The sequence below is a fragment of the Pseudomonas thermotolerans DSM 14292 genome (assembly GCF_000364625.1).
GTDB classification, from domain to species: domain Bacteria; phylum Pseudomonadota; class Gammaproteobacteria; order Pseudomonadales; family Pseudomonadaceae; genus Aquipseudomonas; species Aquipseudomonas thermotolerans.
Genome location: NZ_KB822603.1, coordinates 110,685 through 166,166, shown reverse-complemented (window position 1 = coordinate 166,166; position 55,482 = coordinate 110,685). Strand labels below are relative to the sequence as shown.

General features: G+C 67.8%; 53 protein-coding genes (2 of these 53 running past the window's edge). 29 read left to right on the top strand and 24 right to left on the bottom strand.

Annotated features, from left to right (window positions below; translation table 11 throughout):
* The 3 genes from H165_RS0105920 to H165_RS0105910 all read right to left on the bottom strand — a co-directional run.
* Nucleotides 1-986, bottom strand: partial view of an LOG family protein gene (locus tag H165_RS0105920; RefSeq protein WP_017937991.1) — the 5' portion only. 88 nt of this gene lie to the left of the window's left edge; 986 of the gene's 1,074 nt are visible here — the first part of the coding sequence; it begins with the start codon at nt 984-986; its stop codon lies off the left edge, out of view.
* Nucleotides 987-1,061: 75 nt separating this feature from the next.
* Nucleotides 1,062-2,459 carry an MBL fold metallo-hydrolase RNA specificity domain-containing protein gene (locus H165_RS0105915; protein WP_017937990.1) on the bottom strand — a complete coding sequence of 466 codons (1,398 nt, stop codon included), beginning with the start codon at nt 2,457-2,459 and terminating at the stop codon, nt 1,062-1,064.
* An 84-nt stretch (nt 2,460-2,543) separates the two neighbouring features.
* Complete coding sequence (locus H165_RS0105910; RefSeq protein ID WP_017937989.1) at nt 2,544-2,948, bottom strand: quorum-sensing-regulated virulence factor family protein; 405 nt, start codon at nt 2,946-2,948, stop codon at nt 2,544-2,546.
* 204 nt (nt 2,949-3,152) lie between these two features.
* Between H165_RS0105910 and H165_RS0105905 the strand changes: the two genes are divergently transcribed.
* Nucleotides 3,153-3,881, top strand: a complete 729-nt coding sequence (locus H165_RS0105905; RefSeq protein WP_017937988.1) for a tRNA-uridine aminocarboxypropyltransferase — start codon at nt 3,153-3,155, stop codon at nt 3,879-3,881.
* On the opposite strand, the gene H165_RS0105900 is transcribed toward H165_RS0105905, so the two are convergent.
* Nucleotides 3,878-4,756 (bottom strand): DMT family transporter, encoded by an 879-nt coding sequence (locus H165_RS0105900; protein WP_155943587.1) that lies wholly within the window; start codon nt 4,754-4,756, stop codon nt 3,878-3,880. The genes H165_RS0105905 and H165_RS0105900 overlap by 4 nt on opposite strands.
* Before the next feature lie 162 nt (nt 4,757-4,918).
* On the opposite strand from H165_RS0105900, the gene erdR reads away from it, so the two are divergent.
* Nucleotides 4,919-5,569, top strand: coding sequence for a response regulator transcription factor ErdR (erdR, locus tag H165_RS0105895; RefSeq protein ID WP_017937986.1), 651 nt, complete (start codon nt 4,919-4,921; stop codon nt 5,567-5,569).
* Between the two features lie 67 nt (nt 5,570-5,636).
* Nucleotides 5,637-6,002, top strand: coding sequence for a diacylglycerol kinase (locus H165_RS0105890; RefSeq protein ID WP_017937985.1), 366 nt, complete (start codon nt 5,637-5,639; stop codon nt 6,000-6,002).
* On the opposite strand, the gene H165_RS0105885 is transcribed toward H165_RS0105890, so the two are convergent.
* Nucleotides 5,999-6,925, bottom strand: coding sequence for a LysR family transcriptional regulator (locus H165_RS0105885; RefSeq protein ID WP_017937984.1), 927 nt, complete (start codon nt 6,923-6,925; stop codon nt 5,999-6,001). The two genes, H165_RS0105890 and H165_RS0105885, sit on opposite strands and share 4 nt — an antisense overlap.
* 168 nt (nt 6,926-7,093) lie before the next feature.
* Here H165_RS0105885 and fpr point away from each other — a divergent pair, with 168 nt between their 5' ends.
* Nucleotides 7,094-7,873, top strand: coding sequence for a ferredoxin-NADP reductase (gene fpr / locus H165_RS0105880; RefSeq protein WP_017937983.1), 780 nt, complete (start codon nt 7,094-7,096; stop codon nt 7,871-7,873).
* 6 nt (nt 7,874-7,879) lie between these two features.
* Here fpr and H165_RS18405 read toward each other — a convergent pair whose 3' ends face one another.
* Both H165_RS18405 and fliK read right to left on the bottom strand, forming a co-directional pair.
* Nucleotides 7,880-8,251, bottom strand: coding sequence for an EscU/YscU/HrcU family type III secretion system export apparatus switch protein (locus H165_RS18405; protein ID WP_017937982.1), 372 nt, complete (start codon nt 8,249-8,251; stop codon nt 7,880-7,882).
* Entirely contained in the window at nt 8,248-9,774 is a 1,527-nt protein-coding gene (fliK, locus tag H165_RS0105870; RefSeq protein ID WP_017937981.1) for a flagellar hook-length control protein FliK, read from the bottom strand. Before fliK ends, H165_RS18405 begins: the two co-directional genes overlap by 4 nt.
* A gap of 151 nt (nt 9,775-9,925) precedes the next feature.
* Between fliK and ccmA the strand changes: the two genes are divergently transcribed.
* From ccmA to chrA, 11 genes are all read left to right on the top strand, one after another.
* Nucleotides 9,926-10,582, top strand: coding sequence for a cytochrome c biogenesis heme-transporting ATPase CcmA (gene ccmA / locus H165_RS0105865; RefSeq protein WP_408002805.1), 657 nt, complete (start codon nt 9,926-9,928; stop codon nt 10,580-10,582).
* A complete protein-coding gene (gene ccmB / locus H165_RS0105860) occupies nt 10,579-11,250 on the top strand; it encodes a heme exporter protein CcmB (RefSeq protein ID WP_017937979.1) in 672 nt (223 codons plus the stop codon). Before ccmA ends, ccmB begins: the two co-directional genes overlap by 4 nt.
* Nucleotides 11,251-11,346: 96 nt before the next feature.
* Nucleotides 11,347-12,102 carry a heme ABC transporter permease gene (locus H165_RS0105855; RefSeq protein ID WP_017937978.1) on the top strand — a complete coding sequence of 252 codons (756 nt, stop codon included), beginning with the start codon at nt 11,347-11,349 and terminating at the stop codon, nt 12,100-12,102.
* Nucleotides 12,099-12,275: a heme exporter protein CcmD gene (gene ccmD, locus H165_RS0105850; RefSeq protein ID WP_017937977.1), complete on the top strand. Its 177-nt coding sequence runs from the start codon at nt 12,099-12,101 to the stop codon at nt 12,273-12,275. Before H165_RS0105855 ends, ccmD begins: the two co-directional genes overlap by 4 nt.
* Nucleotides 12,272-12,715 (top strand): cytochrome c maturation protein CcmE, encoded by a 444-nt coding sequence (gene ccmE, locus H165_RS0105845; RefSeq protein ID WP_017937976.1) that lies wholly within the window; start codon nt 12,272-12,274, stop codon nt 12,713-12,715. Before ccmD ends, ccmE begins: the two co-directional genes overlap by 4 nt.
* A gap of 18 nt (nt 12,716-12,733) precedes the next feature.
* A complete protein-coding gene (locus H165_RS0105840) occupies nt 12,734-14,707 on the top strand; it encodes a heme lyase CcmF/NrfE family subunit (protein WP_169333513.1) in 1,974 nt (657 codons plus the stop codon).
* Nucleotides 14,704-15,240, top strand: a complete 537-nt coding sequence (locus H165_RS0105835) for a DsbE family thiol:disulfide interchange protein (RefSeq protein WP_017937974.1) — start codon at nt 14,704-14,706, stop codon at nt 15,238-15,240. Before H165_RS0105840 ends, H165_RS0105835 begins: the two co-directional genes overlap by 4 nt.
* Complete coding sequence (locus H165_RS0105830; RefSeq protein ID WP_017937973.1) at nt 15,237-15,728, top strand: cytochrome c-type biogenesis protein; 492 nt, start codon at nt 15,237-15,239, stop codon at nt 15,726-15,728. The genes H165_RS0105835 and H165_RS0105830 overlap by 4 nt, the downstream gene beginning before the upstream one ends.
* A complete protein-coding gene (gene ccmI / locus H165_RS0105825; RefSeq protein ID WP_017937972.1) occupies nt 15,721-16,926 on the top strand; it encodes a c-type cytochrome biogenesis protein CcmI in 1,206 nt (401 codons plus the stop codon). Before H165_RS0105830 ends, ccmI begins: the two co-directional genes overlap by 8 nt.
* A 47-nt stretch (nt 16,927-16,973) precedes the next feature.
* Complete coding sequence (locus H165_RS0105820) at nt 16,974-17,387, top strand: hypothetical protein (protein ID WP_017937971.1); 414 nt, start codon at nt 16,974-16,976, stop codon at nt 17,385-17,387.
* Nucleotides 17,388-17,465: 78 nt separating this feature from the next.
* On the top strand, nt 17,466-18,674 hold the full coding sequence (chrA, locus tag H165_RS0105815; protein ID WP_017937970.1) for a chromate efflux transporter: 1,209 nt from the start codon (nt 17,466-17,468) through the stop codon (nt 18,672-18,674).
* Nucleotides 18,675-18,738: 64 nt separating this feature from the next.
* On the opposite strand, the gene H165_RS0105810 is transcribed toward chrA, so the two are convergent.
* The 6 genes from H165_RS0105810 to gcl form a co-directional block, all read right to left on the bottom strand.
* On the bottom strand, nt 18,739-19,617 hold the full coding sequence (locus tag H165_RS0105810) for an urea transporter (RefSeq protein ID WP_017937969.1): 879 nt from the start codon (nt 19,615-19,617) through the stop codon (nt 18,739-18,741).
* A 132-nt stretch (nt 19,618-19,749) separates the two neighbouring features.
* Nucleotides 19,750-21,162, bottom strand: coding sequence for a pyruvate kinase (gene pyk / locus H165_RS0105805; RefSeq protein ID WP_017937968.1), 1,413 nt, complete (start codon nt 21,160-21,162; stop codon nt 19,750-19,752).
* Nucleotides 21,159-22,430 carry a glycerate kinase type-2 family protein gene (locus H165_RS0105800; RefSeq protein ID WP_017937967.1) on the bottom strand — a complete coding sequence of 424 codons (1,272 nt, stop codon included), beginning with the start codon at nt 22,428-22,430 and terminating at the stop codon, nt 21,159-21,161. The genes pyk and H165_RS0105800 overlap by 4 nt, the downstream gene beginning before the upstream one ends.
* 370 nt (nt 22,431-22,800) lie before the next feature.
* Nucleotides 22,801-23,691 (bottom strand): 2-hydroxy-3-oxopropionate reductase, encoded by an 891-nt coding sequence (locus H165_RS0105795; RefSeq protein ID WP_017937966.1) that lies wholly within the window; start codon nt 23,689-23,691, stop codon nt 22,801-22,803.
* A gap of 99 nt (nt 23,692-23,790) precedes the next feature.
* Nucleotides 23,791-24,573, bottom strand: a complete 783-nt coding sequence (gene hyi, locus H165_RS0105790; RefSeq protein ID WP_017937965.1) for a hydroxypyruvate isomerase — start codon at nt 24,571-24,573, stop codon at nt 23,791-23,793.
* A gap of 105 nt (nt 24,574-24,678) precedes the next feature.
* A complete protein-coding gene (gene gcl / locus H165_RS0105785) occupies nt 24,679-26,454 on the bottom strand; it encodes a glyoxylate carboligase (RefSeq protein WP_026146393.1) in 1,776 nt (591 codons plus the stop codon).
* Between the two features lie 326 nt (nt 26,455-26,780).
* Here gcl and H165_RS0105780 point away from each other — a divergent pair, with 326 nt between their 5' ends.
* Complete coding sequence (locus H165_RS0105780; protein ID WP_017937963.1) at nt 26,781-27,221, top strand: GlcG/HbpS family heme-binding protein; 441 nt, start codon at nt 26,781-26,783, stop codon at nt 27,219-27,221.
* Between the two features lie 53 nt (nt 27,222-27,274).
* On the opposite strand, the gene H165_RS0105775 is transcribed toward H165_RS0105780, so the two are convergent.
* Entirely contained in the window at nt 27,275-27,913 is a 639-nt protein-coding gene (locus H165_RS0105775) for a TetR/AcrR family transcriptional regulator (protein ID WP_017937962.1), read from the bottom strand.
* A 220-nt stretch (nt 27,914-28,133) separates the two neighbouring features.
* Between H165_RS0105775 and moaA the strand changes: the two genes are divergently transcribed.
* Nucleotides 28,134-29,129: a GTP 3',8-cyclase MoaA gene (moaA, locus tag H165_RS0105770; protein ID WP_026146392.1), complete on the top strand. Its 996-nt coding sequence runs from the start codon at nt 28,134-28,136 to the stop codon at nt 29,127-29,129.
* A gap of 106 nt (nt 29,130-29,235) precedes the next feature.
* Nucleotides 29,236-30,594, top strand: coding sequence for an 8-oxoguanine deaminase (locus H165_RS0105765; protein ID WP_017937960.1), 1,359 nt, complete (start codon nt 29,236-29,238; stop codon nt 30,592-30,594).
* An 18-nt stretch (nt 30,595-30,612) separates the two neighbouring features.
* Here H165_RS0105765 and H165_RS0105760 read toward each other — a convergent pair whose 3' ends face one another.
* From H165_RS0105760 to H165_RS0105750, 3 genes are all read right to left on the bottom strand, one after another.
* Nucleotides 30,613-31,563 carry a hypothetical protein gene (locus H165_RS0105760; RefSeq protein ID WP_017937959.1) on the bottom strand — a complete coding sequence of 317 codons (951 nt, stop codon included), beginning with the start codon at nt 31,561-31,563 and terminating at the stop codon, nt 30,613-30,615.
* Nucleotides 31,564-31,576: 13 nt separating this feature from the next.
* Nucleotides 31,577-33,292, bottom strand: coding sequence for a proline--tRNA ligase (locus tag H165_RS0105755; RefSeq protein ID WP_017937958.1), 1,716 nt, complete (start codon nt 33,290-33,292; stop codon nt 31,577-31,579).
* Nucleotides 33,293-33,456: 164 nt separating this feature from the next.
* A complete protein-coding gene (locus tag H165_RS0105750) occupies nt 33,457-34,743 on the bottom strand; it encodes an OprD family porin (protein WP_017937957.1) in 1,287 nt (428 codons plus the stop codon).
* Between the two features lie 624 nt (nt 34,744-35,367).
* On the opposite strand from H165_RS0105750, the gene H165_RS0105745 reads away from it, so the two are divergent.
* Complete coding sequence (locus H165_RS0105745) at nt 35,368-35,808, top strand: HIT domain-containing protein (RefSeq protein WP_017937956.1); 441 nt, start codon at nt 35,368-35,370, stop codon at nt 35,806-35,808.
* Nucleotides 35,798-36,001 (top strand): SlyX family protein, encoded by a 204-nt coding sequence (locus tag H165_RS0105740; RefSeq protein WP_026146391.1) that lies wholly within the window; start codon nt 35,798-35,800, stop codon nt 35,999-36,001. Before H165_RS0105745 ends, H165_RS0105740 begins: the two co-directional genes overlap by 11 nt.
* Nucleotides 36,002-36,081: 80 nt before the next feature.
* On the opposite strand, the gene H165_RS20080 is transcribed toward H165_RS0105740, so the two are convergent.
* The gene (locus H165_RS20080) at nt 36,082-36,681 is read right to left on the bottom strand and encodes a cold-shock protein (protein ID WP_017937954.1); all 600 of its coding nucleotides are present in this window, start codon (nt 36,679-36,681) and stop codon (nt 36,082-36,084) included.
* 275 nt (nt 36,682-36,956) lie between these two features.
* Nucleotides 36,957-38,432 (bottom strand): methyl-accepting chemotaxis protein, encoded by a 1,476-nt coding sequence (locus tag H165_RS0105730; RefSeq protein WP_017937953.1) that lies wholly within the window; start codon nt 38,430-38,432, stop codon nt 36,957-36,959.
* A 232-nt stretch (nt 38,433-38,664) separates the two neighbouring features.
* On the opposite strand from H165_RS0105730, the gene hrpA reads away from it, so the two are divergent.
* Nucleotides 38,665-42,693, top strand: a complete 4,029-nt coding sequence (gene hrpA, locus H165_RS0105725) for an ATP-dependent RNA helicase HrpA (RefSeq protein WP_017937952.1) — start codon at nt 38,665-38,667, stop codon at nt 42,691-42,693.
* Nucleotides 42,694-42,730: 37 nt separating this feature from the next.
* Complete coding sequence (locus tag H165_RS0105720) at nt 42,731-43,255, top strand: DUF3087 domain-containing protein (RefSeq protein WP_017937951.1); 525 nt, start codon at nt 42,731-42,733, stop codon at nt 43,253-43,255.
* 16 nt (nt 43,256-43,271) lie between these two features.
* On the opposite strand, the gene H165_RS0105715 is transcribed toward H165_RS0105720, so the two are convergent.
* Nucleotides 43,272-43,976 (bottom strand): glutathione S-transferase N-terminal domain-containing protein, encoded by a 705-nt coding sequence (locus H165_RS0105715; RefSeq protein ID WP_017937950.1) that lies wholly within the window; start codon nt 43,974-43,976, stop codon nt 43,272-43,274.
* A gap of 207 nt (nt 43,977-44,183) precedes the next feature.
* On the opposite strand from H165_RS0105715, the gene H165_RS0105710 reads away from it, so the two are divergent.
* From H165_RS0105710 to H165_RS0105685, 6 genes are all read left to right on the top strand, one after another.
* Entirely contained in the window at nt 44,184-44,621 is a 438-nt protein-coding gene (locus H165_RS0105710) for an HIT family protein (protein WP_017937949.1), read from the top strand.
* Nucleotides 44,622-44,817: 196 nt separating this feature from the next.
* The gene (locus H165_RS0105705; protein ID WP_017937948.1) at nt 44,818-45,741 is read left to right on the top strand and encodes an ABC transporter ATP-binding protein; all 924 of its coding nucleotides are present in this window, start codon (nt 44,818-44,820) and stop codon (nt 45,739-45,741) included.
* Nucleotides 45,738-46,469: an ABC transporter permease subunit gene (locus H165_RS0105700; RefSeq protein WP_017937947.1), complete on the top strand. Its 732-nt coding sequence runs from the start codon at nt 45,738-45,740 to the stop codon at nt 46,467-46,469. Before H165_RS0105705 ends, H165_RS0105700 begins: the two co-directional genes overlap by 4 nt.
* Nucleotides 46,470-46,481: 12 nt before the next feature.
* Nucleotides 46,482-48,314, top strand: a complete 1,833-nt coding sequence (locus H165_RS0105695) for a GldG family protein (RefSeq protein WP_017937946.1) — start codon at nt 46,482-46,484, stop codon at nt 48,312-48,314.
* Nucleotides 48,315-48,355: 41 nt separating this feature from the next.
* Complete coding sequence (locus tag H165_RS0105690; protein WP_017937945.1) at nt 48,356-49,330, top strand: DUF4340 domain-containing protein; 975 nt, start codon at nt 48,356-48,358, stop codon at nt 49,328-49,330.
* Between the two features lie 204 nt (nt 49,331-49,534).
* On the top strand, nt 49,535-49,744 hold the full coding sequence (locus H165_RS0105685; protein ID WP_017937944.1) for a cold shock domain-containing protein: 210 nt from the start codon (nt 49,535-49,537) through the stop codon (nt 49,742-49,744).
* Nucleotides 49,745-49,806: 62 nt separating this feature from the next.
* Here the strand turns inward: H165_RS0105685 and H165_RS0105680 are convergent, their stop codons facing one another.
* The 4 genes from H165_RS0105680 to H165_RS0105665 all read right to left on the bottom strand — a co-directional run bounded on the left by H165_RS0105680 (nt 49,807) and on the right by H165_RS0105665 (nt 54,901).
* The gene (locus tag H165_RS0105680) at nt 49,807-50,190 is read right to left on the bottom strand and encodes a hypothetical protein (protein WP_017937943.1); all 384 of its coding nucleotides are present in this window, start codon (nt 50,188-50,190) and stop codon (nt 49,807-49,809) included.
* 63 nt (nt 50,191-50,253) lie between these two features.
* Nucleotides 50,254-51,057, bottom strand: coding sequence for a putative RNA methyltransferase (locus H165_RS0105675; RefSeq protein ID WP_017937942.1), 804 nt, complete (start codon nt 51,055-51,057; stop codon nt 50,254-50,256).
* Nucleotides 51,057-52,196, bottom strand: coding sequence for a succinyl-diaminopimelate desuccinylase (dapE, locus tag H165_RS0105670; protein WP_017937941.1), 1,140 nt, complete (start codon nt 52,194-52,196; stop codon nt 51,057-51,059). Before dapE ends, H165_RS0105675 begins: the two co-directional genes overlap by 1 nt.
* A gap of 110 nt (nt 52,197-52,306) precedes the next feature.
* A complete protein-coding gene (locus tag H165_RS0105665) occupies nt 52,307-54,901 on the bottom strand; it encodes a glycosyltransferase (RefSeq protein ID WP_017937940.1) in 2,595 nt (864 codons plus the stop codon).
* Nucleotides 54,902-55,279: 378 nt separating this feature from the next.
* On the opposite strand from H165_RS0105665, the gene tcdA reads away from it, so the two are divergent.
* On the top strand, nt 55,280-55,482 hold the 5' end (the start) of the coding sequence (tcdA, locus tag H165_RS0105660) for a tRNA cyclic N6-threonylcarbamoyladenosine(37) synthase TcdA (protein WP_017937938.1). 610 nt of this gene lie beyond the right edge of the window; the window shows 203 of its 813 coding nt (coding positions 1-203); it begins with the start codon at nt 55,280-55,282; its stop codon lies off the right edge, out of view.

Genomic DNA, 55,482 nt, shown 5'->3' with positions numbered 1-55,482 from the left:
CGCGGCAGGTCGCGCAGTTCCGGCTCGTCGCTTTCCGTCTCGCTGGCCGGCTGGAGACTGAAGCCGCCGCTCTTGCAGAGGTCGGCGAAGTCGCGGTTCAGCTGCTGCAGGGCCTCTTCGCGCAGCGCGTGCTGCAGGCGAATGACGAACAGCTCCCGGAGCCAGCGGGTGGAGTGGAAGTTGCTGTAGAAGCGGGCGATTTCCTGCACCGCGTCCTCCACGCCGTACACCAGGCGGATCAGCTGCATGTCGCTGGGCAGGATGTAGCGGTTGCCGACCAGCTGGCGGTCGAGGAATTCCAGGGCGTCCTTCCAGTAGCTGCCGCCGGGCTGGTCGAGCAGCACCACCGGCACCAGCGGACTCTTGCCGGTCTGCACCAGGGTCAGCACCTCCAGAGCCTCGTCCAGGGTGCCGAAGCCGCCGGGGCAGAGCACCAGGGCGTCGGCTTCCTTGACGAAGAACAGCTTGCGTAGGAAGAAGAAGTGGAACGACAGCAGGTGGTCGGTGCCCTGGATGGTGGGGTTGGCGGCCTGCTCGAAGGGCAGGGTGATGTTGAAGCCCAGGCTGTATTCCTGGCCGGCGCCCTCGTGGGCGGCCGCCATGATCCCACCGCCGGCGCCGGTGATCACCATCAGCTCGTGGCGGGCCAGCTCCGCGCCGAGACGCCGGGCCAGATCGTAGAGCGGGTGGTCGGCGGGGGTGCGCGCCGAGCCGAACACCGTGACCTTGCGCCGCCGCTTGAAGCGATCCAGGGCGCTGAAGGCACGCTCCATCTCGCGCAGGGTCTGCAGCATGATCTTGGCGTCCCAGCGGTTGCGGTCGGCCTGGGCCATGCGGATCACCGTGACCAGCATGTCGCGGTACAGGTTGAGGTTGGCGCTGTTGCCGGGGGCGCTGAACTGGAGGAGTTCGTCGACCTTGCCGGCCAGGTCGATGCCGCTGGTCTGGAAGTGGCGGGACAGGTAGTCATCCGGTTCGTAGGGCATGGGGCTGTTCCTCGTACTGCGGGGGCGACCATCCTGAGGGCGCCCCGATCCTGCCGGCCTGGGCGGCCGGCGCGCTCAGATGGCGATCTGCTCGCCCGGCTCCGGGATGCCGGCCAGCCAGTTGAGGCGTTCCTTGAGGACCTTCTGGAGGACCAGCATCTTTTCCCGCTCGCCATGCACCAGGTACAGCTCGGGGTGGTGGTCGAAATGGCTGACCCAGTCGATCAACTGCGACTGCCCGGCGTGCGCGGAGAAGCCGCCCAGGGTATGCACCTTGGCCTTCACGGCGATGCGCTGGTGCAGCAGGCGGACGTGCTGGGCGCCGTCGACCAGGGCACGGCCGAGGGTGCCCTTGGCCTGGAAGCCGGCGAACACCACGTGGCATTCCGGGCGCCAGAGGTTGTGCTTGAAGTGGTGGAGGATGCGTCCGCCGGTGCACATGCCGCTGCCGGCGATGATGATGGCGCCGTCGGTGAAGCGGTTGATGCTCATCGACTCCTCGGGAGTCTGGGTGCAGTGCAGCACCGGCAGCCAGTCCTGGATGCTCTTCACCTTGTGGGCGTAGGCCGGGTCGAGGCCGTTGAGCTCGCTGTAGTGGCGCGCGTAGATGGCGTTGGCGCGGATCGCCATGGGGCTGTCGAGGAACACCGCGCGCTGCGGCAGGCGGCCCTCCTGGTAGAAGCGTCCGAGGTAGTAGATCAGATCCTGGGTGCGGCCGACCGCGAAGGCCGGGATCAGCACGTTGCCGCCGTCGCGGTGGGCGGCCTGGAGGATCGTCGCCAGCTCGTCGAGGGTTTCCTCGCTGGGCCGGTGGTCTCGATCGCCGTAGGTGGACTCCAGGAGTAGCAGGTCGGCCTCGGTGAGGATGCTCGGGCTGTGCATCAGCGGCGAGCAGGTATTGCCCAGGTCGCCGGAGAACACCAGGCGGCGGGTCAGGTTGTGGTCGTGGATCTCCAGCTCGACGATGGCCGAGCCGAGGATGTGCCCGGCGTCGTGGTAGGTGAGCCAGATGCCCTTGGCCACCTCGTGGCGCTCGCCGTAGGCCAGTGGCCGGCACAGGTGCAGGGCCTTCTCGGTGTCGGCCAGGGTGTACAGCGGCTGGACCGGCGCCTTGCCGAGGCGCGCCCGCCACTTGTTTTCCCACTCGGCGTCCTTCTCCTGGAGGAAGGCGGAGTCCTTGAGGATCAGCTCCATCAGGTCGCAGCCGGACTCGGTGGCGAACACAGGGCCGCGGTAGCCCTCGGCGACCAGCCGCGGCAGCAGCCCGCAGTGGTCCAGGTGGGCATGGGAGATCACCACCGCGTCCAGGCTGTCGGGGGCGAAGGGGAAGGGCGCGCGGTTGCCCTCTTCGTCCTCGCGACGGCCCTGGCGCATCCCACATTCGAGCAGCACCCGGGCACCTTCGCGGCTCTCGATCAGGTAGCAGGACCCGGTCACCTGCTGGATGGCGCCGAGGAACTTGAGCAGTGCCATATGACTTCTCCCTGTTGTGCGTGCTTGTCCGTCAGGTTGCCAGGGCGCCGCCGCAGGTACCTTGATATGCGTCAGCGCAGCATCCTACTGGATGCCGCAGTCGCCCTTGGTGAAACGTTCGGTGGTCACCGGACGGTTGGTCTTGTACTCGGTGAACTCATAGCGCAGCACGGCGCCCTGGGCGAGCAGCCGGCGGAAGCCATCGTTGCGGCACACGCTGGCCCCTAGCTGGGCGCGCACGGTGTCGGGGTGGGAGCGCATCTGCTGGGCATGGGAGGCGCGCACGCTGAGGTGGTTGACCAGCTCGCGGCCGTCCACCGTGTAGCCCTGGTCGAGGATGTCCTCGTTGATCGCCCGGGGCGTGCCGGCGCTGCTTTCCCGCGCCACGTTTGCCAGTAGCCGGGTCAGTTCGTGGTCCTTCAGGCTGGCGGCCTGGGCGGCGGGCAGGCTGAGGCAGAGGGCGAGGGTGGGGGCGATGAAGCGCAGCATGGGGGATCTCCTGGAGGGGGATGGCAAGTGCCCATTGTGCGCGCGGAGGCGGCTGGCTGTCGCCTCCCGCGCAGGCGGGCGGATTCCTGTTCAGACCGGCGATCGGCGCCAGGGTTGCCGGCGCCGGGCAAATTGTCCGGAAGCGCTGGCGCGGCTGGACGGCTCTGCTAAAGTTCCGCCCCCGTCCCTTGCTGTGCGTTGCCGATGTCCGATCTGTTTGCCGAGCACCATGCCGTCGCCCGCCTGCGCGCCGAGCGCCTGGCCCGTTGCACCAAGCCCTTCGCCGCCCGCGGCTCGCGGGCCGAGCGCTGCCCGCGCTGCCGGGTGATCGCCGGCTATTGTCTGTGCGCCTGGCGGCCGCGGGTCGAGACCCGCGCGGGGATGTGCCTGCTGATGTACGACCTGGAGGCGGTCAAGCCGAGCAACACCGGCTGGCTGATCGCCGACGTGGTCCGCGACACCAGCGCCTTCTGCTGGTCGCGCACCGAGCAGGATCCCAACCTGCTGGCCCTGCTGGCGGATCCGGCCTGGCAGCCCTACGTGGTGTTCCCCGGCGAGTACGCGGCGCCCGAGCGGGTGGTCAGCGAGGTGCGGGTGGAGGCAGGGCGCCGGCCGCTGTTCATCCTCCTCGACGCCACCTGGCCGGAGGCGCGCAAGATGTTCCGCAAGAGCCCCTATCTGAACCACCTGCCGGTGCTCAGCATGAGTCCCGAGCGGTTGTCGCGCTACCGCCTGCGCCGTTCCAAGCGCGACGAGCACCTGTGCACCTCGGAGGTCGCCGCGCTGTGTCTGGAGCTGGCCGGCGAGCCGCGCGCCGCCCGGGCCCTGGACGCCTACCTGGACGTCTTCGTGCAACACTACCTGAGCGCCAAGCGGCGCCTGCCCCTCGATCTCGAGGACGAGACGCACCAACGCCTGCGGGAATTCCTCTAGGCTTCCTGGGCCTGCGTCGCGTCGTCGTTCGTGGCCGGCTTCTGCGGCCACAGCTGGGCCACCAGCATGCCGGCGAGCATCAGCGCGCAGCCCAGGTAGCCGCGCAGTTGCAGGGCCTCGTCGAGGAACAGCGCACCGGCCAGCGCGGCGAACACCGCTTCCAGGGAGAGAATGATGGCCGCGTGGGAGGCGATGGCGTCCTTCTGGGCGATCACCTGCAGGGTGTAGCCCACCCCTACCGAGATCAGCCCGCCGTAGATCACCGCCGGCGCGGCCGCGAGGATGGCGTCCCAACGGATGTCTTCGAACGCCGCCGCCAGGCCCAGGCTGATCAGCGCGCAGACCGCGAACTGGATGGCCGACAGGCGGATGGCGTCGTAGCGGCTGGCGAAGAAACCCACCAGCAGCACGTGGGCACCCCAGACGAAGGCCCCGGCCAGCTGCAGCCAGTCGCCGGAGGCCACCTGGAAGTTCTCGCCGACGCTGAGCAGGAACATGCCCACCACCGCCAGGGCGGCGCCCAGCCAGATGCCGAAGCCGGCACGCTGGCCGAACAGCAGGCCGAGCAGGGGCACTATGATGACGTAGAGACCAGTGATGAAGCCGGAGTTGGTCACGCTGGTGAATAGCAGGCCGACCTGCTGCAGGTTGATGCCCAGCGCCAGGGCCAGACCCATCAGCCCGCCACCGATCCACAGCCCGCGGTTGAGCGGCTGCGCGGCGGCGCCGGCAGGCTTGCGCAGCATCAGCAGGGGCAGCAGGACCAGCGAGCCGAGGACGAAACGCAGGCCGGAGAACAGGTAGGGACCGATGTGGTCCATTCCCATGCGCTGGGCGACGAAGGCGCTCCCCCAGATCATGGCGGTGATGAGCATCAGCAGGTCGGCACGAAGGGCTTGGCGTTTCACGGAGAGGGCTCGCACGGAAAAGCCGTAAACTCTGCCGCAAAGCGTGGAGCTTGACCACCCCTGCTGCGCTCGGCATGCTGGGCGCCGTTTTTCCGGCCCTCCGTCTAATTAGAAGAACAGGATCTGCCCATGGCCGCCTATGAAATCCTGATTGCCGATGACCACCCGCTGTTCCGCAGCGCCCTCCAGCAGGCCCTGACCATGGGGCTTGGCCCCGACGTCCGTCTGGTCGAGGTGGCCAGCATCGCCGAGCTGGAGGCTCGCCTCGGTGAGAAGGCCGACTGGGACCTGGTCCTCCTGGACCTCAACATGCCGGGTGCCTACGGCTTCTCCGGGCTGGTTCTGCTGCGCGGCCAGTACCCGCAGATTCCGGTGGTGATGATCTCCGCCCAGGAAGAGGCGGCGGTGGTGGCACGCGCCCGGGAGTTCGGCGCCAGCGGCTTCATTCCCAAGTCCAGTTCCCTGGAGACCATCCAGGAGGCGGTGCGTCTGGTGCTCGACGGCGACGCCTGGTGGCCGCCGCAGACCGAGGAGGTCCCCGGCGTGTCCGCCGAGGCCAAGGCCGCCAGCGCCGGCCTGGCCAGCCTGACCCCGCAGCAGTTCCGGGTGCTGACCATGGTCTGCGAGGGGCTGCTGAACAAGCAGATCGCCTACGAGCTGAACGTCTCCGAGGCGACCATCAAGGCCCACGTCACGGCGATCTTCCGCAAGCTCGGGGTGCGTACCCGGACCCAGGCGGCGCTGCTCCTGCAGCAGCTGGAGTCGATCCCGGAGCATTGAGCCCGGCGCCTTTTCCGCGCGGCTGGATTAGGATTCGCAGGTTCTTTCGCAGGAAGCTTCTCGTTTCATGTCTCCCTTCAAAGGCCAGACCGGCCTGAAACGCATCCTCAACGCCGGCGGCTATTCGCTGGCCGGACTGTCCGCCGCCTTCCGCGGCGAGGCGGCGTTCCGCCAACTGGTGTTGCTCAACCTGGTGCTGATCCCGCTGGCCTTCGTCTTCGAGGTGTCCCGCGGCGAGCGGGCGCTGATGATCGGCGTGTGCCTGCTGGCGCTGATCGTCGAGCTGCTCAACTCGGCGGTGGAGGCCACCGTCGACCGCATCTCCCTGGAGCGCCACCCGCTGTCGAAGAACGCCAAGGACATGGGCAGCGCCGCCCAGTTCGTCGCCCTCTGCCTGATCGGCGCGGTCTGGCTGGTGATCCTGCTCGGCTAGGCGATCGGCGGCAGGCTGATGGCGTCGCTGCGGGTCACCCCGGCGGTCATCTCGCGGCACAGCTCGAGGAATTCGCGCATCGCCGCGGTCTGGAACTTCTGCTTGTGCCAGATGAAGTAGAACTGCCGGGTCAGGTCCAGCTCCGGGGTCTCCACCGCCACCAGGCTGCCGCGGCGGATGGCGTCGCGCAGCGCCAGGCGCGAGATGCAGCCGATGCCCAGGCCGGACTCCACGGCGCGCTTGATCGCCTCAGTGTGCTCCAGCTCGAGGCGGATGTTCAGCTCGTTGGCGTGGTGGCGCATGGCGTGGTCGAAGGTCAGCCGGGTGCCGGAGCCCTTCTCGCGGAGGATCCAGGCCTCGCGGGTGAGCTCCTGGAGGCTCGCCTCGCCACGCCGGGCCAGCGGATGCTCGGGGGCGCAGAACACCACCAGCTCGTCCTCCACCCAAGGCTGCACGACGATCTCCGGGTGCTGGCAATCGCCTTCGATTAGACCCAGATCAAGTTCGTAGTGTGCGATCTGCTGGACGATATGCGCGGTGTTCTGCACGTGCAGGCGTACCCGGCACTCCGGGTGACGCTGCATGAAGCTGCCGATCAGCAGGGTCGCCAGGTAGTTGCCCACCGTCAGGGTGGCGCCCACGTCCAGCGAGCCGAAGCCGCTCTTGCCCTGCAGCAGGCGCTCGATCTCCCTGGCCTGGTCGAGGAGAGCGACCGCCTGGGGCAGCAGCTGGCGGCCCAGGGAGTTTAGGTTGAGGCGCTTGCCGGCGCGATCGAACAGCACGCAGTCGCACTGGCGCTCCAGCTCGGTCAGCGCGGTGCTCGCCGCCGACTGGGAAAGCGCCAGGGACTGCGCGGCCCGCGAGACACTGCCCTGCTGGGCCACGGCGACGAATACCTGGAGTTGACGGAGCGTGAAACGCATATCGATATAACCGATAACCCATATCTTGATAATCCACTTAACAGATATTTTGCCTGCTACTAGAATGCCGCGCCATTACCATTGGGGCCGTTGTCATTCCCTGGTGTGACGCGCGCTAAACCGGCAGCGAACCCCGCTGGAGCAGTCTCTTTTTCCGAGGAAGTCAGCATGAGCAACATGAACGTCGAGCGCGTGCTCAGCGTCCATCACTGGAACGACACCCTGTTCAGCTTCAGGTGCACCCGCGACCCGGGCCTGCGCTTCGAGAACGGCCAGTTCGTGATGATCGGCCTGCGCCAGCCGGACGGACGCCCGCTGATGCGCGCCTACTCGATCGCCAGCCCGAACTGGGAAGAGCACCTGGAGTTCTTCAGTATCAAGGTGCCGGATGGTCCGCTGACCTCCCAGCTGCAGCACCTGAAGGTCGGCGACGAGATCATCATCAGCAAGAAGCCCACCGGGACCTTGGTGCTCGACGACCTCAACCCCGGCAAGCACCTCTACCTGCTGAGCACCGGCACCGGCCTGGCGCCCTTCATGAGCGTGATTCAGGACCCGGAAACCTACGAGCGCTTCGAGAAGGTGATCCTGGTCCACGGCGTGCGCTACGTGAACGAGGTGGCCTATCGCGAGTTCATCACCGAGCACCTGCCGAAGAACGAGTTCTTCGGCGAGGCGGTGAAGGAAAAGCTGATCTACTACCCCACCGTGACCCGCGAGCCCTTCGAGAACCAGGGCCGTCTCACCGATCTGATGCGCAGCGGCAAGCTGTTCAAGGACATCGGCCTGCCGCCGATGAACCCGCAGGACGACCGCGCGATGATCTGCGGCAGCCCGAGCATGCTGGAGGAGACCTGCCAGGTGCTGGACAGCTTCGGCCTGAAGATCTCTCCGCGCATGCGCGAGCCGGGCGACTACCTGATCGAACGCGCCTTCGTCGAAAAGTAAGTCGCTTCAGTCGTTACTCGGCGGAGGAAGGGCGGGGCAGGCGTCTTGGACGTCTGCCCCGTCGGCGTTTTCGGCGGCCGGTTTTTCCGGCGCCGCGGCGGAGCGGGGGCGTTGCGCCGGGCACTTGCCCTGCAGGTACCAGGCGAAGGCAATGATCTCGGCGATGCAGCGGTACAGCTCCTCGGGGATCGCCTCGCCGAGCTCCAGACGCGCCAGCAGGCGCACCAGCTCGGCGTTCTCGTAGATCGGCACCTCGTACTCGCGGGCGATGGCGAGGATGGCTTCGGCCAGCTCGTCGTCGCCCTTGGCGCTCAGGGTCGGGGCGTTGCGGCCGTCGTAGCTGAGCGCGATGGCCTGGCGGGGTGTCGGGTCGCTCATGCGGTCTCGTCGATCCAGCGTTGTTCAAGGACGGTGTGCGGGCCCCGCGGCGGGGTGCCTTGGCGGCAGGCCAACTCGCCGACGCTGAGCCCCGCGCTCTGCAGGCGCTCGCGCAGGTAGGCCAGTTCAGCGTCGATCAGGCGCGCGGTGGCCGGCTGCTCCGCCCACAGCTGGCCGGATAGGCTGCCGCGGGCCAGTTGTGCCTGCACCTGCAGGGGGCCGAGCGGCGCCAGGTCGAAGGCCAGCTCGATGCGCCAGAGAATCTCCCTGGCTTCCTGACGTCCGGTCCTGGGCTGCTCCTCGCTCTGGATGCGGATCTGCAGCGGCACCACCTCCTGCTGGTGGCGCATCGGCAGCTCCAGTTGCCAGGTGCTGAGCAGGCTGCCGTCGGCTAGCGTCTGGGTCTGCGCCAGGCTGGACAGCTGGTGGGTCTGCAGTCGGGATACCGCGGCGGCGGCCAGCTTGAGCAGGGTTTCCAGGTCCGCCTCGCCGTCTTCCAGGGCCTGCTGCAGGCGGTTCGGCAGCGGGAAGCTGGGCGGTGGTCGACCGCCGAGCTGTTCCAGGGTGCTGCGAGTGAAGGCCGGCAGGGCCTGGGCCAGGCTGCCAGCGGTCCCGGCGGCGAGCAGCGTGGCGTTGGGCAGCTGCGACAGCAGCTGGGCGATCAGGCGCAGCAGATTGGCCTTGAAGTCCTGGGGCAGAGCGCCACCGCCGGCGAGCAGGCGCGCCTCCAGCAGGCTGCCGCTGTCCGCCATGGCCCTGGCCAGGCCCTTGGCATCGCTGAGCTGGGCGAGATCGGGCAGGGCGCCGAGCAGTCGTTCGATGCTGGTGCGCAGGTCGTCCGGCAGGTCGCTGCCGGCCAGACCGCCGAGGGCGCCGAACAGGGCGGTCAGCGAGCCCTGGCGGGCCGCCTGGCTGTGCAGCTGATGGGTGACTGCCAGTTGGTCGAGGCGGCTGCTCGGCGGCAGGAAGGCCAGCGCCTGGCGGCCATCCACCCGCGCGCTGAGCAGGCTGCCGACCGCCAGCGGCATGTCAGTCTCCACCACCAGCCGGCTGCCGGCCAGGGGCGTGTTGAGCAGGTTGACCACCACCCGGTAGAGCATCGGCTGGCCCTGGGCCCCGGCAATGGGGGCGCGGGATTCCACCTTGCCCTGTACCAGGGTGCCCTCCGGCAGCAGGTCGAGGTCCAGGCTGGTCAGGGTGCCCGGCCCAGCGCTCGGCAGGGTCATGGCCAGGCGCGTGGCGGACAGGGCGGTGACGTCCAGCTGGCTGCCGGCGGCCAGGGGCGTGCCGCTGCTGGCCTGCAGGGTGGCCTGGCGGCCGTTGCCTAGGGTCAGGCGCAGCAGCACCTCGAAGCTCTGCGCCACCGCCTCGCGCACCGCCAGCACCTCGGCACGGGCGGATTCGCCGGGGACCAGCAGGTCGCCCAGCGGCTGCAGCAGGCGCAGCGCCTGATCGACGGGCTGCGCCACGCGGGTTGCCGGCGGGAGGGGAGAGGCCGGGCGCGGGCCGCTGATCTCGCTCATGGGCTGGGGTTACAACCTGTCGAAAATGGTCATTATGGGGGCGGCGAGCGGAATGTATAATGCCGCCCCGTTCCGCACTCGCCGCCCGGTTTCGACCGGCTGGCCAGCCGGGCATCCGGCCAGTATAACGGCCGATGCCTTCCCGACTTGAATATCCGTGGACTCGCATGACGTGACCAGTCTTGTACTCGAAACCCTGGCCCTCGCCTGCGAGCGGGACTGGCGCCTGCTTTTCGAAGACCTGGACCTGCGCCTGCAGGGTGGCGACATGCTGCAGGTCAGTGGCCCCAACGGTAGCGGCAAGACCAGCCTGCTGCGTCTGCTGGCCGGGCTGATGCGCCCGACCGCCGGGGAAATCCGCCTGAACGGCCTGCCGCTGGCCAGGCTGCGCGGCGAACTGGCCCGCAACCTGCTGTGGATCGGCCATGCCGCGGGGATCAAGGGGCTGCTGAGTGCCGAGGAGAACCTCGCCTGGCTGTGTGCCCTGCACAAGCCGGTCGAGCGCCAGGCGATCTGGCAGGCCTTGGAGGCGGTCGGCCTGCGCGGCTTCGAGGATGTGCCCTGTCATACCCTGTCGGCCGGCCAGCAGCGCCGCGTGGCCCTGGCCCGTCTGTACCTCGACCCGCCGCCGCTGTGGATCCTCGACGAACCCTTCACCGCCCTGGACAAGCAGGGCGTGGCCCAGCTCGAGGCGCACCTGGCCGAGCATTGCCGGCAGGGCGGCCTGGTGGTGTTCACCACCCACCATACGCTGAGCCTGAAGCCGGCCGGCTATCGCGATCTGGACCTGGGGCAGCGCGCCGCATGAGCAACGTCTTCACTTCCCTGGTGGCCCGCGAAGCCCGTCTGCTGTTCCGCCGTCCGGCAGAGCTGGCCAATCCCCTGGTGTTCTTCGCCATCGTGGTGGCCCTGTTCCCCTTGGCGGTGGGCCCAGAGACCCAGCTGCTGCAGACCCTCTCGCCGGGGTTGGTCTGGGTGGCGGCGCTGCTTGCCGTGCTGCTCTCCCTGGACGGCCTGTTCCGCAGCGACTTCGAGGATGGCTCCCTGGAGCAGTGGGTCCTTTCGTCGCACCCCCTGCCTCTTCTGGTGCTGGCCAAGGTGCTGGCACACTGGCTGTTTTCCGGGCTGGCGCTGGTGGTGCTGGCGCCGGTGCTGGCGCTGATGCTCGGCCTGCCGGCGCGCTGCCTGCCGGTGCTGCTGCTCTCGCTGTTGCTCGGCACCCCGGTGCTCAGCCTGCTCGGCGCGGTGGGCGCGGCACTGACCGTCGGTCTGAAACGTGGCGGTCTGCTGCTGGCACTGCTGATCCTGCCGCTGTATATCCCGGTGCTGATTCTCGGCAGCGGCGCGCTGCAGGCTTCCCTGCAAGGATTGCCGGCGGTCGGCCACCTGTTGTGGCTGGCCAGTCTCACCGCTCTGGCGGTGACCCTGACGCCTTTCGCCATCGCTGCCGGTCTGACCATTAGCGTGGGCGAATAACAAAAAACTGACGCGAAGCGCCTGCCCGGACTTCCGGGTGTCGCTCGCCCCGGAGGTCCGGGGGGGCAGGGGCCTCGCCGGATGACGAGTCGAACGATGAACTGGACCTGGTTTCACAAATGGGGTTCTCCCAAGTGGTTCTACGAGATGAGCGGCCGCTGGGTGTTCTGGCTGGCCCTCGTCGCCGCCGTGCTGCTGCCGGTCGGCCTGGTCTGGGGGCTGGCCTTCGCGCCGCCGGACTACCAGCAGGGCAATAGCTTCCGGATCATTTACATCCATGTGCCCACGGCGATCCTCGCCCAGTCCTGCTACCTGCTGCTGGCGGTGGCCGGGGTGATCGGTCTGGTGTGGAAGATGAAGCTGGCCGACGTGGCCCTGCAGCAGGCCGCGCCCATCGGCGCCTGGATGACCTTCCTGGCGCTGCTCACCGGGGCCATCTGGGGCAAGCCGACCTGGGGCTCATGGTGGGTCTGGGACGCGCGCCTGACCTCCATGCTGATCCTGCTGTTCCTGTACTTCGGGGTCATCGCCCTCGGCCAGGCGATCAGCAACCGCGACAGTGCGGCCAAGGCCTGCGCGGTGCTGGCGGTGGTCGGCGTGGTCAACATCCCGATCATCAAGTACTCGGTGGAGTGGTGGAACACCCTGCACCAACCGGCCACCTTCAAGCTCACCGAGCGACCGGCCATGCCGCCGGAGATGTGGCTGCCGCTGCTGGTCATGGTGATCGGCTTCTACTGTTTCTTCGCCGCCGTGCTGCTGCTGCGCATGCGTCTCGAGGTGCTCAGGCGCGAGGCACGCAGCAGCTGGGTCAAGGCCGAGATCGAACGTCAGCTGGGAGGCCGGAAATGAGCTTTGCGTCCTTCGCCGAGTTCCTCGCCATGGGCCAGCACGGTCCCTACGTGTGGAGCGCCTACGGCATCAGCCTGGGCGTGCTGATCCTCAATGTCGCGCTGCCGTTGCTGGCGCGGCGCCGTTACCTGCAAGAAGAGGCGCGCCGTCTGCGCCGGGAGAGCAAGTCGTGAATCCGCTGCGCAAGAAGCGTCTGTTCATCGTCCTCGGCATCCTCGCCGGGGTCGCCATCGCCGTCGGCCTGGCCCTCACCGCCCTGCAGCAGAACATCAACCTGTTCTACACGCCGACCCAGATCGCCAACGGCGAGGCGCCCCAGGACACCCGCATCCGCGCCGGCGGCATGGTCAAGGAGGGCTCGGTGCAGCGCTCCGCGGACTCCCTGGAGGTACGCTTCGTGGTCACCGACTATGCCAAGGATGTGACCATCCAGTATCACGGCATCCTCCCCGACCTGTTCCGTGAGGGCCAGGGCATAGTCGCGCTCGGCAAGCTGAACGCCGAGGGCGTGCTGGTGGCCGACGAGGTGCTGGCCAAGCACGACGAGAAGTACATGCCGCCGGAGGTCACCAAGGCCCTGAAGGACAGCGGCCAGCTGCCCAAGGAGGGCTGAGCCGTGAGCGCCGCCCTGCTGATTCCCGAACTGGGTCATCTGGCGATGATCCTCGCCCTGTGCTTCGCCCTGGTGCAGGCCAGCCTGCCGCTGGTCGGCGCCTGGCGCGGCGATCGCCAGTGGATGGGCCTGGCGGTGCCGGCCGCCTGGGGGCAGTTCGCCTTCCTGGCGTTCGCCTTCGCCTGCCTGACCTGGGCCTTCCTAAACGACGACTTCAGCGTGCGCTACGTGGCCAGCAACTCCAACAGCGCGCTGCCCTGGTACTACAAGTTCAGCGCCGTGTGGGGCGCCCACGAGGGCTCGCTGCTGCTCTGGGCGCTGATCCTCGGCGGCTGGACCTTCGCCGTCTCGGTATTCTCCCGGCAGTTGCCCGAGGCCATGCTGGCCCGGGTGCTGGCGGTGATGGGAATGATCAGCATCGGCTTCCTGCTGTTCCTGATCGTCACCTCCAACCCCTTCGAGCGGCTGCTGCCGAACAGTCCCATGGACGGCAACGACCTCAACCCGCTGCTCCAGGACATCGGCCTGATCGTCCACCCGCCGATGCTCTACATGGGCTACGTGGGCTTCTCGGTGGCCTTCGCCTTCGCCATCGCCGCGCTGCTCGGCGGCCGTCTGGACGCCGCCTGGGCGCGCTGGTCGAGGCCTTGGACCATAGTTGCCTGGTCGTTCCTCGGCATTGGCATCACCCTCGGCTCCTGGTGGGCCTACTACGAGCTGGGCTGGGGCGGCTGGTGGTTCTGGGACCCGGTGGAGAACGCTTCCTTCATGCCCTGGCTGGTGGGCACCGCGTTGCTGCACTCCCTGGCGGTGACCGAGAAGCGCGGGGTATTCAAGAGCTGGACGGTGCTCCTGGCGATTGCCGCCTTCTCGCTGTCGCTGCTCGGCACCTTCCTGGTCCGCTCCGGGGTGCTGACCTCGGTGCATGCCTTCGCCACCGACCCGGAACGCGGCATCTTCGTGCTGGCCTTCCTGTTCGTCGTGGTCGGCGGCTCGCTGACCCTGTTCGCCCTGCGCGCCCCGGTGGTTAAGAGCCAGGTAGGCTTCGGCCTGTGGTCGCGGGAGACCCTGCTGCTGGTCAACAACCTAGTGCTGGTGGTGGCCAGCGCCATGATTCTGCTCGGCACCCTCTATCCGCTGGTGCTGGATGCCCTGTCCGGCGCCAAGCTGTCGGTCGGGCCACCGTATTTCAACGCCCTGTTCCTGCCGCTGATGGCGCTGCTCATGGTGGTGCTGGCAATCGGCGTGATCGTGCGCTGGAAGGACACCCCGCTGAAATGGCTGGCCGGCATGCTTGGCCCGGTGCTGCTCGCCAGCGTGGCGTTCGGCGTGCTGGCCAGTTTCCTGTTCGGCGACTTCCACTGGGCGGCGCTGGCCACCTGGCTGCTGGCCGCCTGGGTGGTGCTCGCCGGGCTGCGCGACCTGCTCGACAAGACCCGCCACAGCGGCCTGCTCAAGGGCCTCGGAAAGCTCGGCCGCAGCTACTGGGGCATGCAGCTGGGGCATCTGGGCATCGCCGTGTGCGCCCTGGGCGTGGTGCTGTCCAGCCAGTACAGCGCCGAGCGTGATCTGCGCATGGCCCCCGGCGATTCCCTGGAGCTGGCCGGCTACCGCTTCGTGTTCGAGGGCACCCAGCACTACGAGGGGCCCAACTTCACTTCCGACCACGGCACCGTGCGGGTCCTGCGTGACGGCGAGGAAGTCGCCGTGCTCCATCCGGAGAAACGCCTGTACCGCGTGCAGCAGTCGGTAATGACCGAGGCGGGCATCGACGCCGGCTTCACCCGTGACCTCTACGTGGCCCTCGGCGAGCCGCTGGAGAACGGCGCCTGGGCCGTGCGCCTGCATGTCAAGCCCTACGTGCGCTGGATCTGGCTGGGCGGCCTGTTGACCGCCTTCGGCGGCCTGCTGGCGGCTCTCGACCGGCGCTACCGCGTCAAGGTGAAGACCCGGGTGCGCGAAGCGCTCGGCCTGGCTGGAGCACAAGCATGAGACGGCTGATCCTTCTGATTCCCCTGCTGATCTTCCTGGGCGTCGCGGTGTTCCTCTACCGCGGCCTGTTCCTTGACCCCTCCGAGCTGCCTTCGGCGCTGATCGGCAAGCCGGTGCCGGCCTTCTCGCTGCCCAGCGTGCAGGACGAGCGCACCCTGACCCAGGACGACCTCAAGGGCCGGCCGGCGCTGCTCAACGTCTGGGCCACCTGGTGCGTGGCCTGCCGGGTCGAGCATCCGGTGCTGAACAGGCTGGCCGAGCAGGGCGTGCGCATCCTCGGCGTCAACTACAAGGACGACAACGCCGCGGCGCGCAAGTGGCTGGAGGAATTCCACGACCCCTACCAGCTCAACATCAACGATGCCCAAGGCAGCCTGGGGCTGGACCTCGGCGTCTACGGCGCGCCGGAGACCTTCCTGATCGACGCCCAGGGCATCATCCGCCACAAGTACGTCGGGGTGATCGATCAGGACGTCTGGCGCGAGCAGCTGGCGCCGCTGTACCGGCAACTGGTCGACGAGGCAGGCCAATGAAACGCCTGACCGCCGCCCTGCTTGCCGTGTTGTGCCTGGCCGGTACCGCACGCGCCGCCATCGACACCTACGAGTTCGCCGACGAGGCGCAGCGCGAGCGCTTCCGCGAGCTGACCAAGGAACTGCGCTGCCCGAAGTGCCAGAACCAGGACATCGCCGACTCCAACGCGCCCATCGCCGCCGACCTGCGCCGCGAGATCCACCGCATGCTCGGCGAGGGCCGGAGCGACCAGGAGATCGTCGACTTCATGGTCGACCGCTACGGCGACTTCGTGCGCTACAAGCCGCCGGTCACCTCGCGCACCTTCCTGCTCTGGTACGGCCCGGCGCTGCTGCTCGGCGCCGGCCTGGTGGTGTTGGGCACCATCGTCCTGCGCCGTCGTCGGGTAGAGAACGCTCCGGTCGCCGCACGGCTTTCCGACCAGGAACGCGCCCGCCTCGATGCCCTGCTGAAATCCACCTTCGCGGACAAGACTTCGAATGACTGATTTCTGGCTCGCCGCCGGCCTGTTGCTGCTGGTCGCCTTCGCTTTTCTGCTGATTCCCGTGCTGCGCGGCCGCAAGGCCCAGGCCGAGGAGGATCGCACCGCCCTCAACGTCGCCCTCTACCAGGAACGCATCGCCGAACTGGAAGGCGAGCACAGCGCCGGCGTGCTCAGCGACGCCCAGCTGGAGGCCGGCCGCGCCGAGGCGGCCCGCGAGCTGCTCGCCGACACCGAGGGCGCCGAGGGCAACGGCGTCACCCGCCTGGGCCGCGCCGTGCCGCTGCTCGCCGCGCTGCTGGTGCCGCTCCTCGGCTTTGGCCTCTACCTGCATTGGGGCGCCAGCGACAAGGTGGCGCTGACCCGCGAGTTCGCCCAGATGCCGCGCAGCATCGAGGAGATGACCGCGCGCCTGGAGCAGGCGGTCAAGGCCCAGCCCGATTCGCCGGAAGCCTGGTACTTCCTCGGTCGCACCTACATGACCCAGGAGCGCCCCACCGAGGCTGCCGGCGCCTTCGAGCGCGCCGCCGCGCTCACCGGCCGCCAGCCCGAGGTGCTCGGCCAGTGGGCCCAGGCCCTGTACTTCGCCGGCGAGCGACGCTGGACGCCGGAGCTGCAAGCGCTCACCGACGAGGCGCTGAAGGGCGACCCGGAGGAGGTCACCAGCCTCGGCCTGTTGGGCATCGCCGCCTTCGAGGAGCAGCGCTTCAAGGATGCCATCGGTTACTGGGAACGCCTGGTCGCCGTGCTGCCGGCCGAGGATCCGTCGCGCGCGGCGATCCAGGGCGGTATCGAGCGCGCCAGGGCCCGCCTGCAGGAAGGCGGCGAGGCCGGCGCCGACAAGCCGGCCGCCGGCCAGGCCGGGCCGGCGCTCAAGGTCCGGGTGGAGCTGGCCGCGGCGCTCAGGGACAAGGTCCAGCCGGGCGACAGCGTGTTCGTCTTCGCCCGCGCCAGCAGCGGTCCGCCCATGCCCCTGGCGGTCAAGCGCCTGCGCGTGGCCGACCTGCCGGCCGAGGTGGAGCTGTCCGACGCCGACGCGATGATGCCGCAGCTGAAACTTTCCGCCTTCCCCGAGGTTCAATTGGTGGCCCGCGTGTCCCGCGCCGGCGATGCCACCAACGGCGAATGGATTGGCCGCAGCGAGCCGCTGGCCAGTGGTACCCGCGAGTTGCAGCAGCTGAGCATCGACAGCCCGGACGAGTGATCGGCTAGGCTTGCCGGGCTGGGGCCACTTTTTCTGGAGGTCTTCCCATGAAAGCGTCTCTGCGTCTTCTCGCTCTGGCCCTGGCGGCCGCTCTGGCCGGCTGTTCCACGCCGCACCGCGCGCCGGAGCCGCCGGCGCATCCCGGACCGCCGGCCCAGACGCCTCCGCCGGTGCACACTCCGCAGCCGCGCGTCCCCCTGCCGCCGGCCCAGCCGGCGCCGCAGCAGCCGACCACCATGAAGGCCCATCCGCGCTACGCCCCGCCGCCCGGCGGTAACTGCCACTGGGACAACAGCCTGGGCGTCTACGTGCTGGAGAACGCCCGCGACCTCTACTACCGCGAGCGTACCTACTACCGCTGGGACGGCGGCTGGTACTGGTCGAACAGCCCTCAGGGACCCTGGCAGGAAACCGACAGCAGTGGCGTGCCACCGGGTCTTGGCCGCCGCTACGCCCGTTAGGCGGACTCCTCTCGGGGTGTCCGGACTAGCGGCCGTGGCCTCTCGCGTCTTGCCCGGAACCCCCGCGGAGCCTCCTCGATGATGCACGCCAGTGATACCGGCCAGGCCGCCCGCGCCTGGGAAGTCTTCCGCCTGTTCCTGCGCTTGGGGATGACATCCTTCGGCGGTCCCGTCGCCCATCTCGGCTACTTCCGTGAGGAGTTCGTGGTACGCCGCCGGTGGCTCGGCGAGCGCGCCTATGCCGAGCTGGTCGCCCTCTGCCTGTTCCTCCCTGGTCCGGCCAGCAGCCAGGTTGGCATGGCGCTGGGCCTGACACGTGCCGGCTGGCCCGGGATGTTGGCGGCCTGGATCGGCTTCAGCCTGCCGTCGGCCGCGCTGCTGATGCTCTTCGCCTTCGGGCTGTCCGGCTGGGGGGCGGCGTTGCCGCCCGGCGTGCTGCACGGCCTCAAGCTGGTGGCCTTGGCGGTGGTGGCCCAGGCGGTGTGGAGCATGGCCCGCAGCCTCTGCGGCAGCTCCGGGCGGTTCGTCCTGATGCTGGCGGCGGCGGCCGTGGTGCTGCTCTTTCCTGGCACGCCAGGGCAGCTGCTGGTGATTGCCGGCGCCGGGCTGCTTGGCTGGGCCCTGCTACGCCGAGCCGCGGCGCCGTCCGGCGAGGCCCTTGTTGTCGGCGGCAGCCGGCGCGGGGCACTGCTCTGCCTGTGGGCGTTCGGCCTGCTGCTGCTCGCGTTGCCGCTCGTCGCCCGGCTGTGGCCGGTGCCCCTGCTGGCGCTCGGCGATGCCTTCTACCGCGCCGGGGCGCTGGTGTTCGGAGGTGGTCACGTGGTGCTGCCGCTGCTCCAGACCGCGCTGGTGGAGCCCGGCTGGGTGGAACGGGACAGCTTCCTGGCCGGCTACGGCGCTGCCCAGGCGGTGCCCGGGCCGCTGTTCACCTTCGCCGCCTTTCTGGGCACCGCGGCGGGTGGTTTCTGGGGTGGGTTGCTGGGCCTGGCTGCGATCTTCCTGCCGTCCTTCCTGCTGGTCGCCGGGGTACTGCCGTTCTGGGCACGGCTGCGCGGCCGGGCCGGCGTGCAGGCGGCGCTGGCCGGGATCAACACGGCGGTGGTCGGGCTCCTGCTGGCGGCGCTCTACGATCCGCTGTGGACCAGCACCATCGCTGGCCCGGTGGATCTGCTCCTCGCCTTGGCGGCCTGGGCGGCGCTGGTCTTCGGCCGCCTGCCGCCCTGGCTGCTGATGCTGCTCTGCGTGCTGGGCGGCTGGTTGTCGGGGACGCTACGGCTGCCTGTTTGAGCGGTGCCAGCTGTGCCATCAGCGCCGTCGGCGCTCGGGACGGCGGGGGACGCCAGGGGCACGTTCACGTCTGTGGCGGCGGTACCGGCTGGCGGGCCGAACGGGAGCTGGCCAGCACCAGCCAGCAGGCTAGGATGAAGGGGGCGGTTAGTGGCGGCGTGCCGAGGGCCGGGAAGCAGGGCTGTAGTAGCAGGGTGAGGAGGATGCCGGTCAGCGGCGCCCAGGGCCAGCGGTGGCTCTGACCAAGGGCCAGGGCGGCGAGCACCGCGTTGTAGCCGTACAGCCCGAGCAGCGCGCTGTCCTGCGGCCAGCCTTGGAACAGGGCCAGCGCCAGTCCGGCCAGGGACGCGCCGGCCGCCCAGGCCGCGGCACGCCAGTCGGCCAGCAGCAGGCCGAGCAGCAGGCAGGCACCGGCCAGCGGGTCGTCGAGGAAGAGCACCTGGGCGATGCCTCGCAGCACGGCTGCGGCCAGTCCCGCGAGATCGGCCTGCAGCGCCGCGGCTGGTGCGATGCTCCGTTCCAGTTCCAGCGGCCCGTCGAGGGCCAGCAGCAGCCAGCCGAGCAGCACGAAGGGCAGGGTGTAGGCCGGCAGGCCGCCGCTGCGCCGGGCCAGTTTCAGCAGGTGGTGCAGCAGCAGGCTGGACAGCCCGGCGGTGGTCAGCACCAGCAGCGGCAGCAGAGGCGACCAGGAGAAGTGCGCACCGAGCAGCAGGCCCAGCAGGGTGCCGTTGTAGCCGTACAGGCCGGCCTCCGTCTCGGCGCCTGGATAGCCGCGGCGGAGGGCCACCAGCAGGCTGGCCAGACCGCCCAGCAGGGCATGGCCGAGCAGTTGGGGAGAGGAGAGCAGCAGGGCCAGTAGGACCAGTGCGCCGCACGCGGGGCTGCGCTGCAGGAAGATTTGGCTGCAACCATTGAGCAGAGCTTGGGACAGGGTTCGCGTCATGGCATGGCGCAGGAAAAAGAGGGGGCGGCCGTTGGAGAGGACGGTCGCCCCGCGGCAGGGCCGGATGGAAGTTGCTGGTGTTGCGCCTGACCGGCAGCCCTCGCGGGGGGAGGAGGGCTGCCGGCGCGGTGCTCAGAGTGTCTCGATGCGCAGCGTGTTGGTGGTGCCGGGCTGGCCGAAGGGCACGCCGGCGGTGATCACCACGGTATCGCCGGGTTTGGCCAGCCCCTGGGCCTGGGCGACGTCCAGGGCGGTGCGGGTGACCTCCTCGACCTGCTGGAGACGCTGCTTGACCACCGAGTAGATGCCCCAGGCCACGGTGAGGCGGCGCGCGGTCTCCAGGTTGGGGGTCAGGCTGAGGATGGTTGCCCGCGGTCGCTCCCGCGAGGCGCGCAGGCTGGAGGTGCCGGATTCGGTGTAGTTGACCAGCGCTGCCACCGGCAGGATGGCGCTGACCCGGCGGATCGCGCAGCTGATCGCATCCGAGGCGGTGGGCTCGGCCTGCGGGCGGCCGACGTCGAGCTGGGCCTGGAAGTCCGGCTCGTTCTCCACCTGGCGGATGATCTTGCTCATCATCTGCACGGCCTCCAGCGGATAGTCGCCGGAGGCGGTCTCCGCGGAGAGCATCACCGCGTCGGTGCCCTCGGACACCGCGGTGGCCACGTCGGTGACCTCGGCGCGGGTCGGCGCCGGAGAGAAACGCATGGATTCGAGCATCTGGGTGGCGACCACCACCGGACGGCCGAGGCGCCGACAGGTGGCGATGATCTCCTTCTGGATGCGCGGCACGTTCTCCGCCGGGACCTCCACGCCGAGGTCGCCGCGGGCCACCATGATGGCGTCACTGAGCCGAGCGATCTCCTCCAGGTGCTGTACCGCCGAGGGCTTCTCGATCTTCGCCATCAGCGCGGCCCTGCCGCCGATCAGCTCGCGGGCCTCGTGGATGTCCTCGGGCCGCTGCACGAAGGACAGCGCCACCCAGTCCACTCCCAGCTCCAGGCCGAAGGCCAGGTCGCGGCGGTCCTTGTCGGTGAGCGGGGAGAGCTGCAGCACTGCCTCCGGGACGTTGACGCCCTTGCGGTCGGACAGCTCGCCGCCGGCGATCACTTGGGTGTCTATGGCCTCGGCGTGCCTGGCGGTCACCACCAGGCGCAGGCGGCCGTCGTCGAGCAGCAGGCTCATGCCCGGCTGCAGGGCCGCGATGATCTCCGGGTGGGGCAGGTTGACGCGCCGGGCGTCGCCCGGGGTCGGGTCCAGGTCGAGGCGAAAGGCCTGGCCTTTGGCCAACTGCACCTTGCCTGCGGCGAAGCGGCCGACGCGCAGCTTGGGCCCCTGCAGGTCCATGAGGATGCCGATGGGGTAGTCGAGCTCGCGCTCCACCTCGCGCACCCAGCGGTAACGCTCGGCGTGGTCGGCGTGTTCGCCGTGGCTGAAGTTGAGGCGGAACAGGTTGACGCCGGCCTCCACCAGTTGGCGGATGTCGTCCTGGCCGCGGATGGCGGGGCCTAGGGTGGCGAGGATTTTGACTTTCTTGTTGGGCGTCATGGTGCGGGTGCCTCGATCAGGATGGCGCGGAAGTCGTTGACGTTGGTGCGGGTCGGGCCGGTGACGATCAGGTCGTCGAGGGCGGCGAAGTAGCCGTAGCCGTCGTTGTCGTCCAGCGCGGTGCGCGCCGACAGGCCCAGGGCTTGGGCGCGGGCGTGGGAGTCGGGGGTCATGAGGGCGCCGGCGTTGTCCTCGGAGCCGTCGATGCCGTCGGTGTCGCCAGCCAGGGCGTAGACCCCGGGCAGGCCCTTGAGGCTCTCGGTGAGGGCCAGGAGGAACTCGGCGTTGCGTCCGCCGCGGCCGTTGCCGCGCACGGTCACCGTGGTCTCGCCGCCGGAGAGGATCACGCAGGGCGCCGCCAGCGGCTGGCCGTGCAGGACGATCTGCCGGGCGATGCCGGCGTGTACCTTGGCCACCTCGCGGGCCTCGCCCTCCAGGTCGCCGAGGATCAGCGGGGTGTAGCCGGCGGCGCGGGCCTTCGCGGCGGCGGTCTCGAGGGCCTGCTGCGGGGTGGCGATCAACTGGAAGTGGCTGCGCGCGAGGCAGGGATCGCCGGGCTTGACGGTCTCCGAACGCGGATCCTCGAGCCAGGCGCGTACATGGGCGGGCACCTCGATGCGATAGCGGGCGAGGATCTCCAGGGCCTCGGCGGAGGTGGTGGGGTCGGCCACCGTGGGCCCGGAGGCGATCACCGTGGCTTCGTCGCCGGGCACGTCGGAGATCGCGTAGGTATACACCGTGGCTGGCCAGCAGGCGCGGGCCAGGCGGCCGCCCTTGATGGCGGAGAGGTGCTTTCGTACGCAGTTCATCTCGCCGATGGTCGCCCCGGACCTGAGCAGCGCCTTGTTGACCGCCTGCTTGTCGGCCAGGGTTAGCCCTTCGGCAGGCAGGGCCAGCAGCGAGGAGCCGCCGCCGGAGAGCAGGAAGATCACCCGGTCGCTTTCCGAGAGGTTGCCGACCAGTTCCAGCACCCGGCGGGCGACCCGCTCGCCGGCGTCGTCCGGCACCGGGTGGGCGGCCTCGACCACTTCGATACGCTGGCAGGCGGCGCCGTGGCCGTAGCGGGTGACCACCAGCCCGGCGAGCTCGCTCTGCCATTCGCGCTCGACCACCTCGGCCATGGCAGCGGCGGCTTTGCCGGCGCCGATGACGATGACCCGCCCGGAACGGTCGGCGGGCAGGTGGTCGGCGAGGACCTGCCGGGGATGAGCGGCGGCGATGGCGGTGGCGAAGAGTTCGCGGAGCAGGGTTTGCGGATCGTGTGGCATGGCAGGCTCCAGATGGGGGTCGGATCGGTTCTGTTGGGACTCCGCCGCCGGCGCAGGGTTGCATCGGGGCGGGCTCGGGCCGATTGCACTGCCCAGGGCTCGCGCCGGCAAGCACTGGGCGGTGGAATCGACCCACCCGGCCGGCGGGCCGTGACTCCGCCGGCCGGGAGGTCGAAAGGGGTACCACGCAGGCAGCGGGCTGCCTGTTGCCTGCGCCCGAAGGCGCAGGCGGGGAGAGGGTAGAAAGAGCCGCGAGCTCGTCCGGAACCTCGCGAGCCCGGCCCGCCCGGGCACCCGGCTTGTGGCCAGGAGCGGTCGGTTGCGCGCCGGGAGTGCCGGGCCTGCGCGAGGTCTGCCGGACGGGGCGGCCTTACTCCTGACGGATCGAGAAGTTGGCCATGTGTTCCAGTCCCTTGATCAGCGCCGAGTGGTCCCAGCCGCTGCCGCCCAGGGCCGCGCAGGTGCTGAACACCTGCTGGGCGATGGCGGTGTTGGGCAGGTTGAGGCCCAGCTCGCGGGCGCCGGAGAGCGCCAGGTTGAGGTCCTTCTGGTGCAGGGAGATGCGGAAGCCCGGATCGAAGGTGCCCTTGATCATGCGCTCGCCATGCACCTCGAGGATCTTCGAGCTGGCGAAGCCGCCCATCAGCGCCTCGCGCACCTTGGCCGGGTCGGCGCCGTTGCGGGCGGCGAACAGCAGGGCTTCGGCGACCGCCTGGATGTTCAGGGCAACGATGATCTGGTTGGCCACCTTGGCGGTCTGGCCATCGCCGTTGCCGCCGACCCGGGTAATGTTCTTGCCCATCGCCTGGAACAGCGGCAGAGCGCGCTCGAAGGCGTTCGGGCAGCCGCCGACCATGATCGACAGGGTGGCTGCCTTGGCGCCCACCTCGCCGCCGGATACCGGGGCGTCCAGGTAGGCGGCGCCGGTGGCCTTGATCTTCTCGGCGAACACCTTGGTGGCGGACGGGGAGATGGAGCTCATGTCGATCACCACCTTGCCGGCGCCGACGCCTTCGGCCACGCCGTTCTCGCGGAACAGCACGTCCTCCACCTGCGGGGTGTCCGGGACCATGATGATGATGAACTCGGCTTCCTGGGCGACTTCCCGAGGGTTGGCCAGGGCGATGGCGCCGGCTTCGAGCAGCTCAGCCGGGGCCGGGTCGTAGTGCTCGGAGAGGAACAGGGTGTGGCCGGCCTTCTGTAGGTTCTGGGCCATGGGCTTGCCCATGATGCCGGTGCCGATGAATCCGATTTTTGCCATGGGAGCGGTCTCCTGGTGTCGTGGTATAGGGCCGGGCCGCGGATGCCGGGGGCCCGCAGCCCGGACCCCTCTCCTGGGGGGGGAAGGAGAGGGGCGACTTCAGATTGCGTTGTGGGTCTTCAGCCAGCCGAGGCCGGCTTCGGTGGTGGTTAGCGGCTTGTATTCGCAGCCGACCCAGCCGGCGTAGCCGATGCGGTCCAGGTGCTCGAACAGGAAGCGGTAGTTGATCTCGCCGGTGCCCGGCTCGTGGCGGCCGGGGTTGTCGGCCAGCTGTACGTGGCGGATGACCGCGAGGTTGTCCTCCAGGGTGCGCGCCAGGTCACCTTCCATGATCTGCATGTGATAGATGTCGTACTGCAGCTGCAGGTTGGCGCTGCCCACCGCGGCGCGCAGTTCCAGGGCCTGTGCGGTGTTGTTCAGGTAGAAGCCGGGGATGTCGCGGGTATTGATCATTTCCATGACCAGGGTGATCCCGGCAGCCTCGAGCCGGTCGGCGGCGTACCTGAGGTTGTCGACGAAGGTCTGCCGAACGCTGGCGCAGTCATGGCCCTGCGGGCGGATGCCGGCCAGACAGTTGACCTGGGTGTTGCCCAGCACCCGGGCGTAGGCGATGGCCTGCTCGACGCCCTGGCGGAACTCCTCGACGCGCTCCGGGTGGCAGGCGATGCCACGCTCGCCGGCGGCCCAGTCGCCGGCCGGCAGGTTGAACAGCACCTGGGTCAGGCCGTTGGCGTCCAGGCGGGCTTTGAGCTCCTCGGCCGGGTAGTCGTAGGGGAACAGGTACTCGACGCCGCTGAAGCCGGCCTGGGCGGCGGCGGCGAAGCGCTCCAGGAAGTCCACCTCGGTGAACAGCATGGACAGGTTGGCGCAGAAACGGGGCATGGTTGGCTCCTTCGATGTGGCATCCCGGCCCGGCGGCATGCACCGGGCGGTTGAGCGGTAAGCGGTTGGCCTCTCCCCTGGCTCTTTCCCAGGGGGGGGGAGGGGTCAGTCCAGCAGGGCGATCGCGGTCGGCGCATCGGCGCCAGAGGCGGCCAGCTCCTCGAACTCGTTGATGGCGTTGATCTCGGTGCCCATGGAGATGTTGGTGACCCGCTCTAGGATCACTTCGACCACTACCGGCACGCGGTGCTGCTGCATCAGCTCGCGGGCCTTGGCGAAGGCTCCCTGCAGCTCGTTGGGGTCGAACACGCGGATCGCCTTGCAGCCCAGCCCCTCGATCACCGCCACGTGGTCCACGCCATAGCCGTTGATTTCCGGGGCGTTGACGTTGTCGAAGGACAGCTGCACGCAGTAGTCGATCTCGAAGCCGCGCTGCGCCTGGCGGATCAGGCCGAGGTAGGAGTTGTTCACCAGCACGTGGATGTACGGCAGGTTGAACTGCGCACCTACCGCCAGCTCCTCGATCAGGAACTGGAAGTCGTAGTCGCCGGACAGCGCCACCACCTGGCGGCTCGGGTCGGCCTTGACCACCCCCAGGGCGGCCGGGATGGTCCAGCCCAGCGGACCGGCTTGGCCGCAGTTGATCCAGTGGCGCGGCTTGTAGACGTGGAGGAACTGCGCGCCGGCGATCTGCGACAGGCCGATGGTGCTGACGTAGCAGGTGTCCTTGCCGAAGGCCTCGTTCATCTCTTCGTAGACCCGCTGCGGCTTGACCGGCACGTTGTCGAAGTGGGTCTTGCGCAGCATGCTGCGCTTGCGCTCGCGGCAGGCCTCGACCCAGGCGCTGCGGTCCTTGAGACGGCCGGCGGCCTGCCATTCCCGGGCCACCTCGATGAAGGCGTCCAGGGCCAGGCCGGCGTCCGAGACTATGCCCAGATCCGGGGTGAACACCCGGCCGATCTGGGTCGGCTCTATGTCCACATGGATGAAGGTGCGGCCCTGGGTGTAGACCTCCACCGAGCCGGTGTGGCGGTTGGCCCAGCGGTTGCCGATGCCGAACACCAGGTCGGACTCCAGCAGGGTGGCATTGCCGTAGCGGTGCGAGGTCTGCAGGCCGACCATGCCGGCCATCAGGCGGTGGTCGTCGGGGATGCAGCCCCAGCCCATCAGGGTAGGGATCACCGGCACGCCGACCAGCTCGGCGAACTCCACCAGCTTGGCCGAGGCGTCGGCGTTGATGATGCCGCCGCCGGCGACGATCAGCGGCCGTTCGGCGGCGTTCAGCAGGCTGATGGCCTTCTCCGCCTGGGCCCGGGTGGCGGCCGGCTTGATCAGCGGTAGCGGCTCGTAGGCGTCGATGTCGAACTCGATCTCGGCCATCTGCACGTCGAACGGCAGGTCGATCAGCACCGGCCCGGGGCGGCCGCTGCGCATCTCGTAGAAGGCCTTCTGGAAGGCGTAGGGCACCTGGCCGGGCTCCAGCACAGTGGTCGCCCATTTGGTGACCGGCTTGACGATGCTGGTGATGTCCACCGCCTGGAAGTCTTCCTTGTGCAGGCGGGCGCGCGGCGCCTGGCCGGTGATGCAGAGGATCGGGATGGAGTCGGCGCTGGCCGAGTAGAGGCCGGTGACCATGTCGGTGCCGGCCGGGCCGGAAGTGCCGATGCACACACCTATGTTGCCGGGCTTGGCACGGGTGTAGCCCTCGGCCATGTGCGAGGCGCCCTCGACGTGACGGGCCAGGATGTGGTCGATACCACCGAGTTTCTTGAGGGCGGCATACAGCGGGTTGATCGCCGCGCCGGGAATGCCGAAGGCGGTGTCGATGCCCTCGCGGCGCATCACCAGCACCGCCGCTTCGATTGCTCTCATTCTGGCCATTTTTTGTGCCTCTTTTGTTTTTAGATTGTATACAAAAAGTGCTTGCCGGATTCTATGCATGGCTCGACCGGGCGGTCAACCACTTTTCTGATCAAAGGTCGATAGATGGTTGATGGCCATGAAAAGCACAGCTTGCGTGGGTGTATGGCAAGCTGATGGCAAACATGTATACAAAAATAATTTTTATTGTATGTAAATATTGAATTTTTATGTATCGGATGGATACTGGGAAAATCCCTGTCAGGACGCCATCACGGGCGCACCATCGCCGCCCATGGCGGGGCCTGGGAATCCCCTATCCATTACAAGCAAGAGGCAGAAAGACGATGAGCACCCTGAATCTGGAAACCGCCACCGCCATCGCCCAGCGGGCCCTGGCGACCGGCCGCGAGCGGCGCGCTGCGCCTTTGACCACCGCCGTGCTAGATGTCGGCGGGCATCTGATCGTCCTGCTCCGCGAGGATGGGGCGAGCCTGCTGCGCCCGCAGATCGCCATCGGCAAGGCCTGGGGCGCACTGGCGCTGGGCAAGGGCTCGCGGCTGATCGCCGCCGACGCCCAGCAGCGGCCGGCGTTCATCGGCGCCGCGAACGCCCTGGCCGACGGCCGGCTGGTGCCGGCGCCGGGTGGGGTGCTGATTCGCGATGCGGCCGGGGCGGTGATCGGCGCCGTGGGCATCAGTGGCGACACCTCGGACATCGACGAGCAGTGTGCGGTCAGTGCGGTGGAAGCGCTGGGGTTGCAGGCCGACGCCGGGGTGGCGGCCTGAATGCGAAGGGCGGGGAGGGGGCCGCTTGCCGGCCTTCAGGGGGGGGGGGCGGATCAGGCGCTCTGCACCTGTTCCTCGCTCTCCGGCTCGGCTACCTCGCAGCCTTTGAGTACCAGGCGGATGATGGTCTCGGCGGCGGTCTCGTAGTCGCTGTCGTCCAGCCGTGCCTTGCCGGTCACCACCGAGATCTGCCAGTCGAAGTCGGCGTAGGTCTGGGTCGCCGCCCAGATGCTGAACAGCAGGTGGCGCGGATCGATCCGGGCCATCAGGCCCTGGTCCACCCAGCGCTGAATACAGGCGATGTTGTGGTTGGCCTGGGCGTTGAGCTGTTCGATCTGCTCGGCGGAGAGGTGTGGCGCGCCGTGCATGATCTCGCTGGCGAACACCTTGGAGGCATGGGGCAGCTCGCGGGAGATGCGGATCTTCGAGCGGATGTAGTCGCGCAGGACGTGGTAGGGGTGGCCGTCGCGGTTGAAGGGCGCCGAGGCGGCGAGCAACGGCTCGATGATGCTTTCCAGCACTTCGCGGTAGAGGTTTTCCTTGGACTTGAAGTAGTAGTAGACGTTGGGTTTCGGCAGGCCGGCCTTGGCGGCGATGTCGCTGGTCTTGGTGGCGGCGAAGCCCTTTTCGGCGAATTCCTCGCTGGCCGCGCGCAGGATCAGTTGTTTGTTGCGCTCGCGAATGCTGCTCATAAGCCCCGATGGTTCTCTGTATGGGCCGCCGCTGGGCGGCGAATGGCGGTTGGGCATGGTAGCACCGGGTTCTTCGGACGCTCAACCGCGCGGCCAGACGGCTCTTGCGGGAAAAATTTCCAACAGGATGTATACAAAATTCCCGCTTTCTGTTCTTATGGGCCATCCGTCCATGTCGCCGGAAGTCCCGTTCCGGCGCGTGCTGCGGCAAGACAACAAGATGCAAGACAAGGCTTTGCTCGACCCCTTCGGCCGGCGCATCACCTATCTGCGCCTGTCGGTCACCGACCGCTGCGACTTCCGCTGCACCTACTGCATGAGCGAGGACATGGTCTTCGCCCCACGTGCGCAGATCCTCACCCTCGAAGAGCTCTACAGCGTGGCCGACGCCTTCATCGGCCTGGGCGTGCGGCGCATCCGCATCACCGGCGGCGAGCCGCTGGTACGCCGTAACCTGGTGGACCTGCTGCGCCGTCTCGGCGCCCGCGAGGAGCTGGAGGATCTGTCGATCACTACCAACGGTTCGCAGCTGGCACAGCTGGCCGGCGAGCTGCGCGCCGCCGGTGTCAGCCGTTTGAACGTCAGTCTCGACTCGCTGCGCCGCGAGCGCTTCGCCGCCTTCACCCGCCGCGACCGTCTCGACCAGGTGCTGGCCGGCATCGCTGCGGCGCGCCGTGCCGGCTTTCGGCGCATCAAGCTGAACTGCGTGGTACAGAAGGGGCGCAACGACGACGAGGTGCAGGAGCTGGTGGCCTTTGCGGTGGAGCAGGGCCTGGACATCAGCTTCATCGAGGAGATGCCGCTGGGCAGCATTTCCAGCCACGAGCGCAAGGTGACCCTGTGTACCAGCGAAGAGGTGCGCGCGCGGCTGGCCGAGCGCTTCATGCTGCTGCCGAGCAGCTACCGGACCGGCGGACCGTCGCGCTACTGGCAGGTGGCCGGCAGCGATACCCGGGTCGGCTTCATCTCGCCGCACAGCCGCAACTTCTGCAGCGACTGCAATCGCGTACGGGTCACTGCCGAAGGCAAGCTGGTGCTCTGCCTGGGGCACGAGGGCGCCCTGGACCTCAAGTCGCTGATCCGCCGCCATCCCGGTGACGCCGGGCGGCTGCGCGCAGCGTTGATCGACGCGCTCAGGCTCAAGCCGGAACGCCACCATTTCGAGGCGGACCAGCAGGTGCAGGTGGTGCGCTTCATGAGCATGACCGGCGGCTGAGCGCCACCCGGCCGCCAATCCCGAAATCCTTCCCGCGCTTCGCGAGCCGCCTGGCGTTGCGCGGCGCAAGCCCCCTTTCCGTCTGCGCATCCCAGGAGGAGCCACCATGCCCAAGACTCTGCTCGTAAAGAACGCCGACCTGCTGGTGACCATGGACGGCCAGCGCCGCGAGATCACCCAGGGCGGCCTGTACGTCGAGGACAACCTGATCGTCCAGGTCGGACCCAGCGCCGAGCTGCCGGCCAGCGCCGACGAGGTGCTCGACATGCAGGGCCACATCGTCATCCCCGGGCTGGTCAACACCCACCACCACATGTACCAGAGCCTCACCCGTGCGGTGCCGGCGGCTCAGGACGGCGAGCTGTTCAACTGGCTGACCAGCCTCTACCCGATCTGGGCCGGCCTGACCCCGGAGATGATCGAGGTGTCGACCCAGACGGCGATGGCCGAGCTGATCCTCTCCGGCTGCACCACCACGAGCGACCACCTGTACATCTATCCCAATGGCTGCCGTCTGGACGACAGCATCCACGCCGCACGGGAGATCGGCATGCGCTTTCACGCCGCGCGTGGCAGCATGAGCGTGGGCCGTAGCCAGGGCGGCCTGCCGCCGGATGCGGTGGTGGAGAGGGAGGCGGACATCCTCCGCGAGTCGCAGCGGCTGATCGAGGACTACCACGACGCCTCCCATGCCGCCATGCTGCGCGTGGTGGTGGCGCCCTGTTCGCCGTTCTCGGTGAGCCGCGAGCTGATGCGCGAGGCGGCGGCGCTGGCGCGCCATTACGGGGTGTCGTTGCACACCCATCTGGCCGAGAACCTCAAGGACGTGGCCTACAGCCGCGAGAAGTTCGGCATGACCCCGGCCGAGTACGCCGAGGATCTCGGCTGGGTCGGCCACGATGTCTGGCATGCCCACTGCGTGCAGCTCGACCAGCCCGGCATCGAGCTGTTCGCCCGCACCGGCACCGGTGTGGCGCACTGTCCCTGCTCGAACATGCGCCTGGCCTCGGGGATCGCACCGGTGCGACAGATGCGCGATGCCGGGGTACCGGTAGGCCTGGGGGTAGACGGCTCGGCCTCCAATGACGGGGCGACCATGATCGGCGAGGTGCGCCAGGCCTTGCTGCTGCAACGCGTCGGCTTCGGCCCGGACGCCATGACTGCCCGAGAGGCGCTGGAGATCGCCACCCTGGGCGGCGCCAGGGTGCTCAATCGGGATGACATTGGCGCGCTGGCGCCGGGCATGGCGGCCGACTTCGTGGCCTTCGACCTGCGGCAGATCGCCTTTGCCGGGGCGCTGCACGACCCGCTGGCGGCGCTGGTGTTCTGCGCGCCGACCCAGGTGTCGCACAGCGTTATCAACGGCAGGGTGGTGGTGCGCGACGGTCAGCTGACCAACGTCGATCTGCCCCGGTTGCTGGAGCGCCACAACCGGCTGGCGCGGCAGCTGGTGAGCGGCGCCTAGGGCGCCGCTGGCGGGGAATCAGTTGACGCCGGGGTCGGCGGCCAGGCGGCCGGCGTCGCGCAGCAGGGTCTGCAGGAATTCCTGCTGGAGTTCCGGGTCGTTGCGGGTCAGCTCGATCAGGCTCTGCTCCAGCTCGCTGGCTTCTTCCTCCAGGCCCAGCTCGGCCAGGCGCTTGACCCGGTGCACCCACTGCTCCACGTCGTCGTCTTCCAGATCCTCGTAGATCAGGTCGTGGGCCTCGCGCAGCTTGCCGCGCAGGGTCCGGCTGACCGCCAGGGTGGCCTCGGCACGGACGTTGTCCTGCGGGTCCTCGACGCTCAGCTGGAGGGTGCCGATGCGCCCGACGTCCTGGTCGGCGAAGGGGCTGTCGAGCAGGTTTAGGCGCAGGATGCCGTTGTGATCGGTGCTCAGCTCGTGGGTTTCCTTGCCGGCCTTGACCAGCACCGGGCGTTCGGCCCAGGGCAGACTGGTGTGCTCGGTGCGCTGGTCCAGCTGCTTTTCCTCGATCCGTGCCAGGTTCTGCTGGGAGCGGCCGTTGGACTGTACGTTCATGAAGGGGTTGAGGCCGTCGATGCCGTAGCCGAACCAGCCGTGGGTGACGCTGTCCGGCAGGTTGCCGAGGGCTACGATGTTGACCAGGTTGGCGGCGACGCCGGCGACTATCGCCACCGCGCCCAGGGGGATCTCGTAGAGCTCGCGCCAGGGCTGGTAGGGAGTGTAGCGGTCGTAGCGGCGGGTCACCTCGTACTCGGTGACCTCGAAGGTCTTCTGGTCGATGACCCGGATGCGCCGCTGCGGCAGCTCCAGAATGCGGGGTTCGCCGGTCTCGATCACCAGATGGTGGTCGAGCAGCTTGCGCTCGACACGCTCCTCGTGCTCGCTGCGTTGCGGCAAGTGGTTGGCGCAGGCGCTGAGCAGCAGGGCGCCGCACAGGGCGGCGCCGAGGCGAAGGGGACTGGGTGCGAACATGATGGCTCGTGGATCAGCGCGCGACGCGGCCCTGGATGAACGACAGGATCTCGGCGAGGGGGACGAGCTGCGGCTCGGTCTCGCGCCGGCTCTTGTACTCGACGTTACCGTCGGCCAGGCCGCGATCGCTGACCACGATGCGGTGCGGGATGCCGATCAGCTCCATGTCGGCGAACTTGATGCCGGGGCTGGTCTTCTTGTCACGGTCGTCCAGCAGGACCTCGAAGCCGGCGGCGGTGAGGTCCGCGTAGAGCTTGTCGGTGGTGGCGCGGACTTCCTCGTTCTCGTAGCGCAGCGGCACCAGGGCGATCTGGAAGGGCGCCAGCACGTCGTTCCAGATGATGCCGCGTTCGTCGTGGTTCTGCTCGATGGCGGCGGCCACCACGCGGGAGACGCCGATGCCGTAGCAGCCCATGGTTAGCACCGTCGGCTTGCCGTTTTCATCCATCACCGTGCAGTTCATCGCTTGGCTGTACTTGGTACCGAGCTGGAAGATGTGGCCCACCTCGATGCCGCGGCGGATCACTAGGGTGCCCTTGCCGTCCGGGCTCGGGTCGCCGGCCACCACGTTGCGCAGGTCGGCGACTTCCGGCAGCGGCAGGTCGCGTTCCCAGTTGACGCCCAGGTAGTGCTTGTCGTCGATGTTGGCACCGGCGGCGAAGTCGCTCATCAGCGCCACCGAGCGGTCGATGATGCAGGGGATCGGCAGGTTCACCGGGCCCAGGGAGCCGGGCCCGGCGCCGATGGCGGCGCGGATCTCGGCTTCCGAGGCGAACACCAGGGGGCTGGCGACCTTCTCGTGGTTGGCTGCCTTGATCTCGTTCAGCTCGTGGTCGCCGCGGACGATCAGGGCGACCAGGGTGCCTGGCTCGGCACCATGCACCACCAGAGTCTTGATGGTCTTCTCGATGGGCAGGTTGAAGCCTTCCACCAGGTCGGCGATGGTCTTCACGTTGGGGGTGTCGACCAGGCGCATCTCTTCGCTGGCGGCGGCGCGTTCCTTCTCCCGCGGGATGGCCTCGGCCTTCTCGATGTTGGCGGCGTAGTCGGAGCTGTCGCTGAATACGATGGCGTCCTCGCCGGACTCGGCCAGGACGTGGAACTCGTGGGAACCTGTGCCGCCGATGGAGCCGGTGTCGGCCTGCACGGGGCGGAAGTCGAGGCCCAGGCGAGTGAACACGTTGCAGTATGCCTGGTGCATACGGTCGTAGGTTTCCTGCAGGGAGGCCTGGCTCAGATGGAAGGAGTAGGCGTCCTTCATGATGAACTCGCGTCCGCGCATCAGGCCGAAGCGCGGGCGGATCTCGTCACGGAACTTGGTCTGGATCTGGTACAGATTGATGGGCAGCTGTTTGTAGCTGGACAGCTCGTTGCGCATCAGGTCGGTGATGACTTCCTCGTGGGTCGGGCCGACGCAGAAGTCGCGGTCGTGGCGGTCCTTCACGCGCAGCAGCTCGGGGCCGTACTGCTCCCAGCGGCCGGACTCCTGCCACAGCTCGGCGGGCTGGATGGCCGGCATCAGCACCTCGATGGCGCCGGCGGCGTTCATTTCCTCGCGGACCACCCGTTCCACCTTGCGCAGCACCCGCAGACCCATGGGCAGCCAGGTGTAGAGGCCCGAGGCCAGCTTGCGGATCATCCCGGCCCGCAGCATCAGTTTGTGGCTGATGACCACGGCATCGGCAGGGGTTTCTTTCAGGGTGGAGAGCAGAAACTGACTGGTACGCATGGTTGACCGCTGTATCTCGGTGACGAAAAGGGAAGGAAGCTGGCCGGCATTGTACGGGGACTGTCCAGTGGCGTACAGGCGCGGGCTCGCTCAGCCGTCTAGGGGCAATAAGAAAAGCCCGGCATTTGCCGGGCTTTTCCACGTGTCGAGCGGAGAGCTGGAAGTTACAGGATTTCCAGCGGGTACTCGATGAACAGGCGCCACTCGTTCAGGTCGGTGCCGAAACGGTTGTCGGTACGATAGATCGAGTTGCGTGCCTTGAAGGACAGGTCCTTGGCCGGGCCGCTCTGGATGGTGTACTTGACCTGGTTGAAGAACTCACGCTCCTTGGCGTCGCTGTCGTTCGGCACCTTGATGTCGTAGCCGTAGACATAAGCGGTCTTCCAGCTCAGCCCCGGAATGCCGTAGCCACCGAAGTCCAGCTCGTAGCTGGCCTGAACGGATTTCTCGTCAGCGTTGTTGAAGTCCGAGTAGTAGGAGTTGGCTACCCAGATCGCGCTGCCGCCGTCGCCCATGTCGTAGGCATAGCCCACGTCGCCGCTGTTCTGCTGGTAGGCCAGGATGAAGGCGTGCGGGCCGGTGCTGTACTTGCCGGCCAGGCTCCAGATGGTGTTGTCGTCACCTTCAAGGCCGTTTTCGAAGAAGGCATTGGCAGTGGTGTCTTCGTCGTACTTGGTTTTGTAGATGTTGAAGTCGAAGTTCAGGGCGCGATCTTCGCCCAGCGGGATGTTGTAGTTGATGTTGGCGTACTTCTTCTTGTAGACGTCTTCGACGTCGGAGAAGTACAGAGCGATGCTCAGATCGTCGGTGATCTGGTAGCTGCCGCCGTAGACATTGATGCTTTTCAGGTCGCCTTCGTCGCTTGCCGGAGACCACATCGGGCTGTCCTGAGTGAAGCGGCCGACGTTCAGTTCAAGCCCTTCGATCTCGCTGCTGGTCAGCAGGGTGCCCGTGAAGGACTGCGGCAACAGGCGGGAATCGTCATAGGCCAGAACCGGCAGTTCCGGCATCTGGTGGCCGTACTTCAGCACGGTGTTGGAGGCGCGGGCTTTCACCGCGGCACCGGCTTGGGACCACTCGTCTTTCGGGGGGAGTACGCCTTTGCTGTTCGGCGTGCCTTCGGTGTTCAGCATGCCGCCCAGGTTATGGTCGCCTGCAGTGCCGGCACCGCCATCCAGTTTCACGCCCAGCAGGCCGAAGGCATCAATGCCGAAGCCGACGGTACCCTGGGTGAAACCGGACTCGAAAGTGCCGATGAAGCCCTGAGCCCAGACCTTCTGGTCGGCTGTGCCCTTGTTGTAGTCGCGGTTCCAGTAGGTGTTACGCAGCAGCAGGTTGGCGCTAGCGTCTTCCACGAACCCCTTGGACTCGGACTGCGCGCTGGCGAAGGCGAGTTGGGTGCTGCCAGCGGCGACGGCTGCAGCGATTAGGCTCCACTTCATCACTTGCATGGTGATTGCTCCTTTGGTTTAGAAGAGTTGTGCTGCCCATCTAGTTGTTGTTCGGGCGGCTCTGCGCGGGCTAACGTATAGCACGTCAGCAATAATCGCGATAGTTGTTGTTTCCTGGTTGCGAGTTTTGCCCGGAGTTGTCGCAAAAATGGATGGGCTCCGTCGCAATTTCATACTTTTCCGAATTCGCGTTGTCCCCGTGGTCTCGCTTTTCCTCGGCTTTTCAACATCTAAGCTGCTGTAAGCACAGGTTGGAGGACGGATCTTTCATTACCGCAGGCCCGAACTTTTCGCGGCTAGATGAGATTGATTGTCAAATCCGGATTTTCGTCCTTGCGCGCCTGAGCTTTCAGCGTTCGGCCCCTTGCTCAAGCAAAAGACGTGCACAAATCGTTCCTCCCGGTATTTTTCGCCCGTTTTTTACCCGCGATCTCCAGGTTCGTCCATATGGGAGGCGCCGGAAAGTGCGTGGGTGCACGGATTGCAGGCCGGATTTTTCCGGAGCGCCCTTTTTTGGTGCGCGTTTTTCCGGGTGCTCGGCCGACGGCTCACGGTTATCCTGATGCAACGTGACCGGCGGTGCTGACGCCCGCGCCGATCCATTGTCTATCAGGAGGGAGTTCGATGTTCGTTCTTGATTCGCGACTTGCGCAGGACACCCTGCCGGTGGGTGACTTTCCGCTGTGCCGGCTGCTGCTGATGAACGAGGCGCGTTATCCCTGGTTCATCCTGGTGCCGCGTCGTGAGGAGGTCAGCGAGATCTTCCAGCTGGATCTCGCCGATCAGCGCCAGCTGTGGCAGGAAACCGCCTTCCTGGCCGAGACGCTCAAGGACACCTTCGGGGCGGACAAGATGAACATCGCCACGCTGGGCAACGTGGTCAGCCAGCTGCACATGCACGTCATCGTGCGGCGGCGCAGCGATGCGGCCTGGCCGGCTCCGGTGTGGGGCAAGTACCCGCCCGAGCCTTACAGTGCTGAGCAGATCGCCGAGATCCGCTCCAGGCTGCGTCTGGTGCTGACCGAGGATTTCCATTTCATCGAGGAGGCAGGCCGTGAATCTTGAAGATCGGGTGACCGAACTGGAGAGCCGCCTGGCGTTTCAGGATGACACCATCCAGGCCCTGAACGATGTGCTGGTGGAGCAGCAGAAGCTGCTGGAGCGCCTGCAGGTGCAGCTCACCGCCCTGGCCAAGCGCCAAGAGGAAATGGGCTGGCTCGACGGGCCTCAGGACGAGGCGCCGCCGCCCCATTACTGACGTGGATGAGCGCTTTTTGCCGGGCAAGAAAAAGGCGGCGGGGATGAACCCGCCGCCTTTTGCATTTCCGTCCGGTGCGATCAGCGCCGTGCGGCGAGGGGCACCACGTCCTCGGCCTGCAGGCCCTTGTCGCGCTGCATCACCGAGAACTCCACGCGCTGGCCCTCCAGCAGGATGCGGTGGCCTTCGCCACGGATGGCACGGAAGTGCACGAAGATGTCGTCGCCCGAGTCACGGGAGATGAAGCCGAAACCCTTGGAGGTGTTGAACCACTTCACGGTGCCGGTCTCGCGCTCGCCGATCGGCTGTTCGCTGGCGCCGGTGCGGCGCTGCAGGCGCAGGTTGGCGGCAAGGTGCAGCACTACGGCGAGCACCACGGTGAGCAGGGTGAGCAGCACGGCCGGCTGGCCGCCGATCACCGGCAGCGGGGCGAGCAGAATCAGGCCCTGCAGCAGGGCGGCGAACACCAGCATGGCGGACACCAGGCCCTGCAGCTGGTGACGGGCACCGGCATGCCGGACCGGCAGCAGGGGCGCCAGGAGCAGGTTGAGCAGGCCGATCAGTGCCAGGTAGAGCGCATCGGGTTGTTGCAGGTAGGGTAGGGATTCGGCGTGCAGACTGGGGACAAAGGACAGCAACAGGGCCGTAACGCCCGTCAGCAGGTGGACGATTTTCAACATGGGGTATGAACTCGCTTGAAAGATGCATTGCGGTAGTAAGAGCGAGCGTGACGCTGGCGCCTGTGAACAAGAGGGCGTGCGCGGACTGCGCGGCGTCAGGCCCGGCACCGTAGGGCGAACAGCAGCCGTGCGGCACCGGGCTATTTAACCGCAAAGCGTAAGGCTACTCAAATCAAGCGCTTAGAGCCTGTTCGCGGTTCCCTGAAGTGGTGGTGCGGTCTTTCCGGCTACCTGGGGAAAGGTTTCCGGAAGGACCGCGACAGCGGCAGATGGAATCAGAGCCTGAGCTTGCCGATGGCGGTGCGCAGTTCCTCGGCCAGCTTGACCAGCTCGGCGCTGGTGGAGGCGGATTCCAGGGTCTGCTGCACGGTCTGCTCGGTGACGTCGCGGATGCCCACCACCGAGCGGGTCATCTCCTCGGCCACCTGGCTCTGCTGCTCGGCGGCCACGGCGATCTGCACGTTGCTCTGGCGCATCGCCGAGACCGCCTGGGCGATGGTCGCCAGCGCCTCGCCGACCGCATTGGCCTCCTGCACGCACTGGTCGGCCTTCAGCGAGCTCTCCTGCATGAACTCCACCGCATCGCGGGTGCCGGACTGCAGCTTGCCGATCACCTGGGTGATCTCGTCGGTGGAGGTCTGCACGCGCTTGGCGAGGTTGCGTACCTCGTCGGCCACTACCGCGAAGCCACGGCCCATCTCGCCGGCTCGGGCGGCCTCGATGGCCGCGTTGAGGGCCAGCAGGTTGGTCTGCTCGGCGATGCCGTGGATCACCTCGACCATGCTGCCGATCATCCGGCTGTCCTCGGCCAACTGCTGGATCATCTCGGCGGTCTGCTGAACGCCGGTGGACAGCCCGGCGATGGCGTTGCCGGCGCGCTGCGCCACGTCCACGCCGACGCCGCACAGGCGCTCGGCCTCGGTGGATTGGTCGCGGGTGTCGGCGGCGTGCTGGGCGATGTGGTGCACGGTGGCGGACATCTCGTTGATCGCCGTGGCGGTCTGGTCGGTCTCGCTCTGCTGGCCGAGCATGCCGCCACGCACCTGGTCCATGCCGGCGGCCAGGCGCTTGGCGCCTTCGTCGAGATGGGCGGCGGCCTGGGCGACGATGCCGACGATCCGCTGGTAGCCGGTCTGCATGGCGTTGAAGGCGCCGGCCATCTGGCCCACCTCGTCCTGGCTGCTGACTCGGGCGCGGGCCGACAGGTCGCCGCTGCGTTCGGCGTGCAGCATGGTGTCCTTGAGGTGGTTGAGGTTGGTGAGGATGAAGCGGATCAGCAGCTGCGAGGCGGCCAGCAGGGCCAGCATCAGCACGAATACGGCCAGCGCGTAGGCGCCGGCGCGCTCCTGGAATATCTCCCAGAGGCTCGGGGCGTGGGCCAGCACGGCGACTTTCTGGCCGGCAGCGGTGTCGCCCACCCAGGCGCCGACCAGCGGCCGCGCGCCCCACACCCGCTCGTTCTCCAGCTCCACCCAGCCGCGGGCGCGGACGAGGGCAGCGGCCTGGCTGGCCGGCAGGGCCGGGCGGCCGACGGACAGGTTCAGTACATCCGCCTGCGCCGGCAGGGTTGCCTGGTTCCAGGAGGCCAGCAGCTCTGCGTGTGCTCTGGCGGCCGCGCGGGCATCCTCGATGCGCCCGTCCTGCTCCAGCAGCATGGCATAGAGCACGAGCAGCAGGGTGGTGGTGAAGGCCACCAGGTTGACGGCCCAGAACTTGTACTTGAGGGAAAGATTGCGGATCCAGGTGCCCATAACGCTGATGTGTACTCTCGGTAATGGCAGCAGGCCATATTCTGCCGCGACGATGAGGCGGCCCGTTGATCAGTATCAACCGTGCCGCGAGCTCTGCCTTCTATAGCGGTCGCGACGCCAGGATCTTTAATGTGATTTTCGCCGATCTGCGGCTGCTGCGGCGCTCTGGCGTCCCATCGCCGGGCCGAATCTGCGACAATCGCCCCCCTTTTTTCGTCCAGCCGCATGCGCAATGACCGATATCGACGCCCTGTTGAAGAACCTCGACCGCGCCCTGATCGCCGATCGCCATCGCCTGCGCCGCCAGCTCCACGAGCTGCGCAAGCAGCCCGACGAGGCGCGCCTGGGGCAATGGCTGGAACGTTTCCAGGCGTCCTGCGCCAAGGTCGAGGCGCGCCGCCAGAGCGTCCCGGCGATCCGTTACGACGAGGCCCTGCCGATCGCCGCCAAGCGCGACGAGATCAAGGCGGCGCTGGAGAAGCATCAGGTGGTGGTGGTGGCCGGCGAGACCGGTTCGGGCAAGACCACCCAGTTGCCGAAGATCTGCCTGGAGCTGGGCCGCGGCCGTCACGGCATGATCGGCCACACTCAGCCGCGCCGGCTGGCGGCGCGCAGCGTGGCCACGCGGGTCGCCGAGGAGCTGGGTTCGCCGCTCGGCGAACTGGTCGGCTACCAGGTGCGCTTCGAGGACCAGAGCCACGACGGCACCCTGATCAAACTGATGACCGACGGCATCCTGCTCGCCGAGACCCAGCACGACCGCTTCCTCGAGCGCTACGACACCATCATCGTCGACGAGGCCCACGAGCGCAGCCTGAACATCGATTTCCTGCTCGGCTACCTGAAGACCCTGCTGCCGCGCCGCCCCGACCTCAAGCTGATCATCACCTCGGCGACCATCGACCTGGAGCGCTTTTCCAAGCATTTCGACGATGCGCCCATCGTCGAGGTGTCCGGACGCACCTACCCGGTGGAGGTCTGGTACCGGCCGCTGGCCGCCGAGCTGGACGAGAACGGCGAGCCGCTGATGGACGACCTGAGCGTCGACCAGGGCATCCTCGCCGCGCTGGAGGAGATCGCTGCCCACGAGCGCGCCGAGGGCAAGCGCCCCGGCGACGTGCTGGTGTTCCTCCCCGGCGAGCGGGAGATCCGTGACTGCGCCGAGGTGCTGCGCAAGGCCAACCTGCGCCACACCGAGGTGCTGCCGCTGTATGCCCGGCTGACCCCGGCCGAGCAGCAGAAGATCTTCCAGCCCATGCCTGGGCGCAAGATCGTCCTTGCCACCAACGTCGCCGAGACCTCGCTGACCGTGCCGGGCATCCGCTACGTGATCGACTCTGGTACCGCGCGCATCAGCCGCTACAGCTACCGCGCCAAGGTCCAGCGCCTGCCTATCGAGGCCATCTCCCAGGCCAGCGCCAACCAGCGCAAGGGTCGCTGCGGGCGCGTCGAGCCGGGCATCTGCATCCGCCTGTACAGCGAGGAGGACTTCCTCGGCCGCCCGCAGTTCACCGATCCGGAGATCCTGCGTACCAACCTGGCGGCGGTGATCCTGCAGATGCTCCACCTGCGTCTCGGCAGCATCCAGGAGTTCCCCTTCATCGAGCCGCCGGACGGCAAGGCGATCAGCGACGGCTTCAACCTCCTGCAGGAGCTCTCCGCGGTCAATCGCGAGGGCCAGCTCACCCCGCTGGGCCGCCAGCTGGCGCGTCTGCCCATCGACCCGCGGCTCGGCCGGATGATCCTCGAAGGCGCCAAGCTGGGCAGTCTGGAGGAGGTGTTGATCGTCGCCAGCGCGCTGTCCGTGCAGGACCCGCGAGAGCGCCCGCTGGAGCGCCAGCAGGCCGCCGACCAGGCCCACGCGCAGTGGAAGGACCCGGACTCCGACTTCGCCGCGCTGATCAACCTCTGGCACGGCTTCGAGGCGCAGCGTCAGGCCCTGGGGTCCAACGCCCTGCGCAGCTGGTGCCGAAAGAACTTCCTCAACTACCTGCGCCTGCGCGAGTGGCGCGACGCCCACCGCCAACTGGTGCTGATCGCCCGTGAACTCAAACTGGGCGGCGAGCCTCGCGCCGGGCAGGGCGACAAGACCGCCCCGGCGCCCGCCGGCAAGAAGGCCGCGCCGCCGGCACCGACTACGGATGGCCGGGTCAACGCCATCGCCCGCCAGCAGGCCGAGGCCGGCGAGGCGGCGCAGCGCGCGCGCAACTACGCCGCGGTGCACAAGGCGATCCTTGCCGGCCTGCTCAGCCAGATCGGCCAGAAGAGCGAGGAGGGCGACTATCTGGGCGCCCGCCAGCGGCGCTTCTGGATCCACCCGGGCTCGAGCATCGGCCGCAAGAAGCCCAACTGGGTGATGGCCGCCGAACTGGTGGAGACCACCAAGCTGTTCGCCCGCATGGTGGCGAGGATCGAGCCGGACTGGCTGGAACCCCTGGCCGGCCATCTGGTGAAGAAGAACTACCTGGAGCCGCACTGGGAGAAGAAGCGCGGTCAGGTGGTGGCCTACGAGCAGGTTAGCCTCTACGGGCTGATCATCGTCGGCCGCCGCGCCGTGCACTACGGCCCCCACGACCCGGTCGTCGCCCGCGAGCTGTTCATCCGCGAGGGCCTGGTGCGCGGCGAGATCAACAGTCGCGCGCGCTGCCTGGTCGCCAACCGTCAGCTGCTGGAGCGCCTCGACGAGCTGGAGGCCAAGGCGCGCCGCCGCGACATTCTCGCCGACGAGGAAACCCTGTTCGCCTTCTACGACGCACGCCTGCCGGCGGACATCTACCAGACCGCGACCTTCGAGAATTGGTACAAGCGCGAGACTGCGAAGGATCCGCAGCTGCTGATCATGCGCGAGGAGGACGTGCTGGCCCGCGAGGCCCGCGAGGTCACCGCCGCCCAGTATCCGGACAGCCTGGTCCTCGGCGAGCTGCAGCTGCCGTTGTCCTACCACTTCGAACCGAACCACCCGCGCGATGGGGTCACCCTGCGGGTACCGGCCCCCCTGCTGCCGCAGCTGCCAGTGGAGCGTCTGCAGTGGCTGGTGCCCGGGCTGATCGAGGCTAAGTGCGTGGCCCTGGTGCGCAACCTGCCCAAGGCGATCCGCAAGAACTTCGTGCCGGTGCCCGACTTCGTCGCCGCCGCCCTCGAGAGGATTCCCTTCGGCGAGGGCCGCCTCAGCGAGGCGCTGGGTCGCGAGCTGCTGCGCATGACCGGGGTGCGGGTGCCCGAGGAGGCCTGGGCCGAGGCGGAAGCCGAACTGGACGAGCATCTGCGGATGAACATCGAGGTGGTGGACGCCCGCGGCAAGTTCCTCGGCGAAGGCCGCGACCTGGCCGAGCTGACCGCGCGCTTCGCCGAGGCCAGCCAGGCGGCCCTGGCCATTCCCCAGCAGGCCGGGGAGCAGCAGCCGGTGGCCGCCCGGGACTTCGCCCAGGTGGCGGAAAAGGCCCAGCAAAAGATCGCCGGGCTGTCCATGACGGTGTTCCCGGCCCTGGTGGAGGAGGGCGGGGTGGTCAAGGAAGGCCGTTTCCCGACCCAGGCCGAGGCCGACTTCCAGCACCGCCGCGCCCTGCAGCGCCTGCTCCTGCAACAGCTCGCCGAGCAGGCCAAGTACCTGCGCGGCAAGCTGCCGGGGCTCACCGAGCTGGGCCTGCTGTACCGTGACATGGGGCGTGTCGAGGCCCTGGTGGAAGACATACTGCTGGCCAGCCTGGATGCCTGCATCCTCGAGGGAGAGAAGACGCTGCCCCGCGATGGCGCCGCCCTGGCCAGCCTGGCCGAGCGCAAGCGCGGCGACTGGGCCGCCCATGCCGAGCGCCTGGCGCGTCTGGTGCTGGAGATCCTCAAGCACTGGCATGCCTTGCAGAAGCGCTTCAAGGGACGCATCGACCTGGCCCAGGCGGTGGCGCTCAACGACATCAAGGCGCAGCTGGGCAACCTCGTCTACCCGGGGTTCGTGCGCGAGACGCCGGCACAATGGCTGAAGGAATACCCGCGCTACCTGAAGGCCATCGAGCAGCGCCTCGACAAGGTCGGCGCCCAGCTGCAGCGTGACCGGGTATGGAGCGGCGAACTGGCCGGCTACTGGGAGCAGTACCAGGCGCGCCTGAAGAAGCACCAGCAGGAGGGCAAGCGCGACCCCAACCTGACCCTCTACCGCTGGATGCTGGAGGAATACCGGGTGTCGTTGTTCGCCCAGCAGCTGGGCACTCGCCTGCCGGTTTCCGACAAGCGCCTGGCCAAGCAGTGGGCCCTGGTGGAGCCCTGAATCCCCTTAGGTTCTTCGTCAGCAGTCGAGGATAGGCATGTTCGAAATCCAACCCATGAGCCCCGAGCGCTACCGTGAGCAGACCCGGCGCATCGCCCTGCTGGTCACCGCCATCTTCCTGGTTCTCGGCATGCTCTGCGCCACCTGCGCCGTGCAGCTGTTCGGCACCCCGGGCGGCGACAACCTGCTCTGGAACCTGGGGGGAGTGCTGGTAGGCCTGGCGCTCACCGTGGCGGTGGTGCGCATCAGCCTCTGGTCACAGCCGTGGATGGCCCCGGCGGTCTACGGTTGGCGCCTCAAGCGCAGCCTGATGCGCGTCACCAACCAGATGCACCAGGTCAAGGCCGGGGTGGCCGCCGGCGATGCCGAGGCCATGAAGCTGTTGCGCTTCTATCATCTGGGGCTGACCCAGATGCACCAGCTGGACGGCAACCTCTCCGAGCTGAGCCAACTGGTCCGGGAGATCGATGGCCACCGCGAGGCCATGGAGGCCCGCGGCCTGGATCCCGAGCAGAAGCGCCTGGATCCGGCCTGGCTGGAGGCCGTCAAGCGCTTCAAGTAGCCTGCGCGGTGGCGCTTCAGTCGCGCTTGGGAATGTTCAGGCCGCGCTGCACCGCGGGGCGCGCTAGGAAGGCTTCGAGCACTCGCCGCACGTTGGCGAAGCGTTCGAAGCCCACCAACTCGCCGGCCTCGTAGAAGCCCACCAGGTTGCGCACCCAGGGAAAGGTGGCGATGTCGGCGATGCTGTAGTCATCGCCCATGATCCACCGCCGGCCTTCCAGGTGGCGGTCGAGCACCCCGAGCAGGCGTGCGGACTCCTGGACGTAGCGGTCGCGAGGGCGCTTGTCCTCGTAGTCGCGGCCGGCGAACTTGTGGAAGAAGCCGAGCTGGCCGAACATCGGGCCGATGCCGCCCATCTGGAACATCAGCCACTGCAGGGTCTGAAAGCGAGTCGCCGGCTCCCTGGCCAGCAACTGCCCGGTCTTCTCCGCCAGGTAGATGAGGATGGCGCCGGACTCGAACAGCGCCAGCGGCTGGCCGTTCGGGCCGTTGGGGTCGAGGATCGCCGGGATCTTGTTGTTCGGATTCAGGGACAGGAACTCCGGCGACAGCTGCTCGTTGCGCTCGAAGCTGACCAGGTGGGCCTCGTAGGGCAGGCCGGTTTCCTCGAGCATGATGGACACCTTGACCCCGTTGGGGGTGGGCAGAGAATACAGCTGCAGGCGCTCGGGGTGGGTGGCGGGCCATTTGCGGGTGATGGGGAAGGCGGACAGATCCGGCATGTGAACTCCCGAAGACGGACGGACGAAGCGCACAAGATAGCGGGCCACGCCCGTCGCCGGCCAGCCCGGCCATGCCTCGGTGCCCTGCAGTGACGTCCATGCGTCCATGGCCGGTGCCGGCGCGGCGCTCCTACGCTCGTAGCGTTTTCCCCGCGACCGGAAGCCGGTATGGTTGGCACTTTCGAACCCTGGTACGGAAGACCTCCCATGAGCCTGTACGGCGAATACGATCCGCAGAACATCTTTGCCCAGATCATTCGGGGCGACGCGCCCTGCTACAAGCTGTACGAGGACGACGACGTGCTCGCCTTCCTCGACCTGTTCCCGCAGTCCCGCGGCCACACCCTGGTGATCCCCAAGAAGGCCCAGGCCCGTAACCTGCTGGAAATCGACGCTGACAGCCTGAGCAAGATGATCCTCACGGTGCAGAAGCTGACCCGGGTGCTGGTGGACGAGCTGCAGCCGGACGGCGTGCAGGTGGCGCAGTTCAACGGCGCCCCGGCCGGGCAGACGGTGTTCCACATCCACATGCACATCATTCCCCGCTACGCCGGCGAGGGACTGGGCATCCATGCCGCCGGCAAGGCCGAGGCGGCCGAGCTGGAGGCCCTCCAGGCGCGCATTGTGGCGCGGCTGAACGGCTGATCCGCCGCCGCTGCGAAGAGGGCGTTCCGGGTGGCCGGCACGCCCTTTTTCATGCCCTGCGAACAGGAAACTTCCTTGGAATCAGGGTCTTGCTAAGCCTGTTGGAGACTTCTTATAGTCCGCCGGCATTTCATGGCCCATCTTTGCCGTGTGCGCGGATGGCGAGATGGGTTTTTCATCGGGATGGTGAGAGACCATGATCGAGATAAGAAATCTGACCAAGCGATTCGCTCAGCACACCGCGGTGGACAATCTGTCCTTCCGGGTCCAGGCAGGGGAGGTGCTGGGCTTCCTCGGCCCGAACGGCGCCGGCAAGTCCACCACCATGAAAATGCTCACCGGATTCCTCGCTCCCACCTCGGGAACCGCCAGCATCCTCGGCTTCGACATCCAGACCCAGACGCTCGAGGCGCAGCGGCAGATCGGCTATCTGCCGGAGGGCGCGCCCTGCTACGCGGACATGACGGTGCGCGGATTCCTCGAGTTCATCGCCGAGATCCGCGGCTTCCGGCGTGCCGAGAAGAAGCAGCGGGTCGAGCGGGCGGTGGAGCAGCTGGAGCTCGGCAAGGTGCTCGGCCAGTCCATCGAGACCCTGTCCAAGGGCTTCAAGCGCCGCGTCGGTCTGGCTCAGGCGATCCTCCACGATCCCCAGGTGCTAATCCTCGACGAGCCCACCGACGGCCTCGATCCCAACCAGAAGCACCAGGTGCGCGGGCTGATCCAGAGTCTCGCCCGCGACAAGATCGTCATCGTTTCCACCCATATCCTCGAGGAGGTCAGCGCCGTGTGCACCCGCGCGGTGGTGATCGCCCAGGGCCGCCTGCTGGCCGACGGCACCCCGCTGGAGCTGGAGAGCCGCTCGCGCTACCACCAGGCGGTGACCTTGGTGGGCAGCGAGGCGCTGGACCAGGAGGCGTTGCGCGCGCTGCCCGGGGTGGCGGGCGTGGAGGTCAACGAGCGCGAACACAGCCTGACCGTGCTGGCCGAGCCCGGCCAGGTGATCTTCCCGCAGGTCAACGGGCTGATCGCCGAGCGCGGCTGGCAGGTGAAGGAGCTGAACGTGGAACGCGGCCGCCTCGACGAGGTGTTCCGCAGCCTGACCCGGGGGGAGATGGTATGACGCAGTTGCCGGTGATTTTCAGACGCGAACTGGCGAGCTACTTCGCCACGCCGCTCGCCTACGTGTTCATCCTGATCTTCCTGGTGCTCTCCGGAGTGTTCACCTTCTACCTGGGGGGACTCTACGAGAGCAACCAGGCTGACCTGGCGCCGTTCTTCAACTTCCACCCCTGGCTGTACCTGTTCCTGGTCCCGGCCATCGCCATGCGCCTGTGGGCCGAGGAGCGCAAGTCGGGCTCCATCGAGCTGCTGATGACCCTGCCGGTGACCCGTGCCGAGGCGGTGCTCGGCAAGTTCCTCGCCGCCTGGGCGTTCGCCGGCCTGGCCCTGCTGCTGACATTCCCCATGGTGCTCACCGTCAACTACCTGGGCGAGCCGGACAACGGCGCCATCGCCACCGGCTACTTCGGCAGCTGGCTGCTGGCCGGCTCCTACCTGGCCATCGGCTCCTGCATGTCGGCGCTGGCCAAGAATCAGGTGATCGCCTTCATCCTCGCGGTGAGCATGTGCTTCCTGTTCATCGTCAGCGGCTTCCCCATGGTCCTCGACGCGCTGTCCTGGGCGCCGCAGTGGCTGCTTGACGCGGTCGCTTCGCTGAGCTTCCTGACCCGCTTCGATGCCATCAGCAAGGGCGTGATCGACCTGCGCGACCTGCTCTACTTCGTCAGCCTGATCGCCGCCTGGCTGGCTGCCACCGCGGTGGTGGTCGACCTGAAGAAAGCCGACTGAGGAGAGGCCCGCATGAAGAAGTTGATGTATTCCAGCGTCGGGCTGCTGCTGATCGCCCTGGCGTTTCTCGCGTTCAACATGTTTTCCGGCCTGGTGCTCACCGATGCGCGCCTGGACCTGACCGACCAGAAGCTCTACACCATCTCGGACGGTACCAAGCAGATCCTCAGCGAGCTGGACGAGCCGATCAACCTGTACTTCTTCTACTCCGACAAGGCCACCCGCGACGTGGTGCGCCTGCGCAACTACGCCAAGCGCGTGGAGGAGATGCTGAAGACCTATGCTCGCGAGGCGGACGGCAAGATCCGCCTGCAGATCATCGACCCCGAGCCCTTCTCGGAGGATGAGGACCGCGCCGCCGAGTTCGGTCTGCAGGCGATTCCGCTCAACCAGAGCGGTGACCAGGTGTACTTCGGTCTGGCCGGTACCAACAGCGTCGACGTCACCCAGGTGATCCCCTTCTTCCCGCTCGACCAGGAGGAGTTCCTCGAGTACGAGCTGAGCCGTCTGGTGCAGAGTCTGGCCAAGCCGGAGCTGCCAGTGGTCGGGGTGATGTCCGGACTGCAGATCAACGGCGGCTTCGACATGGCCCGTCAGCAGCCGACCCCGGCCTGGATGGTGATGGAGGACCTGCGTCAGCAGTTCAAGGTGGAGAGCCTGCAGAGTAACGTCGACCGCATCCCCGACAAGGTCTCGGTGCTGCTCCTGGTGCATCCGAAGAACCTCCCCGAGCAGACCCTCTACGCCATCGACCAGTTCGTCCTGCGCGGCGGCAAGCTGCTGGCCTTCGTCGACCCGTTCAGCGAGTCCGACCACTCCTTCGGCCTGCCGGGCGAGGGCAACGACCGGGCCTCCGACCTGGCGCCGCTGTTCAAGGCCTGGGGCCTGCGCCTGGTGCCTGGCAAGGTGCTCGGCGACGGCGCCTACGCCATGGCGGTGACCACCGGCCAGGGCCAGCGTCCGGTGCGTCACGTAGCCTGGCTGAACATGCCGCGCCAGGCCCTCGACCAGAGCGACGTGAGCACCGCCGGCCTGGAAAGCATCACCCTGGCCACCGCCGGCATCCTCGAGCAGGTGGAAGGCGCCAAGACCAGCTTCACTCCGCTGATCCAGAGCTCCGAGTACGCCATGCCCTACGACGCCTCGCGCTTCGCGGTGCTGGACAACCCCGAACCGCTGATCCGCGAGCTGCAGCCTACCGGCGAGCGCTACACGGTGGCCGCACGGATCAGCGGTCCGGCGCAGAGCGCCTACCCGGACGGCATCGAGGGCCAGAAGGACGGCCTCAAGGAAGCCGCCAACATCAACGTGATCGTGGTCGCCGACACCGACCTGCTCGCCGACCGCATGTGGGTGCAGGTGCAGGAGCTGTTCGGCCAGCGCATTCCGCAGCCCTGGGCGGACAACGGCAGCTTCGCGATCAACGCCCTGGACAACCTGTCCGGCTCCGACGCGCTGATCAGCGTGCGCTCGCGCGGCCGCTTCAGCCGGCCGTTCAGCGTAGTCGAGGAGATTCAGCGCAACGCCGAGATGAAGTTCCGCGAGAAGGAGGAGGCCCTTCAGGCGCGCCTCAGCGAGACCGAGCAGAAGCTCGCCGAGCTGCAGCGTCAGCAGGACCCCAGCAAGGTCCAGGAGCTCACTCCCGAGCAGCAGGCTGCGGTGCAGCAGTTCATTCTCGAACGCCTCAAGCTGCGCAAGGAGCTGCGAGAGGTGCGCTACCAGCTCAATGCCGACATCGAGGCGCTGGGCCGAACCCTGAAACTTGCCAACATAGTGCTGGTGCCTGTGCTGCTGACCGTGGGCGCGCTGGCCTTGGGGCTGTGGCGCCGGCGCCGACGGGCCTGAGTGGGACTGGCTCCGCTAGCCGTAAGTCTTAAGGAGGAAGGATGGGACGCAAATCGCTGTCGTTGCTGGCGCTGCTGATCCTGTTGCTGGGCGGCGCCTATTTCTGGCTGCAACGTCCGCAGCCGGCAAGCCCGGAACGCGAGGTGCTGCTGCCGGACCTGCAGGGACGGGTCGCCGAGGTCGCTGCCATCGAAGTGACCGCGCCCGGCCAGCCGAAGGTCCGTCTGGTACGCCGCGAACAGGCCTGGGTGGTGCCGGCCAAGGCCGACTATCCGGCAGATCCGGGCGCGGTCGGCACGCTGCTGCGTGCCTTGGTGGAGGCGCGCAAGGTCGAGGCCAAGACCCGCAACCCGCAACTGCATGGCCAGCTCGGCCTGGCCGCCGAAGGCGAGCAGCAGGCCACCAAGGTCCGGCTCGAGCTGCCCGCGCAGAAGCTCATCGACGTGCTGGTCGGCAAGTCCGCCCAGCAGGGTTCCGGCCAGTACGTGCGCCTCGCCGATGACGATCAGGCCTGGCTGATCGACAAGGCCGTGGACCTGCCGCAGGGCGAGCTGCACTGGCTGGACCGCCGGGTTGCGGCGATTCCCTTCGACGCCATCCGCCAGGTGGAGGTGCGTCTGCGCAAGGGCGAGACCTTCACTGTGTTCCGCGACAAAGCCGAGGAGCCCAACTTCAAGGTCAGGCAGCTGCCAGCCGACGCCAAACTGCCCTACGAAGCGGCGGCCAACGGCATGGCCTCGCTGTTTGGCCACCTCGACTTCGCCGATGCGGCGCCGCTGGATCAGGTGAAGTTCAAGGAGCCGCTGCTCGACTACGAGGTGCAGACCTTCGCCGGCGGCCGCCTGAAGGGAGCGCTCTACCAGCAGGGCGAGCAATACTGGATGACCCTCGCCGAGCGCGACAAGCTGGAGGCGGAGCAACTGCCCGGCAGAGCCGACTGGGCCTACCGCATCGAGCAGTACCAGTACCGAGCGCTGGCCGTGGCCCTGAAGGAGGCGCTGGCGAAGAAGCAGTGACCCGGAAGGGAGGGCATTTGCAGGCTATTACAAGCTTTTCTGAAAAAGTCCTTTGCAGTTTTAGACTGGCTTTATACACTCCAGGCTCGCGGGTTCCTGAGAACGCTACGCGATTCAGCATGGTCTGAGGTCGGTCGAGCGCTTCCCCGAGCCGTCGATACCCTGCGAAGGGCAATAATAAAATGCGAGTTGGAGAGAGTTGTAATGGCTGATCGTGAGATTGGGACCGTCAAATGGTTCAATGACGCCAAAGGCTACGGCTTCATTCAGCGGGAGAGCGGCGCCGACGTGTTCGTCCACTACCGTGCCATCCGCGGCGAAGGTCACCGGACCCTGAACGAAGGCGAGCGTGTCGAGTTTTCCGTGATTGACGGCCAGAAGGGACCGCAGGCGGAAGACGTCGCACGCGCCTGAAGGTCCTTAACGCAAAAGGCCCGCCAGCATGGCGGGCCTTTTGTTTTGGGGCGCCGGAAGGCTCAGTGGGTGCGCCAGATGATCTCTTCCTCGCCGGTGGCGCTGACCTTGATCCAGCGGTCGGCATCCTCCTCGCCTTCCTCTTCCTGCCAGCCGCCGGGGGCGCAGCGGATCTCCACGCCGAGCGCCGCGTGGGCCGCGCGGGCGCAGGCCAGGTCGTCGGCCCAGGGGGTGTCGGGGCTGTCGAGGAACAGGCTGTGCCAGCTGCCCACCGCCCTGGGCACCCAGGTTAGCGGGATGAGCCCGGCGGCGCTGTCGATCTCGCACTTGAAGGTCTGGCCCTGCTGGCGCCATTCCGTGCAGGGGCCGAGGATCTGGGTCAGCCAGCGGATCACTTCGTCGCGGTCGGCGTCCTTGAGGTAGATCTCGATATCCGGTTGGCGCATGGCGGCTATTTTCCTGTCGCGGGACCAGGCGTCCCGGCAATGCTCGTAGTGGGGCGGGTGCTTTCAGTCGAGTTGCAGCCAATCGTAGCGCACCGACACGCTGACCTCTAATGTCCGTTCGATCACCGCGGCACGGCGCTCGGCGCTGGCCCGCCAGCCGTGCGGGGTCATGGCCAGCAGGTCGGCACGGGCCTCGGGGCTGTCCAGGTTCAGGCGGAACTCCAGGGTTTCGCTGTGGGCCAGGCGGATGCCGGCGGGCAGCCTGGCCAGGTGCTTCTCGTCGTCGTAGGGGCGCACTTCGTCGTATAGCCGTTCGCGCAGCTCCAGCAGGTGGTGGCGGGTCGGGCCGACGCGCAGCACGCCGCCGCCCGGGGTCAGCAGACGCACCGCCTCGGCCCAGTCCTGCGGGCTGAACACGCTGGCGAGCAACTGGCAGCTGGCGTCGGCAAGCGGGATGCGCGCCATGCTGGCGACCAGCCAGGTCAGCTGCGGGGCACGCCGGCAGGCGCGTTTGACCGCCTCGCGGGAGATGTCCAGGGCGCAGCCCTCGGCGCTCGGCAATGCCTGGGCGAGCCGCGCCGTGTAGTAGCCCTCGCCGCAACCGATGTCCAGCCAGCGCTGCGGCGCCCGCACGGCGGCCAGCGCGGCCAGGCGCTCGGCGATGGGGGCGTAGTGGCCGGCCTCCAGGAAGCGCCGGCGCGCCTCCACCATGGCCTGGTTGTCGCCCGGATCGCGGCTCTTCTTGTGTTGTACCGGCAGCAGGTTGAGGTAACCCTGGCGGGCGCGGTCGAAGCGGTGGTTGGCCGGGCAGGCGACGCCGTTGTCGAGTGCCGTCAGCGGCTGGTGGCAGAGCGGGCAGATGAGCATCAGGCGAGCAACCGTTCCAGGGTTTGCTGGTAGATGTCGGTCAGGAGGTCGAGGTCGCTGGCCAGCACCCGCTCGTTGACCTGGTGGATGGTGGCGTTGACCGGGCCCAGCTCCACCACCTGGGTGCCCAGGGTGGCGATGAAGCGGCCGTCCGAGGTGCCGCCGCTGGTCGAGGGGGTGGTCTCGCGGCCGGTCACCGCGCGGATGCTGGCGCTCACCGCATCGAGCAGCTCGCCCGGTTCGGTGAGGAAGGGCAGGCCGGAAAGCGCCCAGTCCAGCTGGTAGTCCAGGCCGTGGCGGTCGAGGATTTCGGCGACCCGGCGCTGCAAGCCCTCCACCGTGGATTCAGTGGAGAAGCGGAAGTTGAACACCGCCACCAGCTCGCCGGGGATCACGTTGGTGGCGCCGGTGCCGGCGTTGAGGTTGGAGATCTGGAAGCTGCTCGGCGGGAAGAACTCGTTGCCGGCGTCCCAGTGCTCGGCGGCCAGCTCGGCCAGTGCCGGGGCTGCCAGGTGGATGGGGTTCCTGGCCAGATGCGGGTAGGCCACGTGCCCCTGCTTGCCGCGCACGGTGAGGGTACCGCCGAGGGAGCCGCGCCGGCCGTTCTTCACCATGTCGCCGAGCAGCGTGGTGCTCGAGGGCTCGCCGACGATGCACCAGTCGAGGCGTTCGCCGCGGGCGCGCAGGCGTTCGACCACCGCCTTGGTGCCGTGCTGGGCCGGGCCTTCCTCGTCGCTGGTGATCAGGAAGGCGATGGAGCCCTTGTGGTTCGGGTGCGCGGCGACGAAGCGCTCGACGGCGACCACCATGGCCGCCAGGCTGCCCTTCATGTCCGCCGCGCCGCGGCCGCAGAGCATGCCCTCTTCGTCGATGCGGGCCTCGAAGGGCGCGTGCTGCCAGGCCGAGTGGGGGCCGGTGGGCACCACGTCGGTATGCCCGGCGAAGCACAGCACCGGGCCTTCGCTGCCGCGAACCGCCCAGAAGTTGTCCACCTCCTCGATGCGCATCGGTTCGACGCGGAAGCCCGCCGCGGCCAGGCGGCGCATCATCAGCTCCTGGCAGCCTTCGTCCAGCGGGGTGACCGAGGGGCGGCGAATCAGGTCGCAGGCGAGTTCAAGGGTAGGGGAGAGGCTGGGCATGGAGTGGGTTCCGCAAGAGCAGGTCGGGGAAGGCGGCCAATCTTAAAGGAAAACGGCCGCTCCGGCGCGTCCGAGCTGGCGCGAGCCTCTCTCGACCGCGTGGCCGGCCCTCAGACCGGCACTTCGTCGCCCTGGGGCGCTTCCTGGGCCTGGGGCATGGACGACAGCAGGGCCATGACCAGCGCCGCCAGGTAGGGCAGGGACTGCACCAGCAGGGTGGCGACCCAGAACTTCACGTCGTTGCTGGGGAAGCCCTGGACGATGCCGATGCCCAGCGCCGCTCCCCACAGCAGGAGCATGATGAACACCTCCTCGCGGGCTTCCGCCAGGGCCACCAGCAGGCCGCTGCTGCTGGCCATCTTCGGCGTGCGGAAGAACGGGATGGTCCGGGTGAAGGCGCCGTAGATCACCGCTTTGGCGATGGTGTGGGAGAGCGCCAGGCCGGCGATCGCGGCCTGGAACGAGCGCTTGAGGTCGACGCCCACCGCCTTGCGGTATAGGTACATGATCTTGCCGAACTTGAAGAAGAACAGCGCCAGGGGCGGGATGGCGAAGATCATCAGCGGCGGGTCGACGCGCTGCGGGACGATGATCATCGCCGCCGACCAGAGCAGCGCGCCAATGGTGAAGAAGACGTTCAGACCGTCGGCGATCCACGGCAACCAGCCGGCGATGAAGTGGTAGCGCTGGCCGAGGGTGAGCTGGGAGCCCTTGCCGAGGAACAGGCTCCTGGCGTGGCCCTTCATGATCTGGATGGCGCCGTAGGCCCAGCGGAAGCGCTGCTTCTTGTAGTCGATGAAGGTGTCCGGCATCAGCCCGCGGCCGAAGCTCTGGCGGGCGTAGGCGGCCTGGTAGCCCTGTTCGAACACCCGCAGGCCTAGCTCGGCGTCCTCACAGATGGTCCAGTCGGCCCATTTCAGCTGGTCCATCACGCTGCGGCGGATCATGGTCATGGTGCCGTGCTGGATGATCGCGTTGCGGTCGTTGCGGGTCACCATGCCGATGTGGAAGAAGCCCTTGTATTCGGCGTAGCAGAGCTTCTTGAAGGTGCTTTGCTCGCCGTCGCGGTAGTCCTGCGGCGACTGCACCACGGCGATCTTCGGGTCGGCGAAGTGCGGCACCATGCACTTCAGCCAGTTTGGCTCGACGCAGTAGTCGGAGTCGATCACCGCCACCACCTCGGCGTCCGGCGCGGTGTGCGGCAGGATGTAGTTCAGCGCGCCGCCCTTGAAGCCGGCCAGCGGCGCGACGTGGAAGAAACGGAAGCGCGGGCCGAGCTTTTCGCAGTAGTCGCGCACCGGCTCCCAGACCGCCGGGTCCTTGGTGTTGTTGTCGATGATCAGGACTTCGTAGTCCGGATAGTCCAGGTTGGCCAGGGCATCGAGGGTCTGCTTCAACATCTCCGGCGGTTCGTTGTAGCAGGGCACGTGGATCGATACCTTGGGCCGGTACGCCTCGTCCGCCAGTACCGGCAGGAACAGCCGGCGGCGCTTGCGCACCCAGACCGTCTCGGCCCACTCGTGGGCCTCGGTGAGCAGCACGATGAACACGCCGAGGGCGCCGAAGCCGAGCAGCACGCCGACGGTCAGGCTGAACCAGGTGCTGTACTGCTGGCTGTAGTCGTAGGCGATCCACACCAGCGCCGAACCGCCGGCGAAGGCCACGAAGGACAGGAAGGTGCGGCCGTGCTGGCGCAGCGAGCTGCTGTCGATCAGCAGCAGGGTCAGCGACAGCAGGCCGAGGACCACCGAGAGTACGGCGAGCAGGCGCCACTGCGGGATGGCGACGATCGGCCCCTCGAAGGCGAACTTCGGCTGCCGTTCGGCGTTGTAGACGCCCCAGTAGGCGCCCACCGAACCTTCCTCGGCGGCCTTCCAGGGCTGGTCGAAGGCCTCGATGACGAAGTAGCTGTAGCCCTTGGCGTTCAGCTCGTGGAGCAGGGTGCGCAGGTAGATGGCCTGGTCGGCCTGGGAGGCCTCGGCGCCGCCGCGCATGCGCCCGTTGCTCGGCCAGCCCACCTCGGAGAGCAGCAGCGGCTTCTTGGGGAACTGCCTGCGCAGGTCGCGGGCGCGATCGAGGACGAACTGGGTGGCCTCTTCCATGGGCACGAACTCCCAGTAGGGCAGCACGTGGGCGGCGATCAGGTCGACGTGGTCGGCCAGTTCCGGGTGTTCCTGCCAGATGTGCCATTGTTCGGAGGTGGTCACCGGCACCTTGACTGCGCTGCGCACCCGGTCTAGGTAGTGGATCAACTGCTCGACGCTGATCTCGCGGCGGAACAGCGCCTCGTTGCCGACCACCACGCGCACCACGCTGCGGGTGGTGTTGGCGATCTCGATGGCCTTGGCGATCTCCCGCTCGTTGCGCGCCTGGTCGGGGCTGATCCAGATGCCCAGGGTCACCCGCAGGCCGAGTTCCTCGGCTAGGCGCGGGATCTCCGCCAGGCTGCCTTCCACCGAGTAGGTGCGGATGCTCTCGGTTTGCCGGCTGACCAGCTCCAGGTCCTCGAGGATCTGCGCCTCGCTGGGGTACTGGTTCTTCTGCGGGTTCTGGCCGAGTCGGAACGGCGAGAAGGAGAAGCCGGAGATCTGTTCCGGCCAGTCGGGGGCGCTCACCGGGCGGTTGATCAGCGCCCAAAGGCCGGTGAACAGGGCGGCGACCGCGACGAAGACTACGAGATTGAGTCCGAATTTTCGCGAGGGCATGGAGGCTCGGATGTGGATGCGTACAGCGGAAGGGGAGAGGCCAGCGGACGCTGACCGGCGTCGCCATGCTACTCCCGCCCCCGGTGCCTGTATAGGTCCTGGCCATTGGTCAGGCAAAGGCTCCGGGAAGTTCGCTTTTTCCGCTGGACGGTGCGTACGCCGCGCGGCGGAGAGCCGCCTTCCTCTGGGCGTCACAGGGCATTGAGGAGGGTGCGCTGGCAGCCTTCCAGGCCCAGGTCGGCCCGGCGCCGAAGTGCGGCCGGGCGGGGCTGTGGATGGTGAAGTCGTACATGCCCACCTCCAGTGGCCTGGTCGGTTCGCCCCCTCACCCGCAAGCTCTTATAATGCGCGCCCATCGGCCAGACAGGGAGCCCTTCCATGCAGATCGACGAACAGCGCTTCGGCGGCATCACCCGCCTCTACGGCCGTGAGGGCCTGGAGCGTCTGGCCGCCGCGCATGTCGCCGTGGTCGGCATCGGTGGAGTGGGTTCCTGGGCTGCCGAGGCGCTGGCGCGCAGCGGGGTCGGCGAGATCTCCCTGTTCGACCTGGACGACGTCTGCATCACCAACACCAACCGGCA

Bases quoted from the DNA above. Each gene is read 5' to 3' on its own strand.
- H165_RS0105915 (WP_017937990.1), bottom strand. From the start codon at position 2,459: ATGGCACTGCTCAAGTTCCTCGGCGCCATCCAGCAGGTGACCGGGTCC.
- H165_RS0105910 (WP_017937989.1), bottom strand. From the start codon at position 2,948: ATGCTGCGCTTCATCGCCCCCACCCTCGCCCTCTGCCTCAGCCTGCCC.
- H165_RS0105905 (WP_017937988.1), top strand. From the start codon at position 3,153: ATGTCCGATCTGTTTGCCGAGCACCATGCCGTCGCCCGCCTGCGCGCC.
- H165_RS0105900 (WP_155943587.1), bottom strand. From the start codon at position 4,756: ATGCTCATCACCGCCATGATCTGGGGGAGCGCCTTCGTCGCCCAGCGC.
- erdR (WP_017937986.1), top strand. From the start codon at position 4,919: ATGGCCGCCTATGAAATCCTGATTGCCGATGACCACCCGCTGTTCCGC.
- H165_RS0105890 (WP_017937985.1), top strand. From the start codon at position 5,637: ATGTCTCCCTTCAAAGGCCAGACCGGCCTGAAACGCATCCTCAACGCC.
- H165_RS0105885 (WP_017937984.1), bottom strand. From the start codon at position 6,925: ATGCGTTTCACGCTCCGTCAACTCCAGGTATTCGTCGCCGTGGCCCAG.
- fpr (WP_017937983.1), top strand. From the start codon at position 7,094: ATGAGCAACATGAACGTCGAGCGCGTGCTCAGCGTCCATCACTGGAAC.
- H165_RS18405 (WP_017937982.1), bottom strand. From the start codon at position 8,251: ATGAGCGACCCGACACCCCGCCAGGCCATCGCGCTCAGCTACGACGGC.
- fliK (WP_017937981.1), bottom strand. From the start codon at position 9,774: ATGAGCGAGATCAGCGGCCCGCGCCCGGCCTCTCCCCTCCCGCCGGCA.
- ccmB (WP_017937979.1), top strand. From the start codon at position 10,579: ATGAGCAACGTCTTCACTTCCCTGGTGGCCCGCGAAGCCCGTCTGCTG.
- H165_RS0105855 (WP_017937978.1), top strand. From the start codon at position 11,347: ATGAACTGGACCTGGTTTCACAAATGGGGTTCTCCCAAGTGGTTCTAC.
- ccmD (WP_017937977.1), top strand. From the start codon at position 12,099: ATGAGCTTTGCGTCCTTCGCCGAGTTCCTCGCCATGGGCCAGCACGGT.
- H165_RS0105835 (WP_017937974.1), top strand. From the start codon at position 14,704: ATGAGACGGCTGATCCTTCTGATTCCCCTGCTGATCTTCCTGGGCGTC.
- H165_RS0105830 (WP_017937973.1), top strand. From the start codon at position 15,237: ATGAAACGCCTGACCGCCGCCCTGCTTGCCGTGTTGTGCCTGGCCGGT.
- ccmI (WP_017937972.1), top strand. From the start codon at position 15,721: ATGACTGATTTCTGGCTCGCCGCCGGCCTGTTGCTGCTGGTCGCCTTC.
- H165_RS0105820 (WP_017937971.1), top strand. From the start codon at position 16,974: ATGAAAGCGTCTCTGCGTCTTCTCGCTCTGGCCCTGGCGGCCGCTCTG.
- chrA (WP_017937970.1), top strand. From the start codon at position 17,466: ATGATGCACGCCAGTGATACCGGCCAGGCCGCCCGCGCCTGGGAAGTC.
- H165_RS0105810 (WP_017937969.1), bottom strand. From the start codon at position 19,617: ATGACGCGAACCCTGTCCCAAGCTCTGCTCAATGGTTGCAGCCAAATC.
- pyk (WP_017937968.1), bottom strand. From the start codon at position 21,162: ATGACGCCCAACAAGAAAGTCAAAATCCTCGCCACCCTAGGCCCCGCC.
- H165_RS0105800 (WP_017937967.1), bottom strand. From the start codon at position 22,430: ATGCCACACGATCCGCAAACCCTGCTCCGCGAACTCTTCGCCACCGCC.
- H165_RS0105795 (WP_017937966.1), bottom strand. From the start codon at position 23,691: ATGGCAAAAATCGGATTCATCGGCACCGGCATCATGGGCAAGCCCATG.
- hyi (WP_017937965.1), bottom strand. From the start codon at position 24,573: ATGCCCCGTTTCTGCGCCAACCTGTCCATGCTGTTCACCGAGGTGGAC.
- gcl (WP_026146393.1), bottom strand. From the start codon at position 26,454: ATGGCCAGAATGAGAGCAATCGAAGCGGCGGTGCTGGTGATGCGCCGC.
- H165_RS0105780 (WP_017937963.1), top strand. From the start codon at position 26,781: ATGAGCACCCTGAATCTGGAAACCGCCACCGCCATCGCCCAGCGGGCC.
- H165_RS0105775 (WP_017937962.1), bottom strand. From the start codon at position 27,913: ATGAGCAGCATTCGCGAGCGCAACAAACAACTGATCCTGCGCGCGGCC.
- moaA (WP_026146392.1), top strand. From the start codon at position 28,134: ATGCAAGACAAGGCTTTGCTCGACCCCTTCGGCCGGCGCATCACCTAT.
- H165_RS0105765 (WP_017937960.1), top strand. From the start codon at position 29,236: ATGCCCAAGACTCTGCTCGTAAAGAACGCCGACCTGCTGGTGACCATG.
- H165_RS0105760 (WP_017937959.1), bottom strand. From the start codon at position 31,563: ATGTTCGCACCCAGTCCCCTTCGCCTCGGCGCCGCCCTGTGCGGCGCC.
- H165_RS0105755 (WP_017937958.1), bottom strand. From the start codon at position 33,292: ATGCGTACCAGTCAGTTTCTGCTCTCCACCCTGAAAGAAACCCCTGCC.
- H165_RS0105750 (WP_017937957.1), bottom strand. From the start codon at position 34,743: ATGCAAGTGATGAAGTGGAGCCTAATCGCTGCAGCCGTCGCCGCTGGC.
- H165_RS0105745 (WP_017937956.1), top strand. From the start codon at position 35,368: ATGTTCGTTCTTGATTCGCGACTTGCGCAGGACACCCTGCCGGTGGGT.
- H165_RS20080 (WP_017937954.1), bottom strand. From the start codon at position 36,681: ATGTTGAAAATCGTCCACCTGCTGACGGGCGTTACGGCCCTGTTGCTG.
- H165_RS0105730 (WP_017937953.1), bottom strand. From the start codon at position 38,432: ATGGGCACCTGGATCCGCAATCTTTCCCTCAAGTACAAGTTCTGGGCC.
- hrpA (WP_017937952.1), top strand. From the start codon at position 38,665: ATGACCGATATCGACGCCCTGTTGAAGAACCTCGACCGCGCCCTGATC.
- H165_RS0105720 (WP_017937951.1), top strand. From the start codon at position 42,731: ATGTTCGAAATCCAACCCATGAGCCCCGAGCGCTACCGTGAGCAGACC.
- H165_RS0105715 (WP_017937950.1), bottom strand. From the start codon at position 43,976: ATGCCGGATCTGTCCGCCTTCCCCATCACCCGCAAATGGCCCGCCACC.
- H165_RS0105710 (WP_017937949.1), top strand. From the start codon at position 44,184: ATGAGCCTGTACGGCGAATACGATCCGCAGAACATCTTTGCCCAGATC.
- H165_RS0105705 (WP_017937948.1), top strand. From the start codon at position 44,818: ATGATCGAGATAAGAAATCTGACCAAGCGATTCGCTCAGCACACCGCG.
- H165_RS0105700 (WP_017937947.1), top strand. From the start codon at position 45,738: ATGACGCAGTTGCCGGTGATTTTCAGACGCGAACTGGCGAGCTACTTC.
- H165_RS0105695 (WP_017937946.1), top strand. From the start codon at position 46,482: ATGAAGAAGTTGATGTATTCCAGCGTCGGGCTGCTGCTGATCGCCCTG.
- H165_RS0105690 (WP_017937945.1), top strand. From the start codon at position 48,356: ATGGGACGCAAATCGCTGTCGTTGCTGGCGCTGCTGATCCTGTTGCTG.
- H165_RS0105685 (WP_017937944.1), top strand. From the start codon at position 49,535: ATGGCTGATCGTGAGATTGGGACCGTCAAATGGTTCAATGACGCCAAA.
- H165_RS0105680 (WP_017937943.1), bottom strand. From the start codon at position 50,190: ATGCGCCAACCGGATATCGAGATCTACCTCAAGGACGCCGACCGCGAC.
- H165_RS0105675 (WP_017937942.1), bottom strand. From the start codon at position 51,057: ATGCTCATCTGCCCGCTCTGCCACCAGCCGCTGACGGCACTCGACAAC.
- dapE (WP_017937941.1), bottom strand. From the start codon at position 52,196: ATGCCCAGCCTCTCCCCTACCCTTGAACTCGCCTGCGACCTGATTCGC.
- H165_RS0105665 (WP_017937940.1), bottom strand. From the start codon at position 54,901: ATGCCCTCGCGAAAATTCGGACTCAATCTCGTAGTCTTCGTCGCGGTC.